At 38.6% G+C, this 50,883-nt stretch carries 56 protein-coding genes and 2 pseudogenes; 54 read left to right on the forward strand and 4 right to left on the reverse strand.

The genetic code is table 11. The annotated features are described in order from the left end of the window. Positions 1–452: 452 nt before the first annotated feature. On the forward strand, positions 453–1,070 hold the full coding sequence (locus ACMZ6U_RS01565) for a hypothetical protein (RefSeq protein ID WP_416105914.1): 618 nt from the start codon (positions 453–455) through the stop codon (positions 1,068–1,070). Positions 1,071–1,240: 170 nt separating this feature from the next. Here ACMZ6U_RS01565 and ACMZ6U_RS01570 read toward each other — a convergent pair whose 3' ends face one another. Continuing rightward, positions 1,241–1,879, reverse strand: coding sequence for a copper homeostasis protein CutC (locus tag ACMZ6U_RS01570; protein ID WP_416105915.1), 639 nt, complete (start codon positions 1,877–1,879; stop codon positions 1,241–1,243). A 170-nt stretch (positions 1,880–2,049) separates the two neighbouring features. Between ACMZ6U_RS01570 and serC the strand changes: the two genes are divergently transcribed. The 7 genes from serC (at position 2,050) to ACMZ6U_RS01605 (ending at position 8,550) form a co-directional block, all read left to right on the forward strand. Beyond that, positions 2,050–3,141 (forward strand): 3-phosphoserine/phosphohydroxythreonine transaminase, encoded by a 1,092-nt coding sequence (serC, locus tag ACMZ6U_RS01575; RefSeq protein ID WP_416105916.1) that lies wholly within the window; start codon positions 2,050–2,052, stop codon positions 3,139–3,141. Then, entirely contained in the window at positions 3,141–3,689 is a 549-nt protein-coding gene (locus ACMZ6U_RS01580) for a GNAT family N-acetyltransferase (RefSeq protein ID WP_416105917.1), read from the forward strand. Before serC ends, ACMZ6U_RS01580 begins: the two co-directional genes overlap by 1 nt. A 79-nt stretch (positions 3,690–3,768) precedes the next feature. Next, positions 3,769–4,959 carry a 3-phosphoglycerate dehydrogenase family protein gene (locus ACMZ6U_RS01585; RefSeq protein ID WP_416105918.1) on the forward strand — a complete coding sequence of 397 codons (1,191 nt, stop codon included), beginning with the start codon at positions 3,769–3,771 and terminating at the stop codon, positions 4,957–4,959. 58 nt (positions 4,960–5,017) lie between these two features. After that, positions 5,018–5,200 carry a DUF6440 family protein gene (locus ACMZ6U_RS01590; protein ID WP_218654102.1) on the forward strand — a complete coding sequence of 61 codons (183 nt, stop codon included), beginning with the start codon at positions 5,018–5,020 and terminating at the stop codon, positions 5,198–5,200. A gap of 161 nt (positions 5,201–5,361) precedes the next feature. Further along, positions 5,362–5,607 (forward strand): hypothetical protein, encoded by a 246-nt coding sequence (locus ACMZ6U_RS01595; protein WP_416105919.1) that lies wholly within the window; start codon positions 5,362–5,364, stop codon positions 5,605–5,607. Positions 5,608–6,901: 1,294 nt separating this feature from the next. Further along, complete coding sequence (locus ACMZ6U_RS01600; protein WP_416105920.1) at positions 6,902–7,417, forward strand: GNAT family N-acetyltransferase; 516 nt, start codon at positions 6,902–6,904, stop codon at positions 7,415–7,417. Between the two features lie 35 nt (positions 7,418–7,452). Next, entirely contained in the window at positions 7,453–8,550 is a 1,098-nt protein-coding gene (locus ACMZ6U_RS01605) for an MmcQ/YjbR family DNA-binding protein (protein ID WP_416105958.1), read from the forward strand. 154 nt (positions 8,551–8,704) lie between these two features. On the opposite strand, the gene ACMZ6U_RS01610 is transcribed toward ACMZ6U_RS01605, so the two are convergent. Beyond that, positions 8,705–9,613 (reverse strand): diacylglycerol/lipid kinase family protein, encoded by a 909-nt coding sequence (locus ACMZ6U_RS01610; protein WP_416105921.1) that lies wholly within the window; start codon positions 9,611–9,613, stop codon positions 8,705–8,707. An 88-nt stretch (positions 9,614–9,701) separates the two neighbouring features. Here ACMZ6U_RS01610 and rsmD point away from each other — a divergent pair, with 88 nt between their 5' ends. The 11 genes from rsmD to ACMZ6U_RS01665 all read left to right on the forward strand — a co-directional run bounded on the left by rsmD (position 9,702) and on the right by ACMZ6U_RS01665 (position 20,660). After that, positions 9,702–10,241: a 16S rRNA (guanine(966)-N(2))-methyltransferase RsmD gene (rsmD, locus tag ACMZ6U_RS01615; RefSeq protein ID WP_416105922.1), complete on the forward strand. Its 540-nt coding sequence runs from the start codon at positions 9,702–9,704 to the stop codon at positions 10,239–10,241. Next, positions 10,231–10,731, forward strand: coding sequence for a pantetheine-phosphate adenylyltransferase (gene coaD / locus ACMZ6U_RS01620; RefSeq protein ID WP_416105923.1), 501 nt, complete (start codon positions 10,231–10,233; stop codon positions 10,729–10,731). The genes rsmD and coaD overlap by 11 nt, the downstream gene beginning before the upstream one ends. Continuing rightward, a complete protein-coding gene (locus tag ACMZ6U_RS01625; protein ID WP_416105924.1) occupies positions 10,712–11,791 on the forward strand; it encodes a SepM family pheromone-processing serine protease in 1,080 nt (359 codons plus the stop codon). Before coaD ends, ACMZ6U_RS01625 begins: the two co-directional genes overlap by 20 nt. Before the next feature lie 264 nt (positions 11,792–12,055). Then, positions 12,056–13,039 (forward strand): LacI family DNA-binding transcriptional regulator, encoded by a 984-nt coding sequence (locus tag ACMZ6U_RS01630; protein ID WP_416105925.1) that lies wholly within the window; start codon positions 12,056–12,058, stop codon positions 13,037–13,039. Next, complete coding sequence (gene rbsK, locus ACMZ6U_RS01635) at positions 13,032–13,943, forward strand: ribokinase (protein WP_416105926.1); 912 nt, start codon at positions 13,032–13,034, stop codon at positions 13,941–13,943. Before ACMZ6U_RS01630 ends, rbsK begins: the two co-directional genes overlap by 8 nt. After that, on the forward strand, positions 13,918–14,316 hold the full coding sequence (rbsD, locus tag ACMZ6U_RS01640) for a D-ribose pyranase (protein ID WP_416105927.1): 399 nt from the start codon (positions 13,918–13,920) through the stop codon (positions 14,314–14,316). The genes rbsK and rbsD overlap by 26 nt, the downstream gene beginning before the upstream one ends. A gap of 12 nt (positions 14,317–14,328) precedes the next feature. After that, positions 14,329–15,807: a sugar ABC transporter ATP-binding protein gene (locus tag ACMZ6U_RS01645; protein WP_416105928.1), complete on the forward strand. Its 1,479-nt coding sequence runs from the start codon at positions 14,329–14,331 to the stop codon at positions 15,805–15,807. A 1-nt stretch (position 15,808) separates the two neighbouring features. Beyond that, positions 15,809–16,753 (forward strand): ABC transporter permease subunit, encoded by a 945-nt coding sequence (locus ACMZ6U_RS01650; RefSeq protein ID WP_416105929.1) that lies wholly within the window; start codon positions 15,809–15,811, stop codon positions 16,751–16,753. Between the two features lie 11 nt (positions 16,754–16,764). Further along, a complete protein-coding gene (locus tag ACMZ6U_RS01655; protein ID WP_416105930.1) occupies positions 16,765–17,733 on the forward strand; it encodes a substrate-binding domain-containing protein in 969 nt (322 codons plus the stop codon). Positions 17,734–17,826: 93 nt separating this feature from the next. Then, entirely contained in the window at positions 17,827–20,277 is a 2,451-nt protein-coding gene (locus tag ACMZ6U_RS01660; protein WP_416105931.1) for a DNA translocase FtsK, read from the forward strand. Beyond that, positions 20,274–20,660: a VOC family protein gene (locus ACMZ6U_RS01665; protein ID WP_416105932.1), complete on the forward strand. Its 387-nt coding sequence runs from the start codon at positions 20,274–20,276 to the stop codon at positions 20,658–20,660. Before ACMZ6U_RS01660 ends, ACMZ6U_RS01665 begins: the two co-directional genes overlap by 4 nt. A gap of 38 nt (positions 20,661–20,698) precedes the next feature. On the opposite strand, the gene ACMZ6U_RS01670 is transcribed toward ACMZ6U_RS01665, so the two are convergent. Continuing rightward, positions 20,699–21,100, reverse strand: a complete 402-nt coding sequence (locus tag ACMZ6U_RS01670) for a DUF3397 domain-containing protein (protein WP_416105933.1) — start codon at positions 21,098–21,100, stop codon at positions 20,699–20,701. A gap of 131 nt (positions 21,101–21,231) precedes the next feature. On the opposite strand from ACMZ6U_RS01670, the gene rplK reads away from it, so the two are divergent. The 8 genes from rplK to ACMZ6U_RS01710 all read left to right on the forward strand — a co-directional run bounded on the left by rplK (position 21,232) and on the right by ACMZ6U_RS01710 (position 26,832). After that, entirely contained in the window at positions 21,232–21,657 is a 426-nt protein-coding gene (rplK, locus tag ACMZ6U_RS01675; RefSeq protein ID WP_018380860.1) for a 50S ribosomal protein L11, read from the forward strand. A 101-nt stretch (positions 21,658–21,758) separates the two neighbouring features. Next, a complete protein-coding gene (gene rplA / locus ACMZ6U_RS01680) occupies positions 21,759–22,448 on the forward strand; it encodes a 50S ribosomal protein L1 (RefSeq protein WP_017770022.1) in 690 nt (229 codons plus the stop codon). 188 nt (positions 22,449–22,636) lie between these two features. After that, positions 22,637–23,362 carry a UMP kinase gene (pyrH, locus tag ACMZ6U_RS01685; protein WP_160543733.1) on the forward strand — a complete coding sequence of 242 codons (726 nt, stop codon included), beginning with the start codon at positions 22,637–22,639 and terminating at the stop codon, positions 23,360–23,362. 19 nt (positions 23,363–23,381) lie between these two features. Continuing rightward, complete coding sequence (gene frr / locus ACMZ6U_RS01690; protein WP_115129811.1) at positions 23,382–23,939, forward strand: ribosome recycling factor; 558 nt, start codon at positions 23,382–23,384, stop codon at positions 23,937–23,939. 94 nt (positions 23,940–24,033) lie between these two features. Next, positions 24,034–24,891, forward strand: a complete 858-nt coding sequence (locus ACMZ6U_RS01695) for a S1 RNA-binding domain-containing protein (protein WP_416105934.1) — start codon at positions 24,034–24,036, stop codon at positions 24,889–24,891. Between the two features lie 80 nt (positions 24,892–24,971). Next, positions 24,972–25,481: a peptide-methionine (S)-S-oxide reductase MsrA gene (gene msrA, locus ACMZ6U_RS01700; protein WP_416105935.1), complete on the forward strand. Its 510-nt coding sequence runs from the start codon at positions 24,972–24,974 to the stop codon at positions 25,479–25,481. Beyond that, positions 25,478–25,693, forward strand: coding sequence for a YozE family protein (locus tag ACMZ6U_RS01705; protein WP_062707489.1), 216 nt, complete (start codon positions 25,478–25,480; stop codon positions 25,691–25,693). The genes msrA and ACMZ6U_RS01705 overlap by 4 nt, the downstream gene beginning before the upstream one ends. A gap of 80 nt (positions 25,694–25,773) precedes the next feature. Beyond that, positions 25,774–26,832 (forward strand): PhoH family protein, encoded by a 1,059-nt coding sequence (locus ACMZ6U_RS01710; protein WP_416105936.1) that lies wholly within the window; start codon positions 25,774–25,776, stop codon positions 26,830–26,832. 97 nt (positions 26,833–26,929) lie between these two features. On the opposite strand, the gene ACMZ6U_RS01715 is transcribed toward ACMZ6U_RS01710, so the two are convergent. After that, a complete protein-coding gene (locus ACMZ6U_RS01715) occupies positions 26,930–28,135 on the reverse strand; it encodes a mechanosensitive ion channel (RefSeq protein WP_416105937.1) in 1,206 nt (401 codons plus the stop codon). 200 nt (positions 28,136–28,335) lie between these two features. Here ACMZ6U_RS01715 and ybeY point away from each other — a divergent pair, with 200 nt between their 5' ends. From ybeY to ACMZ6U_RS01850, 27 genes and pseudogenes are all read left to right on the forward strand, one after another. Beyond that, complete coding sequence (gene ybeY / locus ACMZ6U_RS01720) at positions 28,336–28,833, forward strand: rRNA maturation RNase YbeY (RefSeq protein ID WP_104967427.1); 498 nt, start codon at positions 28,336–28,338, stop codon at positions 28,831–28,833. Continuing rightward, positions 28,814–29,215, forward strand: a complete 402-nt coding sequence (locus ACMZ6U_RS01725; RefSeq protein ID WP_416105938.1) for a diacylglycerol kinase family protein — start codon at positions 28,814–28,816, stop codon at positions 29,213–29,215. Before ybeY ends, ACMZ6U_RS01725 begins: the two co-directional genes overlap by 20 nt. A gap of 65 nt (positions 29,216–29,280) precedes the next feature. Next, positions 29,281–30,180 (forward strand): GTPase Era, encoded by a 900-nt coding sequence (gene era, locus ACMZ6U_RS01730; RefSeq protein WP_416105939.1) that lies wholly within the window; start codon positions 29,281–29,283, stop codon positions 30,178–30,180. A gap of 138 nt (positions 30,181–30,318) precedes the next feature. Beyond that, positions 30,319–30,795, forward strand: a pseudogene (locus ACMZ6U_RS01735) (NUDIX hydrolase). A gap of 12 nt (positions 30,796–30,807) precedes the next feature. Continuing rightward, on the forward strand, positions 30,808–31,284 hold the full coding sequence (locus ACMZ6U_RS01740; RefSeq protein ID WP_416105940.1) for an NUDIX hydrolase: 477 nt from the start codon (positions 30,808–30,810) through the stop codon (positions 31,282–31,284). Positions 31,285–31,293: 9 nt separating this feature from the next. Further along, positions 31,294–31,767 carry an 8-oxo-dGTP diphosphatase gene (locus ACMZ6U_RS01745; protein WP_416105941.1) on the forward strand — a complete coding sequence of 158 codons (474 nt, stop codon included), beginning with the start codon at positions 31,294–31,296 and terminating at the stop codon, positions 31,765–31,767. Between the two features lie 20 nt (positions 31,768–31,787). Continuing rightward, positions 31,788–32,198, forward strand: coding sequence for a YidH family protein (locus ACMZ6U_RS01750; protein ID WP_416105942.1), 411 nt, complete (start codon positions 31,788–31,790; stop codon positions 32,196–32,198). A gap of 263 nt (positions 32,199–32,461) precedes the next feature. Then, on the forward strand, positions 32,462–33,292 hold the full coding sequence (gene mutM, locus ACMZ6U_RS01755; RefSeq protein WP_416105943.1) for a DNA-formamidopyrimidine glycosylase: 831 nt from the start codon (positions 32,462–32,464) through the stop codon (positions 33,290–33,292). Then, complete coding sequence (coaE, locus tag ACMZ6U_RS01760) at positions 33,289–33,891, forward strand: dephospho-CoA kinase (protein WP_416105944.1); 603 nt, start codon at positions 33,289–33,291, stop codon at positions 33,889–33,891. The genes mutM and coaE overlap by 4 nt, the downstream gene beginning before the upstream one ends. Positions 33,892–34,039: 148 nt before the next feature. Continuing rightward, positions 34,040–34,471, forward strand: a complete 432-nt coding sequence (locus ACMZ6U_RS01765; protein ID WP_416105945.1) for a YczE/YyaS/YitT family protein — start codon at positions 34,040–34,042, stop codon at positions 34,469–34,471. A 119-nt stretch (positions 34,472–34,590) separates the two neighbouring features. After that, positions 34,591–36,066 (forward strand): helicase HerA-like domain-containing protein, encoded by a 1,476-nt coding sequence (locus ACMZ6U_RS01770; protein ID WP_416105946.1) that lies wholly within the window; start codon positions 34,591–34,593, stop codon positions 36,064–36,066. Positions 36,067–36,086: 20 nt separating this feature from the next. Next, positions 36,087–36,470 (forward strand): annotated as a pseudogene (locus ACMZ6U_RS01775) (MFS transporter); the annotation flags it as partial. Further along, positions 36,471–36,617, forward strand: coding sequence for a 50S ribosomal protein L33 (gene rpmG, locus ACMZ6U_RS01780; RefSeq protein ID WP_104967439.1), 147 nt, complete (start codon positions 36,471–36,473; stop codon positions 36,615–36,617). It begins immediately after the preceding pseudogene. Positions 36,618–36,661: 44 nt separating this feature from the next. Beyond that, positions 36,662–36,898 carry a preprotein translocase subunit SecG gene (gene secG / locus ACMZ6U_RS01785; RefSeq protein ID WP_104967440.1) on the forward strand — a complete coding sequence of 79 codons (237 nt, stop codon included), beginning with the start codon at positions 36,662–36,664 and terminating at the stop codon, positions 36,896–36,898. Between the two features lie 80 nt (positions 36,899–36,978). After that, a complete protein-coding gene (rnr, locus tag ACMZ6U_RS01790; RefSeq protein ID WP_416105947.1) occupies positions 36,979–39,342 on the forward strand; it encodes a ribonuclease R in 2,364 nt (787 codons plus the stop codon). 9 nt (positions 39,343–39,351) lie between these two features. Continuing rightward, positions 39,352–39,822: an SsrA-binding protein SmpB gene (gene smpB / locus ACMZ6U_RS01795; RefSeq protein WP_104967442.1), complete on the forward strand. Its 471-nt coding sequence runs from the start codon at positions 39,352–39,354 to the stop codon at positions 39,820–39,822. A gap of 145 nt (positions 39,823–39,967) precedes the next feature. Continuing rightward, on the forward strand, positions 39,968–40,243 hold the full coding sequence (locus ACMZ6U_RS01800; RefSeq protein ID WP_416105948.1) for a hypothetical protein: 276 nt from the start codon (positions 39,968–39,970) through the stop codon (positions 40,241–40,243). 36 nt (positions 40,244–40,279) lie between these two features. Further along, the gene (locus tag ACMZ6U_RS01805) at positions 40,280–40,585 is read left to right on the forward strand and encodes a tetratricopeptide repeat protein (RefSeq protein ID WP_416105959.1); all 306 of its coding nucleotides are present in this window, start codon (positions 40,280–40,282) and stop codon (positions 40,583–40,585) included. Between the two features lie 154 nt (positions 40,586–40,739). After that, on the forward strand, positions 40,740–42,092 hold the full coding sequence (locus ACMZ6U_RS01810) for a 6-phospho-beta-glucosidase (protein ID WP_416105949.1): 1,353 nt from the start codon (positions 40,740–40,742) through the stop codon (positions 42,090–42,092). Then, positions 42,085–43,494 carry a glycoside hydrolase family 1 protein gene (locus tag ACMZ6U_RS01815; protein WP_416105950.1) on the forward strand — a complete coding sequence of 470 codons (1,410 nt, stop codon included), beginning with the start codon at positions 42,085–42,087 and terminating at the stop codon, positions 43,492–43,494. The genes ACMZ6U_RS01810 and ACMZ6U_RS01815 overlap by 8 nt, the downstream gene beginning before the upstream one ends. 1 nt (position 43,495) lies before the next feature. Then, positions 43,496–44,596 carry a DUF871 domain-containing protein gene (locus tag ACMZ6U_RS01820; protein WP_416105951.1) on the forward strand — a complete coding sequence of 367 codons (1,101 nt, stop codon included), beginning with the start codon at positions 43,496–43,498 and terminating at the stop codon, positions 44,594–44,596. Positions 44,597–44,691: 95 nt separating this feature from the next. After that, entirely contained in the window at positions 44,692–46,683 is a 1,992-nt protein-coding gene (locus ACMZ6U_RS01825; RefSeq protein ID WP_416105952.1) for a BglG family transcription antiterminator, read from the forward strand. A 12-nt stretch (positions 46,684–46,695) separates the two neighbouring features. Next, positions 46,696–47,007: a PTS sugar transporter subunit IIB gene (locus ACMZ6U_RS01830; protein ID WP_416105953.1), complete on the forward strand. Its 312-nt coding sequence runs from the start codon at positions 46,696–46,698 to the stop codon at positions 47,005–47,007. A 2-nt stretch (positions 47,008–47,009) separates the two neighbouring features. After that, complete coding sequence (locus tag ACMZ6U_RS01835) at positions 47,010–47,333, forward strand: PTS lactose/cellobiose transporter subunit IIA (RefSeq protein ID WP_416105954.1); 324 nt, start codon at positions 47,010–47,012, stop codon at positions 47,331–47,333. A 4-nt stretch (positions 47,334–47,337) separates the two neighbouring features. Further along, the gene (locus tag ACMZ6U_RS01840; protein WP_416105955.1) at positions 47,338–47,778 is read left to right on the forward strand and encodes a DUF3284 domain-containing protein; all 441 of its coding nucleotides are present in this window, start codon (positions 47,338–47,340) and stop codon (positions 47,776–47,778) included. 15 nt (positions 47,779–47,793) lie between these two features. After that, positions 47,794–49,224, forward strand: a complete 1,431-nt coding sequence (locus ACMZ6U_RS01845; protein ID WP_416105956.1) for a glycoside hydrolase family 1 protein — start codon at positions 47,794–47,796, stop codon at positions 49,222–49,224. A 31-nt stretch (positions 49,225–49,255) separates the two neighbouring features. Next, entirely contained in the window at positions 49,256–50,629 is a 1,374-nt protein-coding gene (locus ACMZ6U_RS01850) for a PTS sugar transporter subunit IIC (RefSeq protein WP_416105957.1), read from the forward strand. Positions 50,630–50,883: the final 254 nt, after the last annotated feature.

Genomic DNA, 50,883 nt, shown 5'->3' on the forward strand with positions numbered 1-50,883 from the left:
AATCTGTGGTATTCTTAAATAGTTCCATATGACACTTTCTAATGAGTTGTTTGGCGCTTTTCATTATAAGTCATGTGGGACTTTTTGCATACAGTCAAAAAGCCCTATAACATCCGCAGTGGATTTTACCCACTACAGAAATTATAGAGCCCTAATCACTCCGTATTCTTTGAACTTATGGCTGATAATCATAGAGAGTATATGTTTAAAATTGTGATCAAATTGACTTTTTTGTTGAAAACTTGTTAGTCTTATAACTAATTGTTAAGGGAAAATGTTTGACTTTTCGTCATCAAGAAAAATTTGTCTGTTTATTGAGATATTTTTGAGGAGGTAAGGATGGAGTTATGTCATCAACTGTTAATATTGTAAAATTGTCTGATGAAGCTAGATTGCCCTAATGATAAGGCTCTGTTACGATTAAGATAGTTTAAATAAAGGTGGTTATGATAATGAAAAAGTTTTTAAAAGTGACTTTAGTGACGGCATGCTTGCTAACAAGCGTTAGCTCGGGACAAGCCAATCATGTTGCAGCAGAGATGTTGCAAGAATTTGTTGACGATCAAGCTGATAATCAACAAGTTAGCATCAATCCTTGGAAAGAAGGGGATAATACCGTTTCAGGAAAGGCTTCAGCCAATCAGATGGTTAGTGTTAGATTCAAGAAGGGGAACGATAAGTGGGATGTCACTTCTGTAACTGTTCAAGCTGACCAAGAAGGACAATGGCAAGTAGCTGTTCCAAGAGATCTTTTTGATGGATGGATGCAGCTGGATATGCAGGTTTTTGCTAGAGCAACCGATGAGGCAACTGAAGCTGGTGGTGTTTTTGTTGAATTCGTTAATGCAACTGGTAAAAAATTGACTCAATCTCAAATTTTAGTCACTCCTATGACATCTCCACTAGGGAGTCGTTACGAGGCTATTCCACCAAGACGAATAAAGGACTTTTATGGTCAAGAGTATTGGTTTGTCGGTCGTGATAATGCTTATTCTGCTTATTCGGAACGTGTTACTAAGCATGATAAGACAGTTCGATTTATCTATGAGCCTGTCCAAGAATCAGAATAATACTCATTGAAAATCAAAATCTGATCTTGTCGAGTTTACCTTGATGACCTTCAGTGCTATCTGTGGCTCTTTTCCTAGTCAGATTTTAATTTATAATATGTCATACACAACGACATTCAAAATGATGATTTTTGATAACAGTTAAGAGACTGGGTAAACCAGCCTCTTTTTTATGATAGTAATCGTGTCCCATGAACTTGGGTAGCTCCTGTGAGTTTGACAAGTTCTTGGAAATTATCCTTAGTAATACCTCCACCGATTTGAATGTCAATACGATCTGCGGCATAGTCAACTAAAGCTTTTAAATGAGCAACATTATCAAAGATATCAGACTTGCTATCAGGATTCCCATGGGTTAGAATGCGTGTAAAACCATAGTCAATCAAGTCATCGATAGCCTGAAACTGGTCTTCTTGTGGAATGTGATCAAAAGCCATGTGAAAAACAAGGGGAAGACCTTGGGTTGATGGTAAGAGTTGTTCGATGGCTTCTGTGTCTAGTTGGTTGTCTTCTGTTAATAATCCTAATACAAGAGCATCAGATTCTAATTCGGCGGCACGGAGGATATCCTCTTCCATAGCACGTAGTTCAAGATCATTATAGACGAAGTTACCGCCACGGGGCCGAATCATAATAGCTGAGGAAATATGTTTGTCATGAAGGTAACGATTGGCTTCCTTGATAACACCATAAGACGGTGTGGTTCCACCGACAGCTAGGTTATCACAAAGTTCAACACGTGAGATATCTGGGCTATTTAGCCTATGGAGGTTGGTTAAGTTTTCAGCGCAAAATTCTTTGGTAATCATTTGTAGTCCTTTCAAGAGGGTTTGGATTTATTATATCATGAATGTTACTGATTTTCGTCAGCAACTGCTGTCGGTAAAAAACATCAAAAAACAATACTTTGTAGAAAAATTCTGATAATAATACACAATTTTGTGATATAATGAATTAATTTTAAATGGAGGTCGTGGTGATGACAATTTATAACTTTTCTGCAGGTCCTGCAGTATTGCCAAAAGAAGTGTTAAAAAAAGCCCAAGCTGAGTTTTTGGATTATGCCAACTCAGGCATGAGTGTTATGGAATTGTCCCACCGCTCCAAGGAATTTGATGACATTATCAAAAATGCTGAGCAATTGTTGCGAGAGTTGATGCAGATTCCAGATCATTATAAGGTTCTCTTTTTGCAAGGTGGTGCTTCAACACAGTTTTCCATGTTACCTTTAAATATGGCAAAGGGAAAGAAAGCTTATTACCTAGTTGCAGGATCTTGGGGTAACAAAGCCTATACTGAAGCGGTTAAACTCTCACAGACAATTCCTTTTGAACCCATTTGCTTGGCTTCATCTGAAGAGACTGGATTTGACCGTATTCCAGAATTTGATAGCAGTTTGATTGATCCGAAGGCGGCGTATGTTCATCTAACAACCAATAATACTATCGAGGGAACGAGTGTTTATCAACTACCTGAAACAAATGGTGTCCCTATTGTGGCTGACATGTCATCGAATATCTTAGCCATTGATTACAAGGTTTCTGATTTTGCTATGATTTATGCTGGTGCGCAAAAAAATATTGGGCCTGCTGGTGTGACGATTGTTATTGTCCGTGAGGATTTCTTGAATGATGAGCCTGCTCTTTCTAGCATGTTGGATTATCGCATCCAAGCAGAAAATGCTTCGCTTTATAATACGCCACCAACTTTTGGTATTTACATGGCTAAATTAGTTTTTGAACATGTGATATCTTTAGGTGGTGTTGCTAAAATGGAGGAACTTAATCGTCAAAAATCAAGCCTTCTTTATGATTTTATTGATAGGTCTGACTTTTATAAGAGCCCAGTTAAGTTTGCTAAGGATCGATCGCTAGCTAATATCCCTTTTGTGACACCGAATGCGGAACTCGATAAAGCCTTTAATCAAGCTGCAGATGAAGCAGGATTTAAAAATATCAAAGGTCACCGTAGTGTGGGGGGGATGCGAGCGAGTCTCTATAATGCTTTTCCGCTAGAAGGTGTAGAAGCACTGATCAGATTTATGAAAGCTTTTGAGGAGGAACATGGATAATGGAGCTACGTTTAGCACATCCCAACGAAGTAGATACTATTATGACCATTATAGAGGAAGCACGTGCCTTTCTTAAAGCGTCGGGTAGTGACCAGTGGCAGGGAAAATACCCTGCAGCCATTGATATCATTGATGATATTTTGCAAGGTCAAGCTTGGGTTGGATTGATTGATGGTGATATTGTTTCTTATGCTGCAGTCATTGTAGGACAAGATCCAGCCTATGAGAACATCACAGATGGCAAATGGAAACATGCTAATCATCAATATACTGTTTTCCATCGGGTTGCTGTTTCTAAGAAAGCTAGTGGGCAAAAAGTAGGGCAAACTTTCATCCAAGGTTTAATTGAAGGTCATAAGGGTCCAGATTTTCGTTGTGATACCCATCCTAAAAACCATATTATGCAGCATATTTTAGAAAAACTTGGTTACGTTTATTGTGGCAAAGTTATGTTTGAGGGGGAACGTTTAGCCTATCAGAAAATAAAGTCAACGTCTGAAACAGCAGATTATCAAGAGGTTGATGAGGGCCTTCGTTACGATCTATAATGTCTTACTTACAATAATTGCTAAAGAGTGTCAGATAGCGATATTTAGCTAACAGTTAATACGATTAGAGGAGATTTCTATGGTCTTTAGTGTCAAAACATTCAATAACATTAATAAAATTGGTTTGAAAGAATTAGGCAATGCCTTTCAAATTGATGGTGACTTAGCGGATAATCCAGACGCCTATATTTTACGTAGTCAACAGTTGCATGATGTGGATTTTCCAGATAATCTTAAAGCCATTGCCCGAGCAGGTGCTGGGACCAATAATATTCCCATTGATAAGGCGACAGAAGCAGGGATTGTTGTCTTTAACACACCAGGCGCCAATGCCAATGCTGTCAAAGAAGCCGTTTTAACAGCTATTTTGTTATCGGCGCGTGATTACCTATCTGCTAATAGTTGGGTAAATAGCCTGTCTGGTCATGATGTGCCCAAGCAAATTGAGGCTGGCAAATCCCAATTTGCTGGTTCAGAAATTTCAGGGAAAACGCTAGGTGTTATCGGTCTAGGTGCTATTGGTGCTAGGATTGCTAATGATGCGCGCCGTTTGGGCATGAATGTCCTAGGTTATGATCCTTATGTGTCTATTGAAACGGCATGGAATATTTCCAGTCATGTCAAACGAGTTAATGATCTAAAAGACATTTTTAGCCAATCTGACTATATCACTGTTCATATTCCTTTGACTGAGGATACTAAGCATATCTTTGATCGCACGGCTTTTGACCAAATGAAAAAAAATACTGTCATTATTAATTTTGCCCGTGCAGAACTTGTGGCTAATTCAGCTCTTTTTGATGCCCTTGAAACAGGGGGAGTTAGACGTTACATCACAGACTTTGGAACCCAAGAGCTCCTCAACAAAGAAGGAGTGATTGTTTTTCCACATGTGGGTGGCTCAACTGAGGAAGCGGAACTGAACTGTGCCATTATGGCCAGTCAGACGGTTCGACACTTCTTGGAGACTGGGGAGATCACTAACTCGGTTAATTTCCCGAACATGCATCAGGTTCAAGACGCCCCTTACCGTATTACTATTACCTTAATCAATAAAAATGTGCCTAATATTGTGGCTAAAATTTCGACAGCAGTTTCAGATTTGGACATTAACATTGATAATATCCTCAATCGTTCAAAAGGTGATTATGCCTATACCTTGCTAGATTTGGATGAAACGGACGCTGCTAAGATTGACCAGTTAGTGGCCTTGTTTGAAGACAGTGAGAACATCATTCGTGTGCGTTTGATTCCTTTGGAAAAATCCTAACCCTTTGACAGTGTCTTGTTATCATGCTAGGCTAGAAGTGTAGAGGAGGTATTGATTGATGTTTAACAAATCAAAGAAAAGTGATAATCGTTTTGAATACATTCCGATGAACTCAGGATCTTTAATCGTGGTTGATCAAGAAACTGGTGTCGAATATTATAAAGAAGGGATTGCCATGACAGTCTTATATGACACAGATGGCAAACCAAAAATCAACAAGGACTGGCGAGACAGTCACTAATGAAATGAAAGGAGAATTCTTATGGAATTAGTATTACCAAACAATTATGTTGTTCTTGAACAAGAAGAGATGATGTATCTTGAGGGGGGGGATTATCTGTACCTAATGGTGCTCTAGCTTTTGGTGTTAATTCCGCCATTAACGCTACAATTGCATATTTTATGGGTGGTGGCGGAGGAATTGCTTTATTTAAGGCTGCGATAAAAGTTGTTGGTCGACAAACATTTACTAGATTCCTAAGAGGAGCCTTAATAAACTTTATAGGTGTTCAAGCTGCAAATAGAATTTCTGGAACAGTTGTTGGTTTTGTCTTAGGAACAGGAGGCTTGAGTGTCGGTGGGATGTTAGCGAGACATTTGGATTCAGGAGATAAACATCCAAATAACGGCTGGTGGGATATTACATAATTTATGTGGCAAAAATATTTTTTAATCATCATAGCTCTTATTGGAGTACTACTTGTATTACTTAGCATGTATGTCATTCCATATATTGAAAAATATAAGGAAATGGAATTACCAATCTTTTTAATTGGGGTGATTATAATACTGGGATCTTTATTTTTAATAAAAATGTTTAATAAACCTTAGGGATTTCTAGAATCAACTTTGCAATACAACCTATACAGTTGGAGTAAAAAATTTTGAGAGTAGCTATTTGATAGATGCCTTTGCTTTTGTACATGAATTATATCATTCCAAAGATAGAAATAGGCTTTTAAAAATACAATCTATTGTATCTATTTATACTTATCTGATATCAGTATTATTGAAAATAATAGCACTATATTCAATCTGGTTCGGAAAAAATATTTCATGTTTAAACCGATATTAATAATTGATGTAATCATATTGCTAACATGTTTACTTCTTACGTTGATTATAGAGTCATATGCTTCTAATGAAGCAATCTCATTTTTAAAGGAAAATAAGTACATACAAAAAAACAATTAGTGGAATCTATCGCATTTTATGCTAAACTTAGCTATTGTTATCAGTTTATTGCCCATATTTTATTATCAATCATTCTATTCTATCTCATATGAATAAGTTATATACTTGAAAAACTATTTTGTCACAATAAAATTAGGGAACTATATACCAGTTTACACCAACCATAATATGTAGTATTTTCAACAATACCCCAAAAGGCGACTTCCTTTTGGAAATCGTCAAGCGATTGGAGGAAATACTAATCCACAGTGGTTTTTCCAAGTATAACACTTGGGCTTTGGCAGTAGCTAACTGCACTAAATATAATATAAGGAGGTTGGCAAAAGTCCAACCTCTTTATAGGATGTTCGTTATAACGGTCTAAGGCAGTGGTGGGGAGAAGAACTTAGCGGTATATCGCTTTTAGCCTTTCCTCTGTACAGTTGCTTAGGAACTTTAGTTTCAAGCAACCACTGCTGAATAGCTGTTTCTTTCGCATTTTACGATCGGAACTAAACCTAGAAGAGTAGATAAAAGCTGTGCTTTTTCTATCTGCACGCTCAAAAGTTTTGAAAGACCTTTTGAGCTAGGCGGGGGTGGTTGAATAAGTTTATGAAAGCTTTCAATCGGGCAATAAAACTTGTGAGGCAAGTGTCAAAAACTGTCCGGTGGATAGTCTCAGTTCTGAGACTTAAAACCATGTAGCGAAGACGAACTCTTTTTAGTTACAGGGTATTCTTCCCCACTGCCTTTTTAGTTTGGAGGTAAGATGGAAATTCGCAAGATAGCGTTAAGCGATCAAAAAGCTTTTTTTGATTTTGAAGATGAATTACTTGAGGATAAGCGCACCAACCCTTTTATCGAGTGGTGGCCAGTTGAAGATTTTAAGGCTTTTGTCTCTCAAAGTGATCTTTCAGAGGTCAAGCAGCTAGAGCAAAGCTACTCGCCCTTTACCCGCTATTTTGCCTTTGTTGATGGTGCCATAGCCGGTTTTGTCATTTGTTTCTGGGAGATGGAACATCCAGACTGCTTGACGTTGGGGCATCTGGGTTATATGGTGGCTCCTTCTTTTAGGCATCAAGGTGTCGCTCAAGCTTTGATAAATTTCGCCTTAAGTCAGTATCGGTCTCGAGGTATTGGACGTCTGCTTCTGGCAGCGCATGAGGACAACCAAGCCTCTCGTCAATTAATCGAAAAAATAGGTGGTCGAATGATTGCCCAAGAAACCGTTAATCACATGGGAAACCAGCTTAAGTCGGTTAGGTATGAGTTAATCATCAGCTAATCTGTAACGTAAGAGTGTTTAGTGAAAGGAAAATGATGTCATTGGAATCTGAGTTTTTTAAGAAGAAATACGTGCGATTTGAGCAACTAGAGCGCTTTGGTTTTGTTAAAGATCAGAAGGGCTATACTTATCGAGAGAATTTTTTAGATGGTCAATTCCAGGCTGTGATTAGGATTAAGGCTGATGGAGACCTTTTTGGTCAAGTGATAGATCTAGATTTAGACGAAGAATATGATGCCTTCCGAGCAAATTCAGCCCAAGGGAACTTTGTTGGTCAAGTTCGTGATGCTTATGGTCAGATGTTGACGAGGATAGCTGAGGAGTGCTTTGAGACTAGACTCTTTGAAAATGACCAGACGAATCGCCTAGCTACTTATCTAACAAGGACTTTTGGAGATGCAACAGATAATCCTTTTAAGAAATTTCCCTGTTTTACAGCTTTCAGACATCCTGCTAACGCTAAATGGTACGGTCTTGTTGGCTCAGTCAGGCGAGAGAAATTACAGTTGGGTGATGAAAAGTGGTCACAAGAAGCCTTGCAAGAAGAGGTTGAAATCATCAATATCAAGGTGGTATCCAATCGTTTACAAGAATTACTAAGACTGCCAGGAATTTATCCCTCTTATCATATGTCCAAGAAAACCTGGGGTACGATTACTTTGGATAATCGTCTAACAGATGAGGACCTGTTTGCCTTGGTTGAGGATAGCCGTTCACTGGTAGCACCTAAGGCCTTATCAAATCCTGATGGAACAGATTACTGGGTTATTCCGGCAAATCCTAAATATTATAATATCGATGCTGAATTTGCAGAGAATTCTGAGATTCTTTGGACACAAAAAGCCAGCATTAAAACTGGCGATTGGGTGTTGATTTACATGACGAGTCCTATTAAGGCTATTCGATATGCTTGTAAGGTTTTAGAAGTTGATATTGAGAATAAGGGACATCGTGACAATCCAAGGATTAAACAATTGATGAAACTCTCGCTAAAGCAAACATTTGGAGATGACCAACTACCCTTTGGATTGATGTCAGAAAAAGGTGTTCGAGCGGTCAGAGGACCTAGACGACTCAGTAAAGAATTGGTCGATTATCTTGAAGCAAACTTTCCTATTTTCAAAGGCTTATAAATTATAGTCTTCTTATGTGTAATTTTATAGACTCAGGAAGTGAATTGTAAAATGATCGGCATATTAACTTGGTAAGTTACTTAAAATAGTGACGAAGGATTATGTGGAGGTATCACATAGAGAAAAAAACATTGTTGCTACTTACCTATTGACATTATTTCTTAGGAACAATGACCGTGATGGCTTTGGGAAGCATCTGGATAAGGACGGGTAATTTACCTGCTACATCGCCATCAATCCGTACATTGGGGTTATTTTTATCTTTTTGTCGTACATTAACCAAGCGTAGTTCAGAAGCTTGAAAGGAATCCCAATGCTTAAATTGACTAAATGTACCAATACGGAAGAAGAAGTAAAAGAAAAAACGAATGAAGTGGGTTTTCTTTAACGTATAAACAGTGAAAAGCCCATCGTCTACAGTGTCTTTACGGTTAAAACCAGGAAGACCAGCGACAGTATTACTCATGGTAACTAAGAGTAATTTGGTTTTGATATATTGCTTTTTCTGATCTGAGATAGCTTGAATACGATAGGAGCGCCTGCGTAGAAAGATTTTCCAACCTGCTTTGATAAAGGCAAGAGCACCAAAACGACGTTTGTTTTCAGGAGTGACGCTAAGTGCCATATCAGCCATCAGACCAAGAGTTAGGCTAGAAATCATGTATTGATTGCTAACCTTTGCCATATCAATAGCTAGTCCTTGTCCAGAAAAAAGACTTTCTAAAGCTTTTTTAGTGTTTAGCGGAATTCCAAGAGATTTAGCTAAATTATTAACCGTTCCAGTTGGTATTAGACCTAAGCGAGCGTGACCGCCACCTTCATAGATACCTGCGCAAACAAGTTTGATGGTACCATCACCTCCTAACGGGATGATGACATCTACTTTATCTAGACAGGCTTCTTTTGCCATTTCTCTGGTTTCATTAGCAGATTTAGGATAGAAGGTCAAAATGTCTTTTTCAGCTATATTTTTTTCAATTAAGAATGTCTTGATGGTTTCAACCAATTGATCTTTATCACTTTTTCCAGATTGTTGATTGATGATTAATGCAAATCTTGTCATGTTTTTCCTTATTATCAAAAATTTAAAAATTATTATAGCATTTTTTAGGAGAATTATCTTAAAGAATTTTGCTATAATAGAAAACATTATGAGAGTAGTAGCAGGTACATTTGGAGGACGTCCCTTAAAGACGTTAGCAGGTAAAACGACTCGCCCCACAACTGATAAGGTCAAAGGGGCTATGTTTAATATGATTGGTCCCTTTTTTGATGGTGGTCGGGTGCTTGATTTGTATTCTGGAAGCGGTAGCCTTGGTATTGAGGCAGTTTCACGCGGTATGGATCATGCTGTCTTAGTTGAAAAAGACCGTTCAGCACAAGCTATTATCCAAGCCAATATTAAAATGACCAAGTCTGAAAAACAATTTCAATTGCTGAAGATGGATGATAAAAAAGCTCTGAGTCAGCTATCAGGACAGTTTGACTTGGTTCTCTTGGATCCGCCTTATGCAAAGGAACAAATTGTCAATGTTGTGACAGAGTTGGAAGCTAGAGGGTCACTAGCTGAGGATGTGATGATTGTTTGTGAGACTGACAAGATGGTAGTATTGCCAGAAGAAATCTCAGCCTTTGGTATTTGGAAACAAAAAATTTACGGAATTAGTAAGGTGACGGTATATGTCAGATAAGAAAATTGGCTTATTTACAGGGTCTTTTGATCCAGTAACCTTAGGGCATGTGGATTTGATTGCGCGTGCTAGTCAACTGTTTGACCAACTCTATGTTGGGATTTTTTACAATAAAGAAAAAGAAGGGCTGTTTAACATTGACCAGAGACGTCACATGCTTGAAAAAGCAGTGGCTGAACTTGAAAATGTGACGGTTATTACGGCTAATCATAGCCTTGCAGTTGATGTTGCAGCCAAGCTTAATGTGACTCATTTGGTGAGAGGATTACGTAATGGCAACGACTTGACTTATGAGGCTAATTTGGAATTTTTCAATAAACATTTGAACGCTAGTATTGATACCATTTACCTCATGTCAGCTAATCAATGGCAAGAAGTCAGCTCTAGTCGTATCCGGGAATTGATTTATTTTAAAGTAGATATCTCGGATTTTGTTCCTGAATCTGTTGTTAAAGAAGTGGAGAAAAAGCGTGAACAAACAAGAATTTAAAGTCATTGAGGAAAAACCTAAAAAGAATTCCCCTTTAAAATGGTGGTTACTAGGAATTGGAACAGCTATTTTACTGGCTGTTGCCTTCTTTCTCCCGCTGCCTTATTACATTGAAATGCCTGGGGGAGCCTATGATATTCGTGATGTTTTAGAAGTTGATGACAAAGAAGATAAAGCTAAAGGTTCTTATAATTTTGTCGCGATTTCTCAAATGCAGGCAACCCCGGTCGCTTTACTTTATGCTTGGGCAACTCCTTTTACCGATATTTCAACTGCTAAGGAGAGTTTGGGAAATTATACCGAAGAGGAGTACATTCGCCTCAATCAGTTTTATATGGAAACGTCACAAAATGAAGCGATCTACCAAGCTTTTAAATTAGCTGACAAACCTGTAGACTTAAAATACTTCGGTGTTTATGTTTTGGATGTGGCTAAGCACTCTACTTTTAAAGGAATTCTAGGTTTAGCAGATACTGTTACCGGTTTTAATGGTAAAACCTTTGAAAGTTCTAAGGAACTTATTGATTACGTTGCCAAACAAAAGATTGGGGATAAGGTGACCGTACAATATTTATCTGATGGCAAAGAAAAAGAAGCTTCTGGTAAAATCATTAAGCTAGATAATGGCAAGAATGGGATTGGAATAGGACTCGTAGATCATACCGAAGTTGAAACAAAAACGCCAGTTCATTTTTCAACAGGCAATGTTGGTGGACCGAGTGCAGGTCTTATGTTTACCTTGGATATTCTAGATCAAATCAATGAAGAAGATTTGAGAAAAGGACGTATGATTGCAGGTACTGGAACGATTGAAAAAGACGGTTCAGTCGGTGATATTGGTGGTGCGGATAAGAAGGTTGTTTCAGCAGCTAAAGATAAGGCTGAGATTTTCTTTGTACCAAACAATCCCCTCCCAAAAGCTTATTTGAAAGAACATCCTGATGCTAAAACCAATTATCAGGAAGCCAAAGAGGCTGCTAAGCGTATCCAGACAGACATGAAAATTATTCCAGTCAAGAATGTTCAGGATGCGATTGACTACTTGAAAAAAACGTCTTAAAACTAAACTAAGGTTCTGAGCGAAGAACCTTATAAATGAGCAAAATATCCCATATCATGTTATTTGAAAAACGTGATATGGGATATTTTTTTTATGAAAAGCAGTGGCTGAATTTTCTTATGAAATGGGTTGGAGATCACTTTTACGACTATTTTTGATGGAATTAAGCTTATTTTTATTTTTAAAAATGATTGACAAAAATAAAGTAAGCGATTACAATATAAAATATGAGAACGGTTCCACAAATAAAAAAGGAGGTTTTCTGTGGTTACGATAAAAGAAGTTGCAGAAGAAGCTGGTGTATCAAAATCAACAGTATCTCGTTATATTTCTCAAAAAGGTTATGTGGGACAGGACGCTCAAAAAAAGATAAAAAAGGCTATTCAGATCTTAAATTACAGCCCTAATGTTTTAGCACAATCCTTAAAATCACAACGCAATCAACTAGTCGGTTTGTTACTGCCAGATATTTCTAACCCATTTTTTCCTCGTCTCGCTAGGGGCGCTGAAGAGTTTTTAAAAGAACGTGGCTACCGAGTGATGTTGGGAAATATTGGTGAAGGAGATATTTTAGATGAAGATTATTTAAAAGTTTTACTCCAAACTAAGGCGGCAGGTATTATCACAACGCACGATTTTACAAAGACGCATCCGGATTTGGAAATTCCAGTGGTTGTTGTTGATAGGGTTGATCAAGAAACTGAGTATGGTGTTTTTTCAGATAATCGAGCTGGTGGTCGTCTAGCAGCTGAGAAGATTGTTCAAGCAGGTACTAGGAAGGTTTTATTGGTTCGAGGCCCGTCTGATGGTGCCCAGAGTATCAATCAGAGATTTGAAGCAGGACTGTGTTATTTTAAAGAAAACAAGATACCAGTAGCCATATCTGATAGTCAATCTTTTGATTTTGATGTCATTCAAAAAGAAGCAAAGATCATGCTAGATCAAAACCCTGATTGTGATAGTATTATGGCGCCTTCTGATGTCCATGCGATAGCTTATATTCATGAGATATTATCGCGTGGGAAAAACATTCCAGAAGATATTCAGATTATTGGCTATGATGATATTTTGATGAGTCGATTTATCTACCCATCCTTATCAACGATCCATCAGTCTTCTTATAGGCTGGGGCAGGAAGCAGCTGAATTGATTTATAAAATTGCCAATCAGTTACCAATAGAAGAAAAAAGAGTGCAATTGCCTGTCAGATACATTGAAAGGGAAACGTTAAGGAGGACATATGAGTAAAATCGTTATTATTGGCAGTATCTCCATGGACTTGGTTATGGAAACAGATCGTATTGCAGAGGCAGGTGAGACTGTTTTTGGAAAGCAGTTCTCCATGGTACCTGGTGGCAAAGGAGCTAACCAGGCGGTGGCCATTGGTCGTCTGAGTTCCAAAGATGATCATATTGAAATGCTAGGAGCTGTGGGACAGGATCAGTTTGGACCAAGTCTTTTGGAAAATTTAAATCAAAATCAGGTTATTTCCGTCCATGTGGGAACGATACCATATTCGACAGGTGTTGCGCAAATTACACTTTATGATGATGATAATCGCATTATCTACTGTCCGGGAGCCAACGGAGAAGTAGACGCCAGTCATTTTGACAGTGAATGGGATATTATCAAAAGCGCTGATTTAGTGGTTTTACAAAATGAGATCAGCCATTCAAGCAATTTAGCTGTCGCTCAATTTTGTCATCAAAATGGTGTCAAGGTTTTATATAATCCAGCACCATCGCGAGATACGGATATTGACATGTTAGACTTCGTAGATGTTTTTACCCCTAATGAACATGAGGTTAAAGAATTATTTCCGAATCAAGAGATAGAAGACGTTATCAAACACTACCCTAATAAACTCTTAGTAACTTTGGGAACAAAGGGATCCATTTTCTTTGACGGCAAGGAAATCCAGAAAGTGCCTGCTATTAAAGCAGAAGTTGTCGACACGACAGGAGCTGGAGATACCTTCAATGGTGCATTTGGCTACGCCTTTTCAAAAGGGATGGCCTTTAAAGACGCTGTAGGCTTTGGAACCTTAGCATCCCATCTATCTGTTCAAGGTTTTGGGGCACAGGGGGGAATGCCTTATTTAAATGAAATGAAAGAGAGTGGTTATTATGAAGAAACATGGGCTGTTGAATAGTAATTTGGCTAAAATGGCAGCTGATTTAGGTCATACAGATAGAGTGTGTATTGGTGATTTAGGATTACCTGTTCCTGATGGTGTTAGCAAAATCGATCTTGCTCTAAAATACGGTTTACCAAGCTTTCAAGATGTCCTTGATAACTATCTAGACAATATATTAGTTGAAAAAGTGATCTTAGCTGAGGAAATTAAGACTGAAAATTCTAAGCAGTTAGAGAGGATATTGAAAAAATTAGACGCTAGTGTTGACATTGTTTACGTCAGTCACGAAGAATTAAAAGCTCTGAATAAGCATGTCAAAGCAGTGGTTCGAACAGGTGAAGATACACCTTATTCTAATATTATTTTGCAGTCTGGTGTGACCCTATAGTGAGGTGAAGGCATGAAAATTGAAATGAGAAACATTTCAAAATCATTTGGAAATAATAAAGTTCTTGAAAAAATTGACTTAGAGCTACAGTCTGGGCAGATCCATGCTCTTATGGGTGAAAATGGTGCTGGTAAGTCAACCTTGATGAACATTTTAACGGGTTTGTTTCCAGCAACGAAAGGCACGATTACTATTGACGGAAAAGAAATGGCTTTTGCCAATCCGCAAGAGGCTGAGGAATTTGGGATCAGCTTTATCCATCAAGAAATGAATACCTGGTCAGATATGACGGTCTTGGAAAACTTATTTCTAGGGCGTGAAATCAAAAATAGCCTTGGTCTACTGAACCAAAAAGCGATGAAAGACAAAGCTAATCAGGCATTTGATCGTTTAGGGGTCTCTATTCCCTTGAATGCTGAGATTGGCAAGTTATCCGTTGGTCAGCAGCAAATGATTGAAATCGCTAAATCTTTGCTATCAGAAGTTTCCATCCTTATTATGGACGAACCGACTGCAGCTCTGACTGACCGAGAGACAGAGAAGCTCTTTTCAATCATCAATAGTCTGAAAGTACAAGGGGTTGGGATTGTTTACATTTCCCACCGTATGGAAGAAATTTTTAGAATAACGGATCTAATCACGGTTATGCGTGATGGCTTAGTGGTTGATACGACGCCTACCGATGAAACGACTTCAGACGAGTTGGTAAAAAAAATGGTGGGTAGAGAACTAGAAGACTACTATCCAGACAAGACAGCTAAGATTGGGGAGGTTGCTTTTGAAGTTCGTCATCTGAGTGGTAATGACTTTGAAGATGTTTCCTTTCAGGTTAGAAAGGGTGAAATTCTTGGCTTTTCAGGATTGATGGGAGCTGGGCGAACCGAAGTTATGCGAGCTATTTTTGGGATTGATACCTTAAAATCTGGTCAGATAAAGATAGATGGTCAGGAAGTTTCGATTGCAAATCCTGTTCAAGCTATTGAAAAGGGGATTGGATTCTTGACTGAAAACCGAAAGGATGAAGGGTTAATTCTGGACTTTTCGATTAAGGATAATATGACCTTGCCAAGTACACGAGATTTTAGTAAACACGGCTTTTTTGATGATAAGACCAGTACAGAATTTGTCAATCAGTTAATAGAACGGTTAAGAGTCAAGTCTGGAACACCAAAATTGCCTGTTGGCAATCTATCGGGTGGTAACCAACAAAAAGTAGTCCTTGCCAAATGGATTGGCATTGCTCCTAAAATATTGATTTTAGACGAACCAACACGGGGTGTTGACGTTGGGGCTAAACGAGAAATTTATCAATTGATGAATGAATTAGCAGAAAGAGGTGTTCCCATCATCATGGTATCATCAGACCTTCCAGAAATATTAGGTGTCAGTGATCGTATTATCGTTATGCATGAAGGTCATATCAGTGGTGAGCTTAGCCAATCAGAAGCTAACCAAGAATTAGTTATGCAGCTTGCGACAGGAGGACAATAGTGTGAAACAAGTAATGAAATATGTATCAGAATTAACAACTCTGATTGCCTTAGCGGCATTGATGGTTGTGATCACAATGCTCAATCCCAATTTTTTAACCACCAACAATTTACTCAACTTACTCTTACAAGTAACAGCTAATGGGTTTATTGCCTTTGGGATGACTTTCGTTATCTTAACAGGTGGGATTGATTTATCAGTTGGATCGATATTGGCTCTTTCTAGTGCCATATCAGCAGGTTTTATCGGTAGTGGCGTTCCAGTACCTTTGGCTATTGTATTAGCATTAGTTTTAGGTGGCTTATTTGGACTTTTGAATGGTTTCTTGGTCTCTTTTGGGAAATTGGCACCCTTTATCGTGACACTGGCTACAATGACTATTTTTAGAGGGGCTACCTTGGTCTATACAAACGGTAATCCTATTACAGCTGGTCTAAGTGATAGCTTTCTTTTCCAATTTCTTGGACAAGGTTATATTGTTGGAATACCGTTTCCAGTTATCTTGATGTTCCTTGTCTTTATTTTCTTATATGTGTTACTTCATAAAACAGCATTTGGGAAATCTGTATACGCTATAGGAGGTAATGAAAAAGCGGCGTATATCTCAGGTGTTAAATTAAATAAAGTAAAAATGATTATCTATACTATTTCAGGAATGATGGCAGCCGTATCAGGTTTGATAATCACTTCTCGATTAAGTTCAGCTCAACCAACTGCGGGAGCTAGCTATGAGATGGATGCTATCGCCGCTGTTGTTCTTGGGGGAACTTCTTTGTCAGGAGGTAAAGGTCGGATTATCGGAACCTTAATTGGTGCTCTTATTATCGGAGTTCTCAATAATGGTCTTAATATCATCGGTGTCTCAGCCTTCTGGCAACAAGTTGTTAAAGGTATTGTTATTATCATCGCCGTGCTACTGGATCGCTTGAAAGTAGCCAATCAGTAAAGGAGTTTATCATGAAAATTATGAAACAGTTTGGCCGTGTACTGCTTGTTTTAAGTCTTCTTATCATCTTAGCTGCCTGTGGTAAAACAGGCTTGGATAATGGCTCAAGCAACTCAGATAAAGAAGTTACTAAAAAAGAAGCTAAAGATTTAAATCTTGGGGTATCTATTTCAACCACTAATAATCCTTATTTCGTAGCCATGAAAGAAGGTATCGATAAATATGCTAAAGATAAAAGTGTTAAGGTAAAAGTAGCGGATGCACAAGATGATGCGGCAAGACAAGCAGATGATGTGCAAAACTTTGTTAGTCAAAATGTCGATGCGATTTTGATTAATCCTGTTGATTCAGATGCTATCGTACCAGCTATCAAAGCAGCTAATTCAGCAGACATCCCTGTTATTTTGATTGACCGTGGTAGCAACGGCGGTGATGTCTTGACAACCGTTGCATCAGATAATGTTGAAGCTGGAAAAATGGCAGCTGAATATATTATCAAAGAATTGGGGAAAGATGCTAAGACTTTTGAATTGTCAGGTGTTCCTGGAGCCTCAGCGACTGTAGACCGTGGCAATGGCTTTAATAAAGTGGCTAAAGACCAACTTGATATTTTATCAAGCCAATCAGCAAACTTTGACCGTGCCAAAGCATTGAATACGGCGCAAAATATGATTCAAGGTCATAAGGATGTTCAAGCTATCTTTGCACAAAATGATGAAATGGCTATGGGAGCAGCTCAAGCAGCCAAAGCAGCTGGACTTGAAAATGTCTTGATTGTTGGGATTGATGGCCAACCAGATGCTCATGAATCTATTAAAAAAGGAGCCATGTCAGCAACTATCGCCCAACAACCAGCTAAAATGGGAGAAATTGCTATCCAAGCTGCCATTGACCACTACCAAGGTAAAAAAGTCGAGAAACAAACTGTTTCACCAATCTTCCTTGTGACAAAAGATAATGTTGATGAGCACAATTGGTAAAGGTAACGACTGTATGTCATCTTCATAACAAGCCTAAAAAATGGGGTTGGGATTTTTATCTCAGCCTCTTTTTAAATATGCTATAATGGTGTCATGGCAAAAACAAGTACAAAAACAAAAGCCAAGGCTAGGAAAAAGCGTCGTCCTAGCAAGGCGGAAATTGCAAAACAAGCGGCTATCAGACGCATGATTATCAGCTTTTTAGTCGCTATTATCCTAATCTTTGGTGTTATTCGATTAGGCGTATTTGGTGTAACCGTCTATAACGTCATTCGTTTTTTTGTGGGAAGTTTAGCTTACCCAGCAATTCTTTTAATCTTTCTGAGTCTCTTTGGCTTTAGATGGTTTCAAAGACATGAGGGTGTTATGACAGGGATTGTTACCCTCTTTGTTGGTTTCTTATTAGAATGGCATGCTTACCTTTATACCCAACCTTTCTTACAAGGACAGGAAGTTTTCAAATCAACCTCTCGTCTCATTTATAGAGATCTTAGTCATTTTAGTGTGACACAGTTCCTCGGAGGCGGTATGTTTGGTGCCCTCTTGTACAAACCGACTGCCTTTTTATTTACGAATATTGGATCATTCTTTATTGGTTTTTTGATTATCGCTATTGGTGTTTTCATCATTAGCTCATGGGATCTTTATGATTTGTTAGAATTTCTTAGCCAAAAACGTGACGAATGGATGGCTAAGCATGAGATTAATAAGCAAGAACGCTTTGCCCGTCGCGAAGAAAAACGACAGCTAGCTCTGGAGAAAAAAGAGCAAGAAGCAGCTGAGAAAGCCGAAGCTGAGCGTTTAGCATCGCTTAATGTTGATCTAGAGACAGGTGAAATCCTAGGAAATAATTCAGCTAAGGATGAAGATATTCCTGAAGAAACATCAGAACGCAACATTGAGATTATCGGCTACGCGCCAGAAGAAGAAACGACTGACGTGCCGAGTTTTGATGAGAGTTTATTTGAGAATTCACCAATGGATGCCTATGAGCAAGAAAGTCAAGCAATGGAGATTCCGACTGAAGCCATTGATTTGGATGATTTGGATAATGATCCCGATCCACAAGTAGTTGTTGATTTTACACCAAAACAACATCTCAACTATAAATTACCTGGTATCGACCTGTTTGCAGCTGATAAACCTAAGAGTCAGGCTAAAGAGAAAAACATTGTTCGTCAAAATATTAAAATCCTAGAAGATACCTTTAAGAGTTTCAATATTGATGTCAAGGTAGAGCGGGCAGAGATTGGCCCATCTGTTACCAAGTACGAGGTTAAACCAGCTGTCGGTGTGCGTGTTAACCGTATCTCCAACCTAGCTGATGATTTAGCACTAGCTTTGGCAGCTAAAGACGTCCGTATCGAAGCACCTATCCCTGGAAAATCCTTGGTCGGTATTGAGGTTCCTAACTCAGAAATTGCGACAGTTTCCTTCCGTGAGCTTTGGGAACAATCCAGTGCCAAACCAGAAAACCTCTTGGAAATTCCACTTGGTAAGGCTGTCAATGGCAAAGCTCGTAGTTTTGACCTCTCCAAAATGCCCCATCTTCTTGTGGCTGGATCAACAGGTTCTGGTAAATCCGTTGCCGTCAATGGCATTATTTCCAGTATTTTGATGAAGGCTCGTCCAGATCAGGTTAAGTTTCTTATGGTTGATCCTAAAATGGTTGAGTTGTCTGTTTATAATGATATACCCCATCTCCTCATTCCCGTTGTGACCAATCCTCGTAAGGCTAGTAAAGCTCTGCAAAAGGTTGTTGATGAAATGGAAAATCGTTATGAACTCTTTAGCCAATTTGGCGTTCGAAATATTGCCGGTTATAATGCCAAAGTAGAAGCCTGGAATGCGAATTCAGAAGAAAAACATATTCCACTACCGCTGATTGTGGTCATTGTCGACGAGTTAGCTGACTTGATGATGGTTGCCAGCAAGGAAGTAGAAGATGCTATTATTCGTCTGGGACAAAAAGCGCGTGCGGCCGGAATCCACATGATTCTGGCCACACAGCGTCCATCTGTTGATGTTATTTCTGGCTTGATTAAAGCTAATGTTCCTTCTCGTGTAGCCTTTGCTGTATCATCTGGTACGGATAGTCGTACCATTTTAGATGAAAATGGTGCAGAAAAACTATTAGGACGTGGTGATATGCTCTTCAAGCCAATTGATGAAAATCACCCTGTTCGTTTACAAGGTTCCTTTATTTCAGATGATGATGTCGAACGTATCGTAACCTTTATCAAGGACCAAGCAGAAGCTGAATACGATGAGTCATTTGATCCGGGTGAGGTCACTGAAGCAGATATGGCAGCTTCTAGTGGTGGCGGAGCTTCTGAGGGAGACCCACTCTTTGAAGAGGCGAAAGCTCTAGTGCTTGAAACGCAGAAAGCCAGTGCTTCAATGATTCAACGACGTCTATCGGTTGGTTTCAACCGAGCGACTCGTCTCATGGAAGAATTAGAAGAAGCAGGCGTTATCGGACCAGCAGAAGGAACCAAGCCAAGAAAAGTACTTCAACCCCTCAATAAAAAGGAGACATCATGAATTTTGAGTCTATCCATCATCTTGCTATCATTGGTAGCGACTATGATAAAACTCGTCATTTCTACTGTGACTTATTAGGCTTTGAACAATTGGACGAGCATATTCGTCCTGAGAAAAATGACATTTTATTCAATGTCAGAAAAGGCAATCTCGTTTTAGAAATCTTTATTAAGCCAGATGCGCCAGCTAGACCGACTCTACCTCAGCCAGAACATCGAGGACTTCGCCATCTAGCCTTTAAAGTTTCTGATGTGGAAGCTTGTTTGGCAGAATTTGACCGTCTAGGTATCATACATGAACCTTTGCGTTGGGATGACTTTGATGGTAAAAAGATGAGCTTCTTTTTCGATCCAGACGGTCTACCTTTAGAGATTCATGAATAAAAAAGCAGTGTTCGATTCAGAACACTGTTTTTACGATATTAAGATGGTAAATTGAAAATGAGTAGAATAGTCGCTAGAAAAAAGAAAAAAGTGAGGAAGAAGTTGAGGCGCCAAAAAAACTTGAACCATCTTTTATAAGTAAAGGTTTTATTTTTTAGGAATTGCCAACAAGCAACGACAATGGCAAGGATGGAAATAGCGATTAGATAGTAGTAGATAAAGCTATGCTTAAAAAATTGTGAGCTAACTACTATGATTTCAAGGATATATAGGGGAACGGTGATATCCGGAAATTTAATCCCAAGCCGTCCTAGCTTGAAAAATTTGCAAATAATATAAGTGAAAATCGGAGTTAAAATGAGTAGGCTCGCACTGAGCACTTTAAACATGAATACTGACATAAGTTTATTGTAACGATTATCCGGCTCAAAGTAAATCATTTTAAGAAAAAAAGCATAAAAAACTTGAAATTTATTTCAGAATAAGTATAATAGAAAGGTATGCTAATGCATGCTTGTGGGAGGTAAAAATCTTTAATTACCGCCAAAACCACAATAGGAGGATTTTATTCATGGCTAAGAAAGTCGAAAACATTGTAAAACTTCAAATTCCTGCCGGTAAAGCGACACCAGCTCCACCAGTTGGACCAGCACTTGGTCAAGCAGGTATCAACATCATGGGATTCACTAAAGAATTTAACGCTCGTACAGCAGATCAAGCTGGTATGATCATCCCTGTTGTTATCTCAGTATACGAAGATAAATCATTTGATTTCGTTACTAAAACACCACCAGCTGCTGTTCTTTTGAAAAAAGCTGCAGGTGTTGAAAAAGGTTCTGGTGAGCCAAACAAAACGAAAGTTGCATCAGTTACTCGTGCACAAGTACAAGAAATTGCTGAAACTAAAATGCCAGATTTGAACGCAGCATCAGTTGAGTCTGCTATGCGTATGATCGAAGGTACTGCTCGTTCTATGGGATTCACTGTTACTGACTAATCAGTAAGAGACCCTGAACCCGCTAAACTTCATCGTCTATTTCGATGAGTGACGTGGGAGATGAAAATCGCTATTACCACATTACAAGGAGAAATTTTATAATGGCTAAAAAAAGTAAACAAATGCGTGCTGCACTTGAAAAAATCGACAGCACAAAAGCTTACAGCGTTGAAGAAGCTGTAGTGCTTGCTAAATCAACAAACTTCGCAAAATTTGATGCAACTGTAGAAGTATCATACAACCTTAACATTGACGTTAAGAAAGCTGACCAACAAATCCGTGGTGCAATGGTATTGCCTGCTGGAACTGGTAAAACTTCTCGCGTTCTTGTTTTTGCACGTGGTGCCAAAGCTGAAGAAGCTAAGGCAGCTGGTGCTGACTTCGTTGGTGAAGACGACCTTGTTCAAAAAATCCAAGGTGGTTGGTTAGATTTTGATGTTGTTATTGCTACACCAGATATGATGGCAGTTGTAGGTCGTCTTGGACGTGTCCTTGGACCTCGTAACCTTATGCCAAACCCTAAAACTGGTACCGTAACTATGGATGTTGCTAAAGCCGTTGAAGAGTCTAAAGGTGGTAAAATCACTTACCGTGCTGATAAAGCTGGTAACGTTCAAGCTCTTATCGGTAAAGTATCATTTGAAGATGAGAAATTGGTTGAAAACTTTAAAGCTCTTAATGATGTTATCGTTAAAGCAAAACCATCAACAGCTAAAGGTACTTACATCACAAACTTGACACTTACAACAACTCAAGGTGTTGGTATCAAAGTTGATCCTAACTCACTTTAATAAGTTGTTATAAAAAGCATTTACTTTGGTAAGTGCTTTTTTACTACGCTTATAGGTATCATAAAATAAATTATTTTGATTAAAAGTAAAAACCACAATGCAATCAGGCTATTAAATCAAGACACTTTATGATAAAATGGTAAAGATGAAGATATGTTATCATGTCAACTAATATTGAGGAGAAGAACATGGTTCAACCAAAATATAAACGTGTTTTGATTAAATTATCTGGAGAAGCTCTTGCTGGTGATCGTGGTGTCGGTATTGACATTAAGACTGTACAAGAGATGGCAAAAGAAATTGCTGAAGTTCATGCGTCAGGTATCCAGATTGCTCTTGTAATTGGTGGTGGAAATCTTTGGCGTGGTGAGCCAGCTGCAGAGGCTGGAATGGATCGTGTTCAAGCAGACTACACCGGTATGCTTGGTACGGTTATGAATGCCCTAGTGATGGCAGACAGCCTTCAGCAAGAAGGTGTCGATACCCGTGTCCAAACGGCTATCGCTATGCATAACGTCGCAGAACCTTATATTCGTGGTCGTGCCTTACGTCACCTTGAAAAAGACCGTGTAGTTATCTTTGGTGCAGGTATCGGGTCGCCGTATTTTTCAACAGATACAACAGCTGCCCTTCGTGCTGCTGAAATCGAGGCAGATGCTATCTTGATGGCTAAAAATGGCGTCGATGGTGTTTATAACGATGATCCACGTAAAAATGCTGATGCCGTTAAATTCGACGAATTGACACACGGTGAAGTGATTAAACGTGGCCTTAAGATCATGGATGCAACAGCGTCTGCTATCTCAATGGATAATGATATTGATCTGGTTGTCTTTAACATGAATGAACCAGGAAATATCAAACGTGTTGTTCTAGGTGAGCAAATTGGTACAACCGTCTCAAATAAAGCATAAAAGGATAAAGGATAAAACAATGACTAAAGAAATTATTGTAAACGCAAAAGAACGTTTTGAGCAATCACATCAATCACTAGCTCGTGAATTCGCTGGTATTCGTGCTGGTCGTGCTAATGCCAGTCTTCTAGACCGCATTCAAGTAGAATACTATGGTGCTCCAACACCACTTAACCAACTAGCATCAATCACAGTTCCTGAAGCACGTGTGCTTTTGATTTCACCATTTGATAAATCATCAATCAAAGATATCGAGCGTGCTATCAATGAATCTGACCTAGGAATTAACCCAGCTAACGATGGCTCAGTTATTCGTTTAGTCATCCCGCCACTTACTGAAGAAACTCGTAAAGACCTTGCTAAAGAAGTGAAAAAAGTTGGGGAAAATGCCAAAGTTGCTATCCGTAATATCCGTCGTGATGCTATGGATGATGCTAAAAAACAAGAGAAAAACAATGAAATCACTGAAGATGAGTTGCGCACTCTTGAAAAAGATATTCAAGCAGCAACAGATGAAGCTGTTAAGCATATCGATAGCATGGTTGCTAATAAAGAAAAAGAACTTCTAGAAGTTTAAGATAAGAATAAAAAACTAAAAGGCGGTGTGATGAAAGACCCGATTTGGGCGATTTGTCCCATTGCCTTTTTTGTCAAAGAAATAGAGAAAAAACATGAATGAATTACTAGGTACAGTTATCAGTGGTATGGTAACAGATGAAAATAGTCAAGCTTATTTTGTCCAAAAAGATGGGATAACCTTTGCACTCGCAAAAGAAGAGGGAGCACACCAGATTGGTGAGATGGTCAAAGGTTTTGTTTATACGGCTATGAGACAAAAACCGCGTTTGACTACCAAGGATATCGCGTCAACACGAACGACTTATGGATGGGGAACAGTTACTGATGTTCGTCGCGATTTGGGAGTCTTTGTCGATACAGGCATTCCAGAAAAGGAAATTGTTGTTTCCTTAGATGTCCTTCCAGAGATGAAAGAATTATGGCCTAAAAAGGGAGACCGTTTGTACATCAAACTTGATGTAGACCGTAAGGATCGTATTTGGGGTCTGCCTGCTGAAGCCGAAGTCTTTCAGAAAATGGCTGGACCAGCCTACGATAATATGCAAAATCAAACGTGGCCAGCTATTGTTTATCGCCTCAAACTGTCGGGAACATTCGTTTACCTACCAAAGAACAATATGTTAGGCTTTATTCACCCAAGTGAACGCTATGCTGAACCACGTCTCGGGCAAGTTCTAGATGCCCGTGTTATTGGTTTTCGTGAGGTTGATCGCACCTTAAATTTGTCGCTTAAACCGCGTTCCTTTGAGATGTTGGAAAATGATGCTCAGATGATTTTGACTTATCTAGAGTCAAATGGAGGTTTCATGACGCTTAATGATAAATCCTCCCCAGAAGATATCAAGGCAACTTTTGGGATTTCTAAAGGGCAGTTCAAAAAAGCACTAGGTGGATTGATGAAGGCTAAGAAAATTAAGCAAGATAGTCTCGGTACGGAGTTGATGGATTAGTTTTCAGAAAAAATAAAAAAATCTCAGACAATCTGGGATTTTTCTGTTACAATAAGAAAAAAATAAAGCGAGGTATGAGTATGGAAAGAGCGATATTTGCAGGCGGTTGTTTCTGGTGTATGGTGCAACCTTTCGAAGAAGAAGAGGGGATTTTATCTGTTCGTAGTGGTTATACAGGTGGTCACGTCCCAAATCCAACTTATGAGCAAGTTTGCAGTCATACAACTGGGCACACAGAGGCTGTGGAAATTATCTTTGATCCTGAAAAGGTGTCTTACAAGGATTTGGTAGAACTCTACTGGGCACAAACCGATCCAACGGACGCTTTTGGTCAGTTTGAAGATCGTGGCGATAACTATCGTCCAGTTATTTACTATACAACTGAAGCACAAAAGAAGATTGCGGAAGCCTCTAAGGCTGCACTAGACGCATCAGGTCGCTTTGATAAACCGATTGTGACAACGATTGAACCTGCTGAGACTTTTTATGAAGCAGAAGCATATCATCAAGGTTTCTATAAAACCAATCCTGAACGTTATGCAGCTTCAAGTGCTATTCGTCATCAGTTTCTAGAGGAGAATTGGCTTTGAGAAAATCCTTTTATACTTGGTTGATGACTGAGCGAAATCCTAAGTCAAATGCGCCAGTAGCTATCTTGGCTGATTTGGCTTTTGAAGATACGACATTTCCCAAGCATACAGATGACTTTGACCTTATCAGTCGCTACTTGGAAGATGAAGCTAGTTTTGCTTTCAATCTGAGTCATTTTGACCAGATTTGGGAAGATTATTTGGCACATTAAACTACAATATTCAAAAAATCCCTATTTTTAGGGATTTTTTGATATAATGAAAGTAATTTAACAAAGAAAAGGATTTAAGTTTGCAAGAATACTCTGTAGAAATTACCCTTAACCATCCCGATGATGTCTTGGCACTTTTCGGGACTAATGAGCGCCATTTACGCCTTATTGAAGAGCATCTTCAGGTTATTATTCATGCTAGAACTGAGCGTGTTCAGATTTTAGCTGATGAGCAAGAAGCAGTAGAGTTGGCACGTATCACTATTCAAGCTCTCCTTGTCTTGGTAGAACGTGGCATGACGGTTAACACATCTGATGTGGTGACGGCTCTCTCCATGGCTGAGAATGGAACCATCGATAAATTTGTAGCTCTTTATGAAGAAGAAATTATCAAGGATAGCTATGGCAAGCCCATTCGCGTTAAAACGCTAGGTCAAAAGGTTTATGTAGATAGCCTTAAGAAGCATGATGTGGTTTTCGGTATTGGTCCTGCTGGTACTGGGAAGACCTTTCTTGCGGTGACCTTGGCTGTCACAGCCCTCAAGCGTGGTCAGGTTAAGCGCATTATCTTGACGCGTCCTGCGGTAGAGGCTGGCGAGAGTTTAGGATTTCTACCGGGAGACTTAAAGGAAAAAGTTGATCCTTATCTTCGTCCTGTTTATGATGCTCTTTATCAGATTTTAGGTAAGGAGCAGACGACACGTCTCATGGAGCGTGAAATCATTGAGATTGCGCCATTAGCTTATATGCGTGGACGTACCTTGGATGATGCTTTTGTCATTTTGGATGAAGCGCAGAACACGACTATCATGCAAATGAAGATGTTCTTGACACGTCTTGGCTTTAATTCTAAGATGATTGTCAACGGTGATACCAGTCAAATTGACTTGCCTCGTAATGTAAAATCAGGTTTGATTGATGCAGCTGAAAAGTTAAAACGGATCAAACAGATTGATTTTGTTCACTTCTCAGCCAGTGATGTGGTTCGTCATCCAGTGGTTGCCGAAATCATCAATGCCTATGAAACCAAACCTTTGCATGAGTCGACTCAAAAGTCAACAGAAGAGAATCAAGCTTCTACAAAATCGGGTTTAACAACTTATGAAGTTATTGGGGAATTACCTGAGGATAAGGATTGAGTTTAGTGTTAACGTAAAGACTCTCTGATGATTCGGAGAGTCTTTTTCTTGTGTAAAAAAGCACCTCGCTTTGAGATGCTTTTGATGTTTTTAGACCTTATTTCTTGTTAAGGAAGTTTTCTAATTTCTCAAGTTGACGAGCTGCGAAGTCTTTACCACCAAGACCAAAGGCAAGGGCGAAAGCAACAGCAACAGCACCAAGAATGGTAGTGAATGTTGTTTGAACAATGGTTTGAGCGATGTTTAATTGATCAAGTGCCATAAAAATAGCAAGGGCGATCAAACCGTAACGAACAACTTCTCCAAGAGCTTTACTGCTTGTAGATTTAGCAATGAACCCAGCAAGAACGTTACCAAGAACGATAGCAAGACCAAGGATTGCTAGTGAACTAATCACAGCAGGAAGGTAAGCGATCACTGCAAGACCGATGGTGTTAAGAACAGAGAGGTTGAGTGTTGCAAGTGCTTGTACAAAGAAGAAAACTAAGATAATAGCACTAACGATGTTAGCAAGGACAGCTGAAATTTGGTATTCAGCTTGACCTTTAATGCTGAGGTATTGTGAGTATTTATCGATACCTGATGCTTTAAGAACTTTTTCAAGCAAGTTGCTAAGCAATTTAGCAATGAAACCACCGATTGCCAAAAGAACAACAGCAACCAAGATGTTTGGAATGAAGCTAATCACTTGATCAAGCAAGCCAACGATTGGTTCTGATAATGATTTAATTCCAAGCGTTTCAAGAGCAAGTGTTAGGATTGGGATGAAGAGAAGAACGTAAACGATTGATGCAAGAACATCAGCGATTTTCACTTCATTTACTTTAGCTTGATCCACATCTTGATCGAAGAGTTTGCTTATCCATTTTTCAAATGGCAATTTCACCAAGAGGCTGCTAACAAGGTTCTTAACGAATTTGCAAAGGAAAACACCTACGAAAAGGATAAGACCAGCTGCTACAGCATTTGGTAAGAAACCAAAGAATTTAGCAAACATGTTTGAGATTGGATCAACCACACTCGATACTCCAAGACCAGAAAGGATAGCTGGTAGGAAGAATACGATGACTAAGAAGTAGGCAAATTGACCGAATCCCTTAATGAGAGCTTTCTCGTCTTGTGTTGGTTTTACCAATCCCCATTTTGATAATTTAGCGACAGGAGCTAATTCTGTAAGACCTTTGATGACCAACTTTTTAACAATAGCAGCTACGATAAGGGCTACGAGGATTAAAACGATGATGCGAATGGCACCTGGAAGAGCTCCAAAGATAGATTCTGTGAATCTAGATAATGTATCCATAATGATACCTCCTAAAAATATTTCCAAAACTAGCATATCATGATACTCTATAATTCACAAAGGAAATGATTTCATTATCAAAGTATCTATAGACGGATAGAGAGCTTCCCTAGGATTTATGGTATAATGATAAGACTATAAGAATTTGAAAGAAAGGATAAAGTCGCACTTTAGATGAAGTGATGATTAGTATCTAACATATGTATGTAGAGATGATTGACGAGACGGGACAAGTCTCCGAAGAGATCAAGAAGCAAACACTTGATTTGCTTGAATTTGCGGCTGAAAAAACTGGGAAAGCTGACAAGGAAATGGCTGTTACTTTTGTGACTAACGAACGTAGCCATGAATTAAATTTGGAGTATCGTGACACGGATCGCCCAACAGACGTTATCAGCTTGGAATATAAACCAGAAAATCCTATCATTTTTGATGAGGAGGATTTGGCAGAAAATCCTGAGTTAGCTGAGATGATGGAAGAGTTTGATGCCTATATTGGTGAGCTTTTTATTTCCATCGATAAGGCGCGTGAGCAAGCTGAGGAGTATGGGCATTCTTTTGAGCGTGAAATGGGATTCTTGGCCGTTCATGGATTCCTTCATATCAACGGTTATGACCATTACACACCAGAAGAAGAAGCAGAGATGTTTGGACTACAGGAAGAGATTTTAAGTGCCTATGGACTCACAAGACAATAAGCAAAAAAAATGGAAAAACCGAACCCTAACAGCTAGCATGGAGTTTGCTATAACTGGGGTAGTCAACGCTTATAAGGAAGAGCGCAATATGCGTAAGCACATGATTTCGGCTCTTCTAGCGATTATAGCAGGGCTTGTTTTTCAAATTTCAGCCCTAGAGTGGTTGTTTTTACTCCTAAGTATCTTTTTGGTGATTTCTTTTGAAATTATCAATTCAGCCATCGAAAATGTCGTGGACTTGGCGAGTGATTACCACTTCTCCATGTTGGCAAAAAATGCTAAAGACATGGCTGCGGGAGCAGTTTTGATGATTTCGGTCTATGCCTTAATAACCGGTTTAATCATCTTTGTTCCAAAGATGTGGAACTTGGTTTTTGGATAAAATATAGAATTGCGTTTGATAGTTGACTATCAGACAGTTACTGAATAAAAGAAAGAAAAGAATTTATGTCATATAAAAGTGGATTTGTGGCGATTTTAGGTCGTCCAAACGTTGGAAAATCAACCTTTTTGAATTATGTCATGGGGCAAAAAATTGCCATCATGAGTGATAAGGCGCAAACAACGCGCAATAAAATCATGGGCATCTACACTACAGATACTGAACAAATCGTCTTTATCGATACGCCAGGGATTCACAAACCTAAGACAGCCTTGGGAGATTTCATGGTAGAATCTGCCTACAGTACCCTTCGTGAAGTGGAAACGGTCCTCTTTATGGTGCCAGCAGATGAGGCGCGTGGTAAGGGTGATGATATGATTATCGAGCGCCTAAAAGCGGCTAAAGTTCCTGTCATCTTGGTCATCAATAAGATTGATAAGGTGAATCCTGATCAGCTCTTGGCACAGATTGATGATTTTAAAGACCAAATGGACTTTAAAGAAATCGTTCCGATCTCAGCGACACAAGGGAATAATGTTAATCGTCTGATGGAAATCCTTAAAGATAATCTTGAGGAAGGTTTCCAATATTTCCCAGAAGATCAAATTACAGATCACCCAGAGCGTTTCTTGGTTTCAGAAATGATCCGCGAAAAAGTTCTTCATTTAACCCAACAAGAAGTTCCGCACTCTATCGCCGTGGTTGTTGATTCCATGAAACGTGATGAAGAAACGGATAAGGTTCATATCCGCGCAACCATCATGGTTGAACGTGATAGCCAAAAAGGGATTGTTATCGGCAAACAAGGTGCCATGCTCAAGAAAATAGGAACCATGGCTCGCCGAGACATTGAACTCATGCTAGGAGACAAGGTCTTCCTGGAAACTTGGGTCAAGGTCAAGAAAAACTGGCGTGATAAAAAACTAGACCTGGCCGACTTTGGCTATAATGAGAAGGAGTATTAAAAATGTCTGGGAGATGTTTTTAACCCGAGCCTGAAAATTAAGAAGCGAGGTCGGGGAAGTGACCTCAATAGCCCGCCGACCTTGAAATAAAAAAACTGTAGCACATCGTTTTACGAGATATTCTTGAAAGGATTCAATATGTCACAAGATTATATTTCCTACATCCGCTCAAAAGTTGGACATGACAAGGTGATTATCAACTTTGCTGGGGGCATTTTGGCAAATTAGGACGGAAAAGTTCTTCTCCAGCTGAGGGGTGACAAGAAGACTTGGGCAATTCCGGGTGGTTCCATGGAATTGGGTGAATCCTCTCTTGAATCAGCTGTTCGTGAGTTTTATGAGGAAACAGGAATTGAAGTCCAAGCTAAGCGTTTGTTGAATGTCTATACAAAGTTTGACGAGGTCTATCCAAACGGTGATCAAGTCCAAACAGTTGTTTTCATTTATGAACTGACAGCGACAGAGATTGGAGATATCAGTGATTTTCATAATGAAGAAACGCTGAAAGTAGCCTTTTTTACAAAAGAAGAAATTGACCAACTAAAGAGTGTTTCTGATAAGCATCGCTTGATGTTAAAAGAATATTTTGAAAATGACTTTAAATTAGGACGATAAAGGAGTGCTGAAATGCCGCTAGATTATGTTTCCTATATCCGGTCCAAAGTGGGCCAGGATAAGATTTTTCTAAATTTTGCTGCAGGTATTTTGTGTGATGAAGATGGCAGAGTTCTCCTGCAATTAAGGGGAGATAGTCAGAATTGGGGTGTTATTGGTGGCATCATGGAATTGGGCGAAAGTTCGGCAGATACTGTGGTTCGTGAATTTTTTGAAGAAACAGGCATTGTTGTCGAACCGGTCAAACTGTTAAATGTTTACACAAACTTCGAAACAGTGTTTCCAAATGGTGATGCAGCTCAAACAGTTGGTGTTTTATACCAAGTAAGGGCGAGCAAATCATATTCCATTGATCACTTTGCCAATGAGGAGACCCTTCAATTAGCTTTCTTTTCGGCAGACGAGATTGCAAATTTAGACCTATTCAGCTCGCAACAAAAGGTGATGCTAGAAGAGTATTTTTCAGGACAATTCCAAGTAGGACGATAAAGGAGACCTATGCCACGTAGTGAAGATGTGATTTTAACCAATATGTGTCTGGTTGAGAACAAGGACGATAATTGTGTCGTTCAAATCAGAGACCCCAAACGTTATGATTGGTATGGAGCTGTATTTCCGGGTGGTCATATTGAAAAAGGTGAAAGCCTACACGATGCTGTCGTTCGTGAAGTTTTAGAAGAGACTGGTTTAACCATTTCAAATCCTGAGCTAGTTGGCGTTAAACACTTTCAAACGAGGGGAGACAAGATTAGATACTTGGTCTTCTTATATCGAACATCTGATTTTTCAGGGACGCTGACTTCTTCAGAAGAAGGGGAAGTTAAGTGGGTGTCTCGCCAGGACTTGTTGGCAGGCAAAATTGACTTAGCAGATTCTATGGACGAGTTGTTTCCTGTTTTCTTCGACCAGACGTCGTCTGAACTCTTTTCTGAACGGAATGATAATGATGATTTAGTAAGGAAGTATTTTTAAGAGTTTAAAAGGGAGCAAAAATGGATAAATCAAACCAAACTATCAAGCAATCCTATAGTGACGAGCTCGCTGAAAGAAGAACAGCTCTCGCACAAAATCGTTCATTTTTAGCAACTGAAAGAACATTTGCAGCCTGGATTCGAACAGGCTTTTCTTTAGCAGGTATTGGCATTTCGTTTGCTTCATTTTTGCAAGGGGTGACTAGTGAGCTTGTCGCTAATAGCATTGGAATTATGCTAGATTTGTTAGGGATGCTAATCTTTGTTTATGCATGGATAGAGTACAAAATGAGCTATCATTTTATTAAAAATACTTATGATGAGGCAACTATTCCTAGACAGCAATTTCGTCTTAATTTTATCTATGGAACAGTTTTAATAACTGTTCTTTTGCTAATCAGTATTTTGGGATTAATTATTATAGTTTTTTAATCTTGTATTGAACAAAACCAGCGAGTTTAATTGAACTCGCCTACGACACTGTGAAAAAAGATCATACTTCCTAGATGCTTGAGGCATCGTCGTCAGTATTCCTATTGCTAATAAATATTAAATTGAGAAAGGAAAGAGTATTGTAAGTTGACCTGAACCCGAGCGAAAAGCTCGGAAATTAGATAGAACTCCTTGTGTGCTGACACACTTCGGTCGTTCTCCTAAATTTCAGTCGCTTTTTTGTCGCTCTTGGTATCGTAATTATGCCTGAACTTCCTGAGGTTGAGACGGTTCGTCGTGGTTTAGAGAAATATGTGGTTGGAAAGTCCATCCAAGACATTCGCTTTGCTTTTGCTAAGATTGCGGTGATGGGGGTAGATTCTTTTTCTCCACTGATTGATGGTCAGATGACTATTCAAGCCATGCGCCGTCGTGGAAAATATTTGATTTTTGATTTTGGTCATTTGTTGCTCATTTCCCATTTGCGGATGGAGGGCAAATATCTCATGTTTGAGAATCAAGAGAGTGTTCCTGAGAATAAGCATTTTCATGTTTTTTTTACTTTTACAGATCAGTCTGTCTTGGTTTATCAAGATGTGCGTAAGTTTGGGACTATGGAGATACTTTTTCCGTTGCAAGAAGAAGCCTACTTCAACGCTAAGAAATTAGGTCCTGAGCCAACCAAGAAAACCTTTAAATACGCTCCTTTCGAGCGAGCTCTGCTATCGTCTCCTAAAAAAATCAAACCCTATCTTTTGGAACAAATCCTGGTAGCAGGCTTGGGAAATATCTATGTGGATGAGGTGCTCTGGGCAGCCAAGGTGCATCCATTGCGGATCAGCTCTGGTCTCAAAAAAGCTGAAATCAAACGTCTGCATGATGAAACGATTCGTATCTTGCAGTTAGGTATTGAAAAGGGTGGGTCAACGATTCGGACCTATCGCAATGCTTTGGGCGAAGATGGAACCATGCAGCAGTTTTTAAATGTCTATGGCATGACAGGTCAACCTTGTACGCGTTGTGGAACTGCAATTGTTAAAATTCAAGTAGGAGGAAGGGGCAGTCACTATTGTCCCAAGTGCCAAAAACTATGACTAAGACCATTGGAATGACTGGCGGTATTGCTTCAGGCAAGTCGACGGTGACAAATTATTTACGCCAAAAAGGCTTCCAAGTCATTGATGCGGACGCTGTCGTCCATGAGCTTCAAGCGAAGGGAGGCAAACTCTATGATATCTTAGTAGATTTTTATGGGAATAAAATCCTAGCTCCTGATGGCGACATTGATAGAAAAGCTCTGTCTGAGCAATTTTTCTCGGATGATACTATTCGTGCTCAGGTGTCAGCTCTGCAGAATACTATTATTCGGCAGGAACTGCTGGCGAGGCGAGATGATTTATTACAAGAACATGAGGTGGTTTTCATGGATATTCCGCTCTTGTTTGAATTGGATTATCAAAGCCAGCTCGACCAAGTCTGGCTTGTTTACCTTGATCCCGCGCAGCAGTTGAACCGTCTCATGAAGCGAAATAGCTATTCAGAAGAACAGGCTCGAAAACGCATAGCAGCGCAGCTTTCTTTAGACGAAAAAAGGAACTTGGCTGATCGGATAATCGATAATAGTGGTGATTTGTCCATGACTTATGAGCAGGTAGATGATTTGTTAGAGGAGCTGTGTCATGTCGAAAAGTAAGGTGATTCCGCTCATGCCGTGGACGGCAGAGGGTTTCTGGGATTTTAATCCTAAATCTTTGGTGGTTTTAGTGATTGGTCTGGTAGTATTCGGATGAGGAGAAGCTTGACTGGTTCTGGCAAATCTGGGCTCAACACCCTGGACAGTATTGTCGCAAGGCTTATCACAACAATTACAGATTCCCTTAGGGTTTATGACCTTTATCATTTCTGGTCTAGCGCTTTTATCATGGATTCCGATTAGGATTAAACCGGGAATTGGGACTGTTCTGAATATGATTATTATTGCTTGGGTATTAGGCATGGTTGCCGAGACGGTTGATGGTCCAGAATCTTTGTTGGGTCGTGTGACTTTGACCTTTATAGGAATCTTTTTGGTAGGGTTAGCCTCAGCCATCTATCTGACTTGTCATATGGGTGCTGGGCCTCGTGATGGTCTCATGGTTGGTTTTTGCCAATTGACTGGCTGGCGTGTGTCGGTTGTTAGAACTGGGATTGAAGTAACTGTTAGCCTCTTAGGTTGGTTAGTTGGTGGCACCTTGGGCATCGGTAACGTGCTATTTGCTATTGGTGTTGGTTGAGCTATGCAGTTTTCTTTAACACTTCTTTTGACATTTTTCGGGGAGACAAAGGCCTAAGCTGTCAGCCATTGTGTTACAATAAAGATAATGAGATTCCAAAGAACTATAGGAGAAAAAAGATGACAGAAATTCAAGTTGGTGTTGGCAAAGAACCGATTATGATGCAGTTGAACATGCTAAATCGTCATGGGCTTATTGTAGGTGCAACAGGTACTGGTAAAACAGTAACCTTGAAAGTTCTAGCTGAACAGTTGACTTTAGCTGGTGTTCCAGTCTTTTTAGCAGATATTAAGGGTGATTTGACGAATATTGCTAAAGAGGGAGCTTTAACAGATAAGCTCAGTCAACGGTTGGAAAAAATTGGTTATAAGGATTTTGAACCACAAGCTTTTCCAGTACGTCTTTGGGATGTTTTAGGGCAAGCTGGACACCCAGTTAGAGCAACCATCAGCGAAATGGGTCCTTTGATGTTGTCGCGCCTTTTAGGTCTCAATGAAACGCAAGAAGGTATTTTAAATATTGTCTTTAAGATTGCGGATGAAAAAGGCTGGCTCTTAATTGATTTAAAAGATTTGCAGGCTATTTTAAAAGAAGTCTATGACCATGCCAGCGATTATTCAGCGATTTATGGTAATGTTGCCAAACAATCAGTTGCGGCTATTCAGCGGGGGCTTTTGGTTTTAGAACAAGAAGGTGGGGAGGTCTTTTTTGGTGAGCCGGCTTTGGAGTTGACAGACTTTATCGTGACTGATGATAAAGGACAAGGGATTGTCAATATCCTCAATGCAACCAAACTCTTTCAGTCTCCAACCCTCTATGCGACCTTTCTCATGTGGATGTTGGCTGAACTCTATGAAACCTTGCCAGAAGTGGGTGATTTAGACAAGCCTAAGTTTGTTTTCTTCTTTGATGAAGCGCATCTCTTGTTCAAAGATGCCCCTAAAGCATTCGTGGAAAAAGTCGAACAAATGGTCCGTTTGATTCGCTCAAAAGGTGTGGGAATTTTCTTTATCACGCAAAATCCTTTGGACTTGCCAGAAAGTATCTTAGCTCAGCTGGGTAATCGTGTGCAGCACGCTCTTCGTGCTTACACGCCTAAGGAAATCAAGGCAGTTAAAACGGCGGCAGATACCTTTAGACAAAATCCTGACATTGACACTGCGGAAGCTATTACTAGTCTTGAAGTCGGGGAAGCACTGATCTCCTTCTTGACTCCGGATGCTCAACCAGCGGTCGTGGAACGAGGGTTTATCATTCCACCAAAATCCAGTTTTGATGTCTTATCAGCCATGGAAATACAGGTGTTGATAAATCAATCGGATCTGTATGATAAGTACACAGAAGCTGTTGATCGTGAATCTGCTTACGAAATCTTAGCTGCTAAAGTGGCAGACGAGGCTGCTCAAAAAGCTGCTGAAGACAAGAAAAAAGCTGATGAGAAGGCAGCTAAGGAAGCTGAGAAGGAAGAAAGACGCAGAGCACGTAAGCCCAAATCAGAATTTGAGAAAGCGCGTGATACCTTTGTCAATTCAGCCATCCGAACCGTCAGCCGTGAACTGGTTCGAGGTATCTTGGGAAGTCTAAGAAAACGGTAATGGTTTTTATCCTGTCATCTCTCGGTGATAGGATTAGGAATCACCGCCTGATTTTGATGGGATTGCTCTATTGTTCCATTATCTATCTCTTTCTAGCTAGGTCTGAAACCAGTTTAGAACTTGGTATTTGGCGCTTTCTCTTTGGCTTTGGGACAGGTGCTCTTATGCCTAGTGTTAATGCTTTATTGACTCGTTTGACGCCTAAGGAAGGGATTTCTCGAATCTTTGCCTATAATCAGATGTTTACTAATTTTGGCCAGGTTATCGATCCATTCGTTGGTTCTACAGTGACAGCTGGTATGGGTTACTGTTCGGTTTTTTATGTAACCAGTGCTATTGTCTTTTTCAATTTTATTTGGAGTCTTATTAACTTCAGAAAATATCTGACAACAAAGGAAATTTAAGTGCGCGTTAAGATTAATTTAAAATGCAGTGAATGCGGAAGCAAGAATTATTTGACCAGTAAAAATAAGGTTACTCACCCAGACAAAATTCAGGTTCCTAAATATTGTCCTAAGGAACGTAAAGTAACCTTACACCTTGAATCTTAAGGGAATATATGGTACTATTTTAGGGACGGTATTGGAGGAAACAGATGTATAATTTGCTATTAACAGCACTCTTGGTGATTTCGGTTGTATTAGTGATTGCCATTTTTATGCAACCACAAAAAAATCCAGGCAGCAATGTATTTGATAGTGGTGGGTCTGAAGCCCTTTTTGAACGTTCTAAAGCGCGTGGTTTTGAAGCTTTTATGCAACGTTTTACAGGGATTCTCGTCTTCTTTTGGCTATTAATTGCATTTTTACTGGTAGTATTATCAAGTCGTTAAGACAATAGTGGACCGTGGCAAGATGTCAGGTCCTTTTTAAATCGTTCCTAGAGGAACATGTAAAGTTGAACAAGGAAACTATGAAAGAACAGATTTTAAATTATTTAAAGGAGCATGGGAAGTCAAATATTAATGACTTGGCAGCTAGCTTGGATATGGCTGGTGCTAAAAAATTCCCTCTCTTGATTAAAGAAATTTCCAAGATGGAAAGTAAGCGAGAGTTACGTTTTAATGATGACGGTATGTTGTCGCTGCGTAAACCACAAGAAAAGAAAGAGCAAATCACTATCCAGGGGATTTTTCGTGCTAACAAGGCAGGTTTTGGCTTTCTTTTTGTCGATGACAATGAAGAGGACATGTTTATTGGTCGTAATGATGTCGGCCATGCTATTGATGGTGACACAGTTGAAGTGGTCATCAAAAAACCAGCTGATCGTCTCAAAGGAACAGCGGCAGAAGCGCGTGTGGTTAGGATTGTTGATCACGCTTTAAAAACAGTTGTTGGTAAATTTATTTTGGATGATGAAAAGCCAAAATACGCTGGTTATATCAAATCCAAAAACCAAAAAATTCAACAAAAAATCTATGTCAAAAAAGAACCAGTTGTCCTGGATGGTACTGAAATCATCAAGGTCGATATTGATAAGTATCCCGTTCGAGGACATGATTATTTTGTTGGTCATGTCCGTGATATTGTTGGTCATCAGGGTGATGTTGGGATTGATGTTCTTGAGGTCTTGGAATCTATGGATATCGTCTCAGAATTTCCAGAAGATGTTCTGGCAGAAGCTAATGCAGTGCCAGAAGCGCCAACTGCTAAGGACTTGATGGGGCGTGTGGACCTTCGTAAGGAAATCACTTTTACGATTGACGGAGCTGATGCTAAGGACTTGGATGATGCGGTTCATATCAAACGTTTGGACAATGGTAACTTTGAGCTTGGTGTACACATCGCAGATGTTTCTTACTATGTGACAGAAGGATCTGCTCTTAACCGCGAAGCTGTTGCGCGTGGTACTTCAGTTTATGTCACTGACCGTGTGGTGCCAATGTTGCCAGAGCGTCTGTCTAATGGTATCTGTTCCTTGAACCCAAATGTTGACCGTTTGACCCAGTCTGCGATTATGGAAATTAACCCCAAAGGCAAAGTGGTTGATTACCAAATCTGTCAATCAGTCATCAACACAACCTACCGTATGACATATAGTGATGTCAACGAGATGCTTGAGGGCAATCAGGAGCTTCTGTACCAGTACGAGGCTATTGTGGATTCAGTACAGGATATGGCAGCTCTTCACAAAATTTTAGAGGACATGCGTACTCGTCGTGGAGCGCTTAATTTTGACACGTCAGAAGCTAAAATCATTGTCAATGATAAAGGAATGCCTGTAGATATTGTTGTGCGTGAGCGCGGGGTTGCAGAGCGTATGATTGAGTCCTTTATGCTAGCGGCTAATGAATGTGTTGCGGAACATTTTTCAAAAAATGACCTGCCATTTATCTATCGTATTCACGAAGAGCCTAAGGTTGAAAAATTACAGAAATTTATTGATTATGCTAGTGTTTTTGGAGTAAAAATCCAAGGGACAGCGTCAAAAATTACCCAATCTGCCTTACAGGATTTTATGGCTAAGATAGAAGGGCAACCTGGTTCAGAAGTCCTTAGCATGATGTTGTTGCGTTCTATGCAGCAGGCACGCTATTCAGAGCATAATCACGGTCATTACGGTTTGGCTGCTGAGTATTACACACACTTTACCAGCCCTATCCGCCGTTACCCTGACCTCTTGGTACATCGCATGATTCGTGAGTACTCTAAGGGTGCCACAGCTGAAAAGCAAGACCATTTCGCAACTGTGGTTCCAGAATTGGCCTCCTCATCCTCACAATTGGAACGTCGCGCCATTGATGCCGAGCGCGTGGTAGAAGCCATGAAGAAGGCTGAGTATATGGAAGAGCATGTGGGCGAAGAGTTCGATGGTGTGGTAGCTTCTGTGGTCAAATTCGGCCTCTTTGTAGAGTTGCCAAATACCATTGAAGGGTTGATACATGTGACGACTCTACCTGAGTTCTATAACTACAACGAGCGAACCATGTCTCTTCAAGGGGAAAAATCAGGTAAAGTCTTTAAGGTTGGTCAACCCATCCGTATCAAATTGACGCGTGCGGATAAGGAAACAGGCGATATTGATTTTGAATACTTGCCAAGTGATTATGATGTGATTGAAAAGGTTGCTAAATCAGACCGAAAAGAGCGAGGAAGAGGTCGCCGCTCAGATAAGGAACGTGGTAAATCAGATGATAAGTCAGGTAAAGGTTCTTACCGTGGTGATAAATCCAAATCTGGTAACAAGCGCAGTCAATCTAACAAAGGGAAAAAAGACAAGCAACCTTTTTATAAGAAAGCGGCTAAAAAGTCGCAAGGATCTAAAAAACGTAAATAGGAGGATTCCATGCCAAAAGGTACAGACTCCAATGTCTTAGCACAAAATAAGAAGGCGAGACACGATTACACCATCGTTGATACGGTCGAAGCAGGTATTGTTTTGACAGGAACAGAGATCAAGTCCGTTCGTGCAGCTAGAATTCAACTCAAAGATGGCTTTGCCCAAATCAAAAATGGTGAAGCCTGGCTGGTAAATGTCCATATTGCTCCTTTTGAACAGGGAAATATCTGGAACCAAGACCCAGAACGCACCCGAAAACTCTTGCTAAAAAAACGCGAAATCGACCGTCTTGCAAATGAGTTAAAAGGAAGCGGGATGACCTTGGTTCCTCTCAAGGTTTACCTCAAAAATGGCTTTGCTAAAGTCCTCATTGGTCTCGCTAAAGGAAAACACGACTACGACAAGCGCGAAAGCATCAAGCGCCGTGAGCAAGATCGTGACATCAAACGTGTTATGAAAAGTATGAATCAGAGGTAATGTCGCCTTTATTTTCCTTTTCTAAGAAGAGGTAATACTCGAAGAAAATCAAAATCTGACTAGAAAAAGCGTCGTAGCTAGAACTAAAGTTAATCAAGGTAAACTTGACAATATCAGATTTTGATTTTCAAATGAGTATAATTTTATGACTGATAACATTGATAAAGCCTGGGAGTATTTTCTAAAAGATAACTTACAGGTCGCTTGGGATTTAGTATCGGATGATTTTCAGTTGGAGACTTGTAGTGATTTTTCACTCTTAAATCTCATGCTTTATCTCAATTTGGCTGAAAATCCAAAGGAATCCTTAGCCATCTGTCAGAGATACATTACTTTGGCTAAAAGTCAGAAGGATTTGGAAAATGAGCATATTGGCTTACATCAACTAGCTATGGTTTATCGGGAATTTGGGCAATATTAATTAGCCTTAGCAAAAATTGAAGCTGAGCATGCCATTATTGTTGCTTATTTCTCAGAAGACCAACTAAAACTATCTGTTAACAACTATGAACAAGGTTTTCTAAGGTTTAAACTTAAGCGATATGATGATGCTATTGGTTACTTAAAGATGAGCTTAGAGCAAGCTCAAAAGACAGATGATTTGATTGCCCAAGCTTGTGCTTATAGAGGATTAGGTGAGACTTATCTCGCAATGGAAACCCAAGATTTAGCCAAAATTCATTTGACAACGGCACTAGCTCTTTTTGTGGAAGCAGGAGATGATCTTGGTGCAGAAGAGGTGAAGCTGCTCATACAAGAATGATACTTAACAAAACCACTTTGGAATCTTTTTAAGGATTCTAGAGTGGTTTTTATTTTCCTTAGTGATAAGGAAAAATTCCTTTTTCCCTTCTCTTTTTTTTCTGCTTTATTTTCGATATACTAAAAAGAAAGCGTATACATATCGAGAGGAAGATATGAGTATAAAGATAGTTACTATTGGTGGAGGTTCAAGTTATACACCAGAATTAGTGGAAGGTATGATTCTTCGACAGAAAGATATTAACATTACCGAATGGTGGTTTGTAGATGTTCCGGAAGGAAAAGAAAAATTAGAAATTGTTGTTGGATTAGCTAGAAGAATGGTAAAAAAAGCTGGGTTAGACTGGGATGTTAGAGCTACTCTAGATCGAAAAGAGGCATTGAAAGATGCTGATTTTGTTACCTCACAGTTTCGGGTTGGAGGATTGGATGCTCGCTATTTGGACGAGTCAATTCCTTTATCACATGGTATTCTTGGACAAGAGACTAACGGTGCAGGAGGCATTTTTAAAGCTTTTCGAACTATAGAAGCCTATAAGCCTATTATCGAAGATATGCGAAAGCTTTGTCCTAATGCTTGGTTGATTAATTTTACTAATCCAGCTGGTATGGTTACAGAAGCGTTAATTAATCATTTAGGATGGTCAAAAACAATTGGGCTGTGCAATATCCCAATTGGACAACATAAGGCTGCAGCTGAAAAACTTAATTTGAGAGATGAAGAAATTACGTTGAGACATGTCGGTTTGAACCATTTTCACTTTCATGAAGTTTGGGATAAGGATGGGAATAATCGAACAGATGAATTAATTGAGCGATTTTATGGAGAACTGCAAGAAGATCATAGAGAAGTGGTTAAAAACATCACTGATTTAGATTTTCCAATGGAATTTTTAAGGTCTATTCGCATGCTTCCATGCGATTATCATCGGTATTATTTTATTCAAGATGAGATGCTTGAAGATGCTATTAAGGAGTACCAAAAAGGTCATGTTCGTGCAGCTGTTGTTAAGAAAGTTGAAGGGGAACTTTTTCAACTTTATCAAGATCCTACCCTTAAAGATAAGCCTAAACAGTTAGAACAACGTGGAGGTGCTTATTATAGCGATATTGCTTGTCAAATTATTGTTGCTATCATCAACGATAGTCATGAAGAATTAACAGTTTCTACGTTAAATAGAGGTGTTATCCCATTCTTACCAGAGAATTGTGTCGTTGAAGTATCATCGCTAATTACCTCCCAAGGAGCAATTCCCTTGTCAACACCAGAGGTACCCACAATATTAAAAGGGTATCTTCAATTGATGAAAGAAATGGAGCTAGTGACCGTAGAAGCAGCTATGACAGGCGATTATCAAGTAGCCTTACAAGCTTTCATGATTAATCCACTAATACCGCATGGTCATGAGACCAAAAATCTATTAAATGAATTATTAATAGCACATGAAAACTATTTACCGCAATTTGCAGATGCCATCGAAAAGATAAAGGAGGATGGGGATGTCTAAGTCTGAAACATGTTATCAATTTCCAGAAGGCTTCTTATGGGGGACTTCGACCTCAGGACCTCAAAGTGAAGGAACCATTTCTGGTGATGGAAAAGGGCTGAATAACTGGGATTATTGGTATAGTATAGCTCCTGAAAAATTTCATGATAGGATTGGTCCAGAGAGGACTTCAAGTTTTTATCAAAATTATAAAGAAGATATAGAACTTTTGAAAGAAACTGGTCAGAATGTTTTTAGGCCTTCAATACAGTGGTCACGGTTGTTTCCAAAAGGAGTTGGAGACATTAATCCTAAAGCGGTTGCATTTTATCGGGATGTCTTTAAAAGAATTAAGGCTATCGGTGTAAAACCTATTGTTAACTTATATCATTTCGATTTACCCTACGCTTTACAAGAAAAAGGTGGTTGGGAAAATAAAGAGATTGTTTTCGCCTATGAGCATTATGCAAAAACTTGTTTTGAACTGTTCGGAGATTTGGTTGATACTTGGATTACATTCAACGAACCAATAGTTCCAGTAGAATGTGGCTATATGAATGATCTCCATTACCCTTGCAAAGTAGATCCCAAAGCAGCAGTAGCAGTTGCCTATCATACGCAACTTGCTAGTAGTTTGGCCGTCAAAGCTTGTCATGAATTAAATAAAAATCATAAAATAAGTATCGTGTTAAATCTAACTCCTGCTTACCCTAGAAGCCATTCTGAAGAAGACTTAAAAGCAGCTCGTATTGCTGAACTTTTTCAGATGAAAAGTTTTTTAGATCCATCGGTTTTAGGAAAATATCCAGAAGAATTGATTGACATTATAAAGAAATATCAGCTAATGCCAGAAGTATTAGATGAGGAATTAGAGATTATTGCTAATAACACAATTGATTTTCTTGGTGTCAATTATTATCAGCCCATGCGTGTTCAAGCACCGAAGCCATTAAGGTCTGATAAAGAATCATTTGATTTTGATACTTATTTTGAAGCTTATGATATGCCAGGAAAAAAGATTAACCCACATAGAGGCTGGGAAATTTATGAGCAGGGAATCTATGATATTGCCATGTTGATAAAAGAACATTATGGGAATATTGAATGGCTGGTAACTGAAAATGGTATGGGTGTTGAAGGTGAAGAAAAATTCATTGAAAATGGTATTATTCAGGATGACTATCGTATAGAATTTATTCAAAATCATTTGATTGAGCTACACAAAGCACTTGAAGTAGGTGCAAATTGTAAGGGGTATATGCTTTGGACCTTTATTGATTGCTGGTCTTGGTTGAATGCTTATAAAAATCGTTATGGATTGGTAGCATTAGATGTCGAAACGCAGGAACGTACTATTAAAAAATCGGGTTATTGGTTTAAAGAGCTAGCTCAAAATAACGGTTTTACAAAAGGGGTGAAGTAAATTGGTAGCATTTGGTTTTTCAATATATCCAGAACACCATGATGTATCAAAAGTCAAAGAATATATGGCATTATTAAAAAAATATGGTGCTGAACGCATTTTTATGAGTCTTTTACAAATTGAAACAGACGATGTTGAAACTTTTGAGAAATATAAGGAAATTATTGACTATGCCAATCAATTAAAGATAAGAGTTATCGCAGATATTAGTCCGATGTTTATTGAGCAGAATGATTGGAACGGCCAACTAGTTGAAAAGGCAAATGAATATGGCCTTGCTGGTATACGACTTGATGAGGCTTTACCGCTTGAAGAAATAGTCGCTCTAACTAAGAATGACTATGACTTAAAGATTGAGCTTAATATGAGTACAGATAAAAAATTACTTACGGAACTGTTGGCTAGTGATGCTAATCTTGATAATATTATTGGTTGTCATAATTTTTATCCCCATGAATTTACTGGTATTTCTATTGAACATTTTAATGGCATGTCACAGTTTTATCATGAAAAGGGAATAGAAACAGCAGCTTTTATCAGTAGTCAAACGGCTGAAGAAGGGCCATGGCCAGTGTCTGAAGGATTACCGACGATTGAAGAATATCGTCATCTTTCTATCTATCAACAAGTGCAATTATTAAAAGCTGCAGGGACTATTGACAATATTTTGATTTCCAATCAGTTTATTTCTGAAGAAGAATTGAAAGAATGTAGAAGTTCTCTAGATTCTGAATGTAAGAGTTTTGAAGTGGAAGTTATAGGCGACATTACGGAAATAGAGCGTCAAATTGTGGCATTTAAGCATCATTATCGAGGAGATGTCTCATCTTATGTTTTGAGATCAACTATTCCTCGAACTATGTATACAAAAGATAGTATTGCTCCCCGAGATAATCAATCGAAGGTTGTGACGCGTGGAAGTATTATTATTGATAATGATCGGTATTCACGTTATAAAGGGGAATTACAGATTGCGTTAAAAGATTTTTCTGTGAGTGATAAGGCCAATATTGTGGGAGCTATTAGTGCTGACTCTCTAAATCTTTTGGATTATTTAAAACCTTGGGAAGATTTCCGGTTAAAGGTCACAAGGAGACAATAATTTTCATTTGTACAAAGGAAAAAGAAAGCATTTTTAATTCTTACTAAATTGTTATAATAAGTTTGTAAGATCTTATCATCTAAAAGGGAGAATGAATGCTATCAAAAATAGAAATTTCTGTTATGGAAATTTTAAGAAGGCAGGGAACTTATATAACGAGTGAAGACATTGGTAATCAGTTATCGTTGAGTGACCGAACAACACGTAAATATTTGAAAAATCTATCAGAACTTATTGAGAATCATGGTGCTACGATACAATCTAAAAGAGGATATGGTTATCGTTTAGTAATTGAAAGTTCATTAGTGTTTGATTCTTTTTGGCAGGAGGAACTCCTAGCAAAAAGGAATTTAAAAGATGCTCTTCAGATTGAAGAGATTACAGATCGTAAGCATTATATATTAAATAGATTAGTTTTTGAGGATGCCAAACAATCAGTTGATGATTTGGCAAAGGAACTCTTTATTAGTAGAACAACGCTAAATGGTGTTTTTTCATCAATCAGAGAGGATTTACGACCTTATAATATATCATTAAAAATAGACAAAAAAGTGATTTCAATTGTGGGTAATGAGACTGAGATTCGTCACTTTATTATGGATTATTTTTTCGGTCATGATATCGAAGAGTCAATGTATTCAATCGTTGAAAATCATTTTATTACAGATATTGACTTCGCTGAGTTGACTATTTTTGTTCTTGATGAGTGTCGCGATGCTAAGCTAAAGTTATCGGACTTTGTCATTCAAAATCTGGTACTGCATATTGCTCTAATGATCCAGCGGATTAGATTGGGATATCAGTTAGCTGTTTTTGATATTTCTTCAGATGTCGAAATGTCTGAAGAATACGATGTCGCTTTAAAAATTTTAAATCAAGTGGAGACGGCTTATAAGGTAATCTTTCCTAAAGAAGAAGCTAATTACATTGCCCTTCATCTTACGGTAAAGAAATCCTCTCATCGGAACTCTATAGGCATATCTAATAATCTAATAGAATACCATCTCAAAGAAAAGTTACACGAAGCTAGTTCAGTATCAGGAATTCCCTTTTATCTAGATAATGATTTGATCAATGGTTTGCTGGCTCATATGAGGCCATTGTTGCAGCGATTAGAAAGCAATATTCAAATGACAAACCCTTTAACTCAAAAAGTAACAGAAGACTATTTTGATATTTTTGAGTTAACGAAAAATACGTTTCAAGATATGAAAGAACTTAAGTCTTACGAAGTGACAGATGATGAATGGGCATATGTTACCTTACATTTAATGGCTGCTATTGAAAGATATACTAATAAAAATAAGCTTAAAGTTTTAGTCGTTTGTGCAACTGGTTATGGCAGTGCCTTGATGTTAAGAAATCGTTTAGAAAAAGAATTTGGTGGTAGCTTACAGATTGTAGATACGATTAGTTACTATGAACTTTCAGAAAAGAGACTTCAATCAATTGATGTTATTATCTCCTCAATTAGTTTGTCCCATCTAATGTTTTTAACGCCGGTTATAAATGTAAGCGTTTTTCTAAATCAAGAAGATATTGCAAATGTAAGAAACTACCTTTCAAATCAGTCCATTAGCCATCTTGGAAATCGGAAAGAGACTTCTCTTTTAGGAATTGAAAAAGCGACACAAATTATTGAAGAGATGTTTTTGGATAAAAAGTTTATCTATTTTGAAGAAAATATATCAAAAGATGAAGCTTTAGCTATGATGGTGAACTGTTTAGATGAAGCTAAGGATTCACAATTTCGTCAGCAATTCATCAAGCAAGTTGAATTGAGAGAGAGTTACGGTTCAGTTGTTTTTGGAGATGCAGTGGCAGTTCCTCATCCAAGCCTGTCACTGTCCTATACAGAACAAATTGTTGTAGGTGTTTTTAAGGAACCCATCAGTTGGTACGAAGAACAAAAAGTTCATTTTGTCTTCCTATTATCGCCATCTAAAGGGAACAACCCTTACTTAAAATATATGTCACCAAGTTTGGTGAGTTTTGTCGAAAATGATGACTTACAAAATCAGTTACTAAAAGAACCAACTATTAATAAAGTAAAAAAAATATTTATCCCATTAATAAGGGAACATTAGGAGGAATTTAAGATGAAAAATATTATGTTAGTTTGTAATGCAGGAATGTCAACCAGTATGTTAGTAACCAAAATGCAAAAAGCAGCAGAAGAGAAAGGTTTTGAGTCGACTATCTGGGCTGTGCCTGTTTCAGAAGCTGATTCTGAAGTAGCTTCAAAAGATATTGATGTCCTATTGCTAGGTCCTCAAGTTAAATTTTTACTGAAAGAATTTAAGGAGAAATTTGAGCCTGATATTAAAGTGGATGCTATTAACATGGTTGATTATGGCACAATGAATGGCGCAAATGTATTAGAGACTGCTATTGTAATGATAGGAGAGTAGTGATGTCAAAACTAACCAATTTGGAAGCGATTATGGGCTTGATTATGTATGGTGGAGAGGCAAAGGGGAAGGCTGTTGAAGCTATACGTGAAGCAAAAAATGGCAATGTTGAAGAAGCTAAAACATTAATTAAAGACGCTTACAATTCTTTGAATGTAGCACACAACTCACAAACAGAATTATTAACCCAAGAAGCATCAGGCAATTCAGTTGAATTATCACTTCTAATGGTTCATGGTCAAGATCATCTCATGACAGCAATTGCTTTTATAGATATGGCAAAGGAAGTGATTGATGTGTATGAAAAAATAAACGAATTGAGTTAGTGTTATGAAGGTAGAGAAAAAAGTTCAGGTATCTGTTAATAAGTTATTTGATGTGGTGACAGCATCTTTAAAAAATGATTATGAACAAAATACCTCTCAACCACTTTTTGATGATATGATCCAACCAGGATTAACTTATTTGAAATCATTTGGAAGAAATCAGCAAAATCAAGTGAAAGTTCTTCTTACTGCATTTGAAAAACCAAGACTGTATGAGGTTGTATTTAGTTCAAATAGGGGTAAACAAAAAGTATCTTATTGTTTTAGTAGCCTTTCTAAGGATGAGTCCACTATCACTTATCAACAGAAAGTTTCAGAGGCAGATTTTTTTCAGAAAGCTAACAACTTTTTACTAAATAAATTATTTAAAAAAAGCATTGAGCGACAAATTGATGCTCAGTTAAACGCGCTCGCTAATCAAGCTAAAAATAGTTTTATAAAGTGATGAGGAGGTCATAAAATGACTCATAATTTGAAACACATTCCTAAGGACTTTCTTTGGGGATCTGCGTCAGCAGCCTATCAAGTAGAGGGAGCTTGGAATGCTGATGGTAAGTCTCCTTCAGTTTGGGACAACTATGTGAAATTACCTGGAACAACCTTTAAAGGAACGACAGGTGATATCGCTGTAGAACATTATAACCGTTATAAGGAAGATGTAGCATTAATGGCTGAAATGGGATTAAAAGCCTATAGATTTTCAATTGCCTGGACAAGAATCCTACCAAATGGGAGAGGAGAAGTTAACGAAGCTGGTATAGCGTTCTATAGCAACTTAATAGATGAACTGCTCAAACATAATATAGAGCCATTGATTACATTGTATCATTGGGATTTGCCTCAGTGTCTAATGGATGAATATGGTGGATGGGAATCTCGTCAAATTATAAGAGATTTTAATGAATATGCTACCGTATTGTTTGAACGATTTGGAGATCGTGTCAAATACTGGATCAGTTTAAATGAGCAAAATATCTTCGTTAGTTTAGGATACCAATTGGCAGTTCATCCACCAGGAGTTAAAGATGATAATCGGATGTATAAGGTGAATCACATTGCTAATTTAGCGAATGCTACAGTTATCAATACGTTCCATCAAATGGTTCCGGATGGAAATATAGGTCCAAGTTTTGCCTATTCTCCAGTTTATTCAAAGGATTCTGATCCTATCAATGTTCTCGCAGCTGAAAAAGCAGAAGATTTACAAGCTCATTTTTGGATGGATGTTTATTTGAAAGGGAGCTATCCAAAATTTGCTTTGGATTATCTTCAGAAATCAGGCATTGACTTAGATATTCAAGATGGAGATATGGCCTTGATAGCATCGGCAAAACCAGATTTTTTAGGGATCAATTATTACCAATCTAATACTATGGCTTTTAATCCAATTGATGGTGTTGGGCAAGGTGAGATGAATACAACAGGTGAAAAGGGAAGTTCTGGTGAATCAGGAATTCCTGGACTGTTTAAACGGATTCAAAATGATTTTGTAGAGCGGACAAATTGGGATTGGGAAATTGATCCAAAAGGATTGGAAATTACCATTCATCGTATTACTAGTCGCTATGACATACCGATATTAATCACTGAAAATGGTCTTGGTGAATATGATAAAGTTGCAGACGATGGTCATATTCATGACGATTACAGGATAGATTATCTAAGTTCACATATCTCTGCTGTTAATGAGGCTATTTCAAATGGTGCAAGAGTATTTGGTTATTGTACTTGGTCCTTTACAGACTTGTTATCTTGGTTGAATGGCTATCAAAAAAGATATGGTTTTGTCTATGTGGATAAATATGAAGTTGAAGAAGGGACACTAGCAAGGACACCGAAGGATAGTTATTATTGGTATAAAGATTTGATTGAGAAACATCAAAATAATTAATATTTGTAAATAAAATTTTAGGAGTGAGCATATGTCTAATTTTTCTGATAAATTCATGGAAATTTCGGGAAAAATTGGATCGCAACGTCATCTTGTTGCGATTCGTGATTCCTTCATTGCAATGATGCCAATTACAATGGCTGGTTCAGTTGCAGTTTTATTAAATGTTTTCTTGAGAGATATTCCAACCAACATGGGTTGGAATGGTTTTGCGGAAGCCATGCAACCTATCATTGATATTAATGGTTATGTTTATTTTGGTACGATTAGTGTTATGGCACTATTCTTTGCCTTCACATTTGGTTATAATCTTTCTGTGATGCACAAAGTAAATCCATTAGCAGGTGGTTTAATTTCTTTTGCGTCCTTTATTGCCACTATTCCACAGAGTATCACTGTTTCCACAGCTTTAGAAAATGTCAGTTCAGATAAGATTGCCATTTTGAAAGAGATTGGGTTGAATGTTGTAACAGCTGGTGGTGCTTCAAGTATCGAGGCGAGTCAGTGGGGAGCAATTGCCTTAAGTTATGCAGGGGCTACTGGGTTATTCACAGCCTTAGTCATCGGCTTCCTATCTACTTTTGTTTATGCTGCATTAACTAAGCGCAATATTACGATTAAATTACCAGAAACAGTTCCACCAGCTGTTAATAAAGCCTTTGCAGCGATTATTCCTGGTACAGCAGCAATCTATGTTTCGGCTATCGTTGCTTATGTGGCCTTCACAGCTACAGGATTAGCATTAGGTGATTTGGTTTCAACTTATATTCAAAAACCATTGATGGGACTTTCACAAGGTATCGGATCAGTTATTTTCTTAACTTTCTTGGTACAACTATTCTGGTTCTTTGGTTTACATGGACATAATGTACTAGCTCCAGTAATGGACGGTATCTACGGTGTAGCACTTAATGAAAATACAGCAGTTTATGAAGCTACTAAGAAAGTCTCTGAATTACCTTGGGATTGGACACGTGGATCATTTGATGCCTATGCCCAAATGGGTGGTTCAGGTGTGACACTTGCTTTATTAATTGCGATTTTCATTTTCTCAAAACGTGAAGAGCACAAGACAATTGCAAAACTATCAGCTCCAATGGGAGTCTTTAATATCAATGAACCTGTTATCTTTGGGATGCCAATTGTCTTAAATCCTACTTTTGTTATTCCTTGGTTAATTGTTCCTCCAGTATGTGCTGCAATTGGCTATATTGCTACCGCTACAGGATTGATTCCACCAGTATTTTTAGCTGTTCCATGGATTACACCTCCAGGTCTTTATGCTTATCTAGCCACAGGTGGTAGTTTCATGGCAGGACTTGTTTCCATTTTTAACTTGTTTGTTGCTTTCTTAATCTGGACGCCATTTGTTATTTCAGCTAATAAAGTTAAACCTGGTAAGTAAGAATGAAAAAAGGTAATGTTTCTTTCTTAATAGCTTTGGGCTTCTTCGTTATTGCGATAAGCCCAACTTTTGGAAATAAGTACTACAATCTAATAACAGGTTTTTCTCTAGTTATGTTAGGTGTTTATTCAATGAAGAAGAAAAATGATAACTAATGTAAAGAAGTGAAATCATCCCATTGATTTCACTTCTTTGATAGTTTGGGGGATGATATTTATGGCGATTATTAGTTTTGATCTAGGTGGTACGGCAGT

Origin of the sequence: Streptococcus pluranimalium (assembly GCF_047785745.1) — a bacterium.
Lineage (GTDB): Bacteria > Bacillota > Bacilli > Lactobacillales > Streptococcaceae > Streptococcus > Streptococcus pluranimalium_B.

Excerpts from the sequence above, each read along its gene's own strand:
- ACMZ6U_RS01835 (WP_416105954.1), top strand. The coding sequence starts at position 47,010 with ATGTCAAAACTAACCAATTTGGAAGCGATTATGGGCTTGATTATGTAT.
- ACMZ6U_RS01645 (WP_416105928.1), top strand. The coding sequence starts at position 14,329 with ATGAAAATTGAAATGAGAAACATTTCAAAATCATTTGGAAATAATAAA.
- ACMZ6U_RS01565 (WP_416105914.1), top strand. The coding sequence starts at position 453 with ATGAAAAAGTTTTTAAAAGTGACTTTAGTGACGGCATGCTTGCTAACA.
- smpB (WP_104967442.1), top strand. The coding sequence starts at position 39,352 with ATGCCAAAAGGTACAGACTCCAATGTCTTAGCACAAAATAAGAAGGCG.
- rbsD (WP_416105927.1), top strand. The coding sequence starts at position 13,918 with ATGAAGAAACATGGGCTGTTGAATAGTAATTTGGCTAAAATGGCAGCT.
- serC (WP_416105916.1), top strand. The coding sequence starts at position 2,050 with ATGACAATTTATAACTTTTCTGCAGGTCCTGCAGTATTGCCAAAAGAA.
- ACMZ6U_RS01845 (WP_416105956.1), top strand. The coding sequence starts at position 47,794 with ATGACTCATAATTTGAAACACATTCCTAAGGACTTTCTTTGGGGATCT.
- ACMZ6U_RS01740 (WP_416105940.1), top strand. The coding sequence starts at position 30,808 with ATGCCGCTAGATTATGTTTCCTATATCCGGTCCAAAGTGGGCCAGGAT.
- secG (WP_104967440.1), top strand. The coding sequence starts at position 36,662 with ATGTATAATTTGCTATTAACAGCACTCTTGGTGATTTCGGTTGTATTA.
- rnr (WP_416105947.1), top strand. The coding sequence starts at position 36,979 with ATGAAAGAACAGATTTTAAATTATTTAAAGGAGCATGGGAAGTCAAAT.
- msrA (WP_416105935.1), top strand. The coding sequence starts at position 24,972 with ATGGAAAGAGCGATATTTGCAGGCGGTTGTTTCTGGTGTATGGTGCAA.
- ACMZ6U_RS01770 (WP_416105946.1), top strand. The coding sequence starts at position 34,591 with ATGACAGAAATTCAAGTTGGTGTTGGCAAAGAACCGATTATGATGCAG.
- ACMZ6U_RS01605 (WP_416105958.1), top strand. The coding sequence starts at position 7,453 with ATGTCATTGGAATCTGAGTTTTTTAAGAAGAAATACGTGCGATTTGAG.
- ACMZ6U_RS01810 (WP_416105949.1), top strand. The coding sequence starts at position 40,740 with ATGAGTATAAAGATAGTTACTATTGGTGGAGGTTCAAGTTATACACCA.
- ACMZ6U_RS01830 (WP_416105953.1), top strand. The coding sequence starts at position 46,696 with ATGAAAAATATTATGTTAGTTTGTAATGCAGGAATGTCAACCAGTATG.
- ACMZ6U_RS01750 (WP_416105942.1), top strand. The coding sequence starts at position 31,788 with ATGGATAAATCAAACCAAACTATCAAGCAATCCTATAGTGACGAGCTC.
- ACMZ6U_RS01595 (WP_416105919.1), top strand. The coding sequence starts at position 5,362 with ATGGGTGGTGGCGGAGGAATTGCTTTATTTAAGGCTGCGATAAAAGTT.
- ACMZ6U_RS01590 (WP_218654102.1), top strand. The coding sequence starts at position 5,018 with ATGTTTAACAAATCAAAGAAAAGTGATAATCGTTTTGAATACATTCCG.
- ACMZ6U_RS01655 (WP_416105930.1), top strand. The coding sequence starts at position 16,765 with ATGAAAATTATGAAACAGTTTGGCCGTGTACTGCTTGTTTTAAGTCTT.
- coaD (WP_416105923.1), top strand. The coding sequence starts at position 10,231 with ATGTCAGATAAGAAAATTGGCTTATTTACAGGGTCTTTTGATCCAGTA.
- ACMZ6U_RS01840 (WP_416105955.1), top strand. The coding sequence starts at position 47,338 with ATGAAGGTAGAGAAAAAAGTTCAGGTATCTGTTAATAAGTTATTTGAT.
- rbsK (WP_416105926.1), top strand. The coding sequence starts at position 13,032 with ATGAGTAAAATCGTTATTATTGGCAGTATCTCCATGGACTTGGTTATG.
- ACMZ6U_RS01725 (WP_416105938.1), top strand. The coding sequence starts at position 28,814 with ATGGACTCACAAGACAATAAGCAAAAAAAATGGAAAAACCGAACCCTA.
- coaE (WP_416105944.1), top strand. The coding sequence starts at position 33,289 with ATGACTAAGACCATTGGAATGACTGGCGGTATTGCTTCAGGCAAGTCG.
- ACMZ6U_RS01600 (WP_416105920.1), top strand. The coding sequence starts at position 6,902 with ATGGAAATTCGCAAGATAGCGTTAAGCGATCAAAAAGCTTTTTTTGAT.
- rplK (WP_018380860.1), top strand. The coding sequence starts at position 21,232 with ATGGCTAAGAAAGTCGAAAACATTGTAAAACTTCAAATTCCTGCCGGT.
- ACMZ6U_RS01800 (WP_416105948.1), top strand. The coding sequence starts at position 39,968 with ATGACTGATAACATTGATAAAGCCTGGGAGTATTTTCTAAAAGATAAC.
- era (WP_416105939.1), top strand. The coding sequence starts at position 29,281 with ATGTCATATAAAAGTGGATTTGTGGCGATTTTAGGTCGTCCAAACGTT.
- mutM (WP_416105943.1), top strand. The coding sequence starts at position 32,462 with ATGCCTGAACTTCCTGAGGTTGAGACGGTTCGTCGTGGTTTAGAGAAA.
- rplA (WP_017770022.1), top strand. The coding sequence starts at position 21,759 with ATGGCTAAAAAAAGTAAACAAATGCGTGCTGCACTTGAAAAAATCGAC.
- ACMZ6U_RS01570 (WP_416105915.1), bottom strand. The coding sequence starts at position 1,879 with ATGATTACCAAAGAATTTTGCGCTGAAAACTTAACCAACCTCCATAGG.
- pyrH (WP_160543733.1), top strand. The coding sequence starts at position 22,637 with ATGGTTCAACCAAAATATAAACGTGTTTTGATTAAATTATCTGGAGAA.
- ybeY (WP_104967427.1), top strand. The coding sequence starts at position 28,336 with ATGTATGTAGAGATGATTGACGAGACGGGACAAGTCTCCGAAGAGATC.
- ACMZ6U_RS01715 (WP_416105937.1), bottom strand. The coding sequence starts at position 28,135 with ATGGATACATTATCTAGATTCACAGAATCTATCTTTGGAGCTCTTCCA.
- ACMZ6U_RS01585 (WP_416105918.1), top strand. The coding sequence starts at position 3,769 with ATGGTCTTTAGTGTCAAAACATTCAATAACATTAATAAAATTGGTTTG.
- ACMZ6U_RS01610 (WP_416105921.1), bottom strand. The coding sequence starts at position 9,613 with ATGACAAGATTTGCATTAATCATCAATCAACAATCTGGAAAAAGTGAT.
- rsmD (WP_416105922.1), top strand. The coding sequence starts at position 9,702 with ATGAGAGTAGTAGCAGGTACATTTGGAGGACGTCCCTTAAAGACGTTA.
- ACMZ6U_RS01745 (WP_416105941.1), top strand. The coding sequence starts at position 31,294 with ATGCCACGTAGTGAAGATGTGATTTTAACCAATATGTGTCTGGTTGAG.
- ACMZ6U_RS01580 (WP_416105917.1), top strand. The coding sequence starts at position 3,141 with ATGGAGCTACGTTTAGCACATCCCAACGAAGTAGATACTATTATGACC.
- frr (WP_115129811.1), top strand. The coding sequence starts at position 23,382 with ATGACTAAAGAAATTATTGTAAACGCAAAAGAACGTTTTGAGCAATCA.
- ACMZ6U_RS01670 (WP_416105933.1), bottom strand. The coding sequence starts at position 21,100 with ATGATTTACTTTGAGCCGGATAATCGTTACAATAAACTTATGTCAGTA.
- ACMZ6U_RS01825 (WP_416105952.1), top strand. The coding sequence starts at position 44,692 with ATGCTATCAAAAATAGAAATTTCTGTTATGGAAATTTTAAGAAGGCAG.
- ACMZ6U_RS01665 (WP_416105932.1), top strand. The coding sequence starts at position 20,274 with ATGAATTTTGAGTCTATCCATCATCTTGCTATCATTGGTAGCGACTAT.
- ACMZ6U_RS01815 (WP_416105950.1), top strand. The coding sequence starts at position 42,085 with ATGTCTAAGTCTGAAACATGTTATCAATTTCCAGAAGGCTTCTTATGG.
- ACMZ6U_RS01695 (WP_416105934.1), top strand. The coding sequence starts at position 24,034 with ATGAATGAATTACTAGGTACAGTTATCAGTGGTATGGTAACAGATGAA.
- ACMZ6U_RS01660 (WP_416105931.1), top strand. The coding sequence starts at position 17,827 with ATGGCAAAAACAAGTACAAAAACAAAAGCCAAGGCTAGGAAAAAGCGT.
- ACMZ6U_RS01850 (WP_416105957.1), top strand. The coding sequence starts at position 49,256 with ATGTCTAATTTTTCTGATAAATTCATGGAAATTTCGGGAAAAATTGGA.